At 43.9% G+C, this 57,671-nt stretch carries 52 protein-coding genes and 3 pseudogenes (1 of these 55 running past the window's edge); 7 read left to right on the forward strand and 48 right to left on the reverse strand.

Features of this window, described 5'->3' with window-relative positions; genetic code table 11:
• Nucleotides 1-9: 9 nt before the first annotated feature.
• The 26 genes and pseudogenes from DSOL_RS13600 to DSOL_RS28880 form a co-directional block, all read right to left on the reverse strand.
• A complete protein-coding gene (locus DSOL_RS13600; protein WP_075365384.1) occupies nt 10-1,488 on the reverse strand; it encodes a 4-hydroxyphenylacetate 3-hydroxylase family protein in 1,479 nt (492 codons plus the stop codon).
• A 56-nt stretch (nt 1,489-1,544) separates the two neighbouring features.
• Nucleotides 1,545-2,324, reverse strand: coding sequence for an enoyl-CoA hydratase/isomerase family protein (locus DSOL_RS13605; RefSeq protein ID WP_075365385.1), 780 nt, complete (start codon nt 2,322-2,324; stop codon nt 1,545-1,547).
• A gap of 246 nt (nt 2,325-2,570) precedes the next feature.
• A complete protein-coding gene (locus DSOL_RS13610) occupies nt 2,571-3,968 on the reverse strand; it encodes a sigma-54 interaction domain-containing protein (RefSeq protein WP_075365386.1) in 1,398 nt (465 codons plus the stop codon).
• 469 nt (nt 3,969-4,437) lie between these two features.
• Nucleotides 4,438-6,090, reverse strand: coding sequence for a long-chain-fatty-acid--CoA ligase (locus DSOL_RS13615; protein WP_075365387.1), 1,653 nt, complete (start codon nt 6,088-6,090; stop codon nt 4,438-4,440).
• Nucleotides 6,091-6,439: 349 nt separating this feature from the next.
• Nucleotides 6,440-6,844, reverse strand: a complete 405-nt coding sequence (locus DSOL_RS13620) for a MaoC family dehydratase (RefSeq protein WP_075365388.1) — start codon at nt 6,842-6,844, stop codon at nt 6,440-6,442.
• Entirely contained in the window at nt 6,841-7,239 is a 399-nt protein-coding gene (locus tag DSOL_RS13625) for an FAS1-like dehydratase domain-containing protein (protein ID WP_083642567.1), read from the reverse strand. Before DSOL_RS13625 ends, DSOL_RS13620 begins: the two co-directional genes overlap by 4 nt.
• A 38-nt stretch (nt 7,240-7,277) precedes the next feature.
• Nucleotides 7,278-7,475, reverse strand: a complete 198-nt coding sequence (locus DSOL_RS13630) for a hypothetical protein (RefSeq protein ID WP_075365389.1) — start codon at nt 7,473-7,475, stop codon at nt 7,278-7,280.
• 2 nt (nt 7,476-7,477) lie between these two features.
• On the reverse strand, nt 7,478-8,080 hold the full coding sequence (locus tag DSOL_RS13635; protein WP_075365390.1) for a hypothetical protein: 603 nt from the start codon (nt 8,078-8,080) through the stop codon (nt 7,478-7,480).
• A gap of 47 nt (nt 8,081-8,127) precedes the next feature.
• Entirely contained in the window at nt 8,128-8,430 is a 303-nt protein-coding gene (locus tag DSOL_RS13640; protein WP_075365391.1) for a 4Fe-4S binding protein, read from the reverse strand.
• 12 nt (nt 8,431-8,442) lie between these two features.
• Nucleotides 8,443-9,276, reverse strand: coding sequence for a 4Fe-4S binding protein (locus tag DSOL_RS13645; RefSeq protein ID WP_075365392.1), 834 nt, complete (start codon nt 9,274-9,276; stop codon nt 8,443-8,445).
• Entirely contained in the window at nt 9,260-9,946 is a 687-nt protein-coding gene (locus DSOL_RS13650; protein ID WP_235838823.1) for a DUF6282 family protein, read from the reverse strand. The genes DSOL_RS13645 and DSOL_RS13650 overlap by 17 nt, the downstream gene beginning before the upstream one ends.
• A 553-nt stretch (nt 9,947-10,499) precedes the next feature.
• Nucleotides 10,500-11,972: a 4-hydroxyphenylacetate 3-hydroxylase family protein gene (locus DSOL_RS13655; RefSeq protein WP_075365393.1), complete on the reverse strand. Its 1,473-nt coding sequence runs from the start codon at nt 11,970-11,972 to the stop codon at nt 10,500-10,502.
• A gap of 647 nt (nt 11,973-12,619) precedes the next feature.
• The gene (locus tag DSOL_RS13665; RefSeq protein ID WP_075365395.1) at nt 12,620-14,437 is read right to left on the reverse strand and encodes an acyl-CoA dehydrogenase; all 1,818 of its coding nucleotides are present in this window, start codon (nt 14,435-14,437) and stop codon (nt 12,620-12,622) included.
• Nucleotides 14,438-14,690: 253 nt separating this feature from the next.
• Entirely contained in the window at nt 14,691-15,881 is a 1,191-nt protein-coding gene (locus DSOL_RS13670) for a thiolase family protein (protein ID WP_075365396.1), read from the reverse strand.
• Nucleotides 15,882-15,899: 18 nt separating this feature from the next.
• Complete coding sequence (locus DSOL_RS13675) at nt 15,900-17,048, reverse strand: acyl-CoA dehydrogenase family protein (protein ID WP_075365397.1); 1,149 nt, start codon at nt 17,046-17,048, stop codon at nt 15,900-15,902.
• A gap of 102 nt (nt 17,049-17,150) precedes the next feature.
• Nucleotides 17,151-18,023: a 3-hydroxyacyl-CoA dehydrogenase family protein gene (locus DSOL_RS13680; protein WP_427854406.1), complete on the reverse strand. Its 873-nt coding sequence runs from the start codon at nt 18,021-18,023 to the stop codon at nt 17,151-17,153.
• A 58-nt stretch (nt 18,024-18,081) separates the two neighbouring features.
• On the reverse strand, nt 18,082-18,873 hold the full coding sequence (locus DSOL_RS13685) for an enoyl-CoA hydratase/isomerase family protein (RefSeq protein WP_075365399.1): 792 nt from the start codon (nt 18,871-18,873) through the stop codon (nt 18,082-18,084).
• Nucleotides 18,874-18,928: 55 nt separating this feature from the next.
• A pseudogene (locus DSOL_RS13690) lies at nt 18,929-19,341 on the reverse strand (fumarate hydratase C-terminal domain-containing protein); the annotation flags it as partial.
• Between the two features lie 79 nt (nt 19,342-19,420).
• Nucleotides 19,421-20,587: a thiolase family protein gene (locus DSOL_RS13695; RefSeq protein ID WP_170871508.1), complete on the reverse strand. Its 1,167-nt coding sequence runs from the start codon at nt 20,585-20,587 to the stop codon at nt 19,421-19,423.
• A 30-nt stretch (nt 20,588-20,617) separates the two neighbouring features.
• Nucleotides 20,618-21,484, reverse strand: coding sequence for a 3-hydroxyacyl-CoA dehydrogenase family protein (locus DSOL_RS13700; protein WP_075365401.1), 867 nt, complete (start codon nt 21,482-21,484; stop codon nt 20,618-20,620).
• 91 nt (nt 21,485-21,575) lie between these two features.
• Nucleotides 21,576-23,390, reverse strand: coding sequence for an acyl-CoA dehydrogenase family protein (locus tag DSOL_RS13705; RefSeq protein ID WP_075365402.1), 1,815 nt, complete (start codon nt 23,388-23,390; stop codon nt 21,576-21,578).
• Nucleotides 23,391-23,457: 67 nt separating this feature from the next.
• A complete protein-coding gene (locus tag DSOL_RS13710; RefSeq protein WP_075365403.1) occupies nt 23,458-24,237 on the reverse strand; it encodes an enoyl-CoA hydratase-related protein in 780 nt (259 codons plus the stop codon).
• A gap of 463 nt (nt 24,238-24,700) precedes the next feature.
• The gene (locus tag DSOL_RS13715; protein ID WP_075365404.1) at nt 24,701-26,104 is read right to left on the reverse strand and encodes a sigma-54 interaction domain-containing protein; all 1,404 of its coding nucleotides are present in this window, start codon (nt 26,102-26,104) and stop codon (nt 24,701-24,703) included.
• Nucleotides 26,105-26,354: 250 nt separating this feature from the next.
• A complete protein-coding gene (sucD, locus tag DSOL_RS13720; RefSeq protein ID WP_075365405.1) occupies nt 26,355-27,227 on the reverse strand; it encodes a succinate--CoA ligase subunit alpha in 873 nt (290 codons plus the stop codon).
• A gap of 57 nt (nt 27,228-27,284) precedes the next feature.
• Nucleotides 27,285-28,397, reverse strand: a complete 1,113-nt coding sequence (gene sucC / locus DSOL_RS13725) for an ADP-forming succinate--CoA ligase subunit beta (protein ID WP_075365406.1) — start codon at nt 28,395-28,397, stop codon at nt 27,285-27,287.
• A 184-nt stretch (nt 28,398-28,581) separates the two neighbouring features.
• The gene (locus tag DSOL_RS28880; RefSeq protein ID WP_235838825.1) at nt 28,582-28,848 is read right to left on the reverse strand and encodes an FAS1-like dehydratase domain-containing protein; all 267 of its coding nucleotides are present in this window, start codon (nt 28,846-28,848) and stop codon (nt 28,582-28,584) included.
• 8 nt (nt 28,849-28,856) lie between these two features.
• Here DSOL_RS28880 and sdhB point away from each other — a divergent pair.
• Nucleotides 28,857-28,982 (forward strand): annotated as a pseudogene (gene sdhB, locus DSOL_RS30055) (succinate dehydrogenase iron-sulfur subunit); the annotation flags it as partial.
• 180 nt (nt 28,983-29,162) lie between these two features.
• On the opposite strand, the gene DSOL_RS29555 reads toward sdhB, so the two are convergent.
• The 5 genes and pseudogenes from DSOL_RS29555 to DSOL_RS29560 all read right to left on the reverse strand — a co-directional run.
• Nucleotides 29,163-30,020 (reverse strand): methyl-accepting chemotaxis protein, encoded by an 858-nt coding sequence (locus DSOL_RS29555; RefSeq protein ID WP_075365407.1) that lies wholly within the window; start codon nt 30,018-30,020, stop codon nt 29,163-29,165.
• 536 nt (nt 30,021-30,556) lie between these two features.
• On the reverse strand, nt 30,557-31,882 hold the full coding sequence (locus tag DSOL_RS13740; protein WP_075365408.1) for an acetyl-CoA hydrolase/transferase family protein: 1,326 nt from the start codon (nt 31,880-31,882) through the stop codon (nt 30,557-30,559).
• A 119-nt stretch (nt 31,883-32,001) separates the two neighbouring features.
• On the reverse strand, nt 32,002-33,303 hold the full coding sequence (locus DSOL_RS13745; RefSeq protein WP_075365409.1) for a DUF362 domain-containing protein: 1,302 nt from the start codon (nt 33,301-33,303) through the stop codon (nt 32,002-32,004).
• Between the two features lie 166 nt (nt 33,304-33,469).
• Nucleotides 33,470-33,721: an MBL fold metallo-hydrolase gene (locus DSOL_RS13750; RefSeq protein WP_139314474.1), complete on the reverse strand. Its 252-nt coding sequence runs from the start codon at nt 33,719-33,721 to the stop codon at nt 33,470-33,472.
• Between the two features lie 386 nt (nt 33,722-34,107).
• Nucleotides 34,108-34,597, reverse strand: a pseudogene (locus DSOL_RS29560) (sigma 54-interacting transcriptional regulator); the annotation flags it as partial.
• 467 nt (nt 34,598-35,064) lie between these two features.
• Between DSOL_RS29560 and DSOL_RS13765 the strand changes: the two are divergent.
• Nucleotides 35,065-35,766, forward strand: coding sequence for a hypothetical protein (locus DSOL_RS13765; RefSeq protein ID WP_075365413.1), 702 nt, complete (start codon nt 35,065-35,067; stop codon nt 35,764-35,766).
• A 116-nt stretch (nt 35,767-35,882) separates the two neighbouring features.
• Here the strand turns inward: DSOL_RS13765 and DSOL_RS13770 are convergent, their stop codons facing one another.
• Entirely contained in the window at nt 35,883-36,068 is a 186-nt protein-coding gene (locus DSOL_RS13770; RefSeq protein WP_075365414.1) for a hypothetical protein, read from the reverse strand.
• A gap of 215 nt (nt 36,069-36,283) precedes the next feature.
• Here DSOL_RS13770 and DSOL_RS13775 point away from each other — a divergent pair, with 215 nt between their 5' ends.
• The 4 genes from DSOL_RS13775 to DSOL_RS13790 all read left to right on the forward strand — a co-directional run bounded on the left by DSOL_RS13775 (nt 36,284) and on the right by DSOL_RS13790 (nt 39,467).
• A complete protein-coding gene (locus tag DSOL_RS13775) occupies nt 36,284-36,589 on the forward strand; it encodes a hypothetical protein (RefSeq protein WP_075365415.1) in 306 nt (101 codons plus the stop codon).
• Nucleotides 36,590-36,857: 268 nt separating this feature from the next.
• Nucleotides 36,858-38,120 (forward strand): multiheme c-type cytochrome, encoded by a 1,263-nt coding sequence (locus DSOL_RS13780; protein ID WP_075365416.1) that lies wholly within the window; start codon nt 36,858-36,860, stop codon nt 38,118-38,120.
• An 11-nt stretch (nt 38,121-38,131) separates the two neighbouring features.
• Complete coding sequence (locus DSOL_RS13785) at nt 38,132-38,998, forward strand: hypothetical protein (RefSeq protein WP_075365417.1); 867 nt, start codon at nt 38,132-38,134, stop codon at nt 38,996-38,998.
• Between the two features lie 163 nt (nt 38,999-39,161).
• A complete protein-coding gene (locus tag DSOL_RS13790; protein WP_075365418.1) occupies nt 39,162-39,467 on the forward strand; it encodes a zinc-ribbon domain containing protein in 306 nt (101 codons plus the stop codon).
• Between the two features lie 69 nt (nt 39,468-39,536).
• Here the strand turns inward: DSOL_RS13790 and DSOL_RS13795 are convergent, their stop codons facing one another.
• Complete coding sequence (locus DSOL_RS13795; protein WP_075365419.1) at nt 39,537-40,148, reverse strand: nitrogen regulation protein NR(II); 612 nt, start codon at nt 40,146-40,148, stop codon at nt 39,537-39,539.
• Between the two features lie 173 nt (nt 40,149-40,321).
• Nucleotides 40,322-41,293, reverse strand: coding sequence for a peptide-methionine (R)-S-oxide reductase MsrB (gene msrB / locus DSOL_RS13800; protein WP_075365420.1), 972 nt, complete (start codon nt 41,291-41,293; stop codon nt 40,322-40,324).
• A gap of 348 nt (nt 41,294-41,641) precedes the next feature.
• On the opposite strand from msrB, the gene DSOL_RS13805 reads away from it, so the two are divergent.
• Entirely contained in the window at nt 41,642-43,345 is a 1,704-nt protein-coding gene (locus DSOL_RS13805) for an acyl-CoA dehydrogenase family protein (RefSeq protein ID WP_075365421.1), read from the forward strand.
• A gap of 271 nt (nt 43,346-43,616) precedes the next feature.
• Here DSOL_RS13805 and DSOL_RS13810 read toward each other — a convergent pair whose 3' ends face one another.
• The 14 genes from DSOL_RS13810 to DSOL_RS13875 form a co-directional block, all read right to left on the reverse strand.
• Entirely contained in the window at nt 43,617-44,459 is an 843-nt protein-coding gene (locus tag DSOL_RS13810) for a DegV family protein (RefSeq protein WP_075365422.1), read from the reverse strand.
• A 135-nt stretch (nt 44,460-44,594) separates the two neighbouring features.
• Nucleotides 44,595-44,948, reverse strand: a complete 354-nt coding sequence (locus DSOL_RS13815) for a hypothetical protein (RefSeq protein WP_075365423.1) — start codon at nt 44,946-44,948, stop codon at nt 44,595-44,597.
• Nucleotides 44,949-45,138: 190 nt separating this feature from the next.
• On the reverse strand, nt 45,139-45,477 hold the full coding sequence (locus DSOL_RS13820; RefSeq protein WP_075365424.1) for a MazG-like family protein: 339 nt from the start codon (nt 45,475-45,477) through the stop codon (nt 45,139-45,141).
• Nucleotides 45,478-45,508: 31 nt separating this feature from the next.
• Entirely contained in the window at nt 45,509-45,670 is a 162-nt protein-coding gene (locus DSOL_RS13825; protein ID WP_345788390.1) for a hypothetical protein, read from the reverse strand.
• A 170-nt stretch (nt 45,671-45,840) separates the two neighbouring features.
• A complete protein-coding gene (locus DSOL_RS13830; protein WP_075365425.1) occupies nt 45,841-47,343 on the reverse strand; it encodes a gluconokinase in 1,503 nt (500 codons plus the stop codon).
• 12 nt (nt 47,344-47,355) lie between these two features.
• Nucleotides 47,356-48,276, reverse strand: coding sequence for a phosphogluconate dehydrogenase (NAD(+)-dependent, decarboxylating) (gnd, locus tag DSOL_RS13835; RefSeq protein ID WP_075365426.1), 921 nt, complete (start codon nt 48,274-48,276; stop codon nt 47,356-47,358).
• Between the two features lie 47 nt (nt 48,277-48,323).
• Nucleotides 48,324-49,610, reverse strand: a complete 1,287-nt coding sequence (locus DSOL_RS13840) for a nickel pincer cofactor-dependent isomerase, group 22 (RefSeq protein ID WP_075365427.1) — start codon at nt 49,608-49,610, stop codon at nt 48,324-48,326.
• Nucleotides 49,611-49,629: 19 nt separating this feature from the next.
• Complete coding sequence (locus DSOL_RS13845; RefSeq protein ID WP_075365428.1) at nt 49,630-50,259, reverse strand: bifunctional 4-hydroxy-2-oxoglutarate aldolase/2-dehydro-3-deoxy-phosphogluconate aldolase; 630 nt, start codon at nt 50,257-50,259, stop codon at nt 49,630-49,632.
• A 24-nt stretch (nt 50,260-50,283) separates the two neighbouring features.
• Nucleotides 50,284-51,102 carry a carbohydrate ABC transporter permease gene (locus DSOL_RS13850; protein ID WP_075365429.1) on the reverse strand — a complete coding sequence of 273 codons (819 nt, stop codon included), beginning with the start codon at nt 51,100-51,102 and terminating at the stop codon, nt 50,284-50,286.
• A gap of 3 nt (nt 51,103-51,105) precedes the next feature.
• Complete coding sequence (locus DSOL_RS13855; RefSeq protein ID WP_075365430.1) at nt 51,106-51,984, reverse strand: carbohydrate ABC transporter permease; 879 nt, start codon at nt 51,982-51,984, stop codon at nt 51,106-51,108.
• A gap of 100 nt (nt 51,985-52,084) precedes the next feature.
• The gene (locus tag DSOL_RS13860; protein ID WP_207649631.1) at nt 52,085-53,398 is read right to left on the reverse strand and encodes an ABC transporter substrate-binding protein; all 1,314 of its coding nucleotides are present in this window, start codon (nt 53,396-53,398) and stop codon (nt 52,085-52,087) included.
• A 198-nt stretch (nt 53,399-53,596) separates the two neighbouring features.
• On the reverse strand, nt 53,597-55,219 hold the full coding sequence (ilvD, locus tag DSOL_RS13865) for a dihydroxy-acid dehydratase (protein ID WP_075365431.1): 1,623 nt from the start codon (nt 55,217-55,219) through the stop codon (nt 53,597-53,599).
• Entirely contained in the window at nt 55,216-56,739 is a 1,524-nt protein-coding gene (locus DSOL_RS13870) for a gluconokinase (protein ID WP_075365432.1), read from the reverse strand. The genes ilvD and DSOL_RS13870 overlap by 4 nt, the downstream gene beginning before the upstream one ends.
• A 117-nt stretch (nt 56,740-56,856) precedes the next feature.
• Nucleotides 56,857-57,671, reverse strand: the 3' portion of a protein-coding gene (locus DSOL_RS13875; protein ID WP_075365433.1) for a MurR/RpiR family transcriptional regulator. Its footprint extends 43 nt past the window's final position; the window shows 815 of its 858 coding nt (coding positions 44-858); its start codon lies beyond the right edge, outside the window — the gene reads right to left on this strand; its stop codon occupies nt 56,857-56,859.

Below are 57,671 nucleotides of genomic sequence, written 5' to 3' on the forward strand. Positions count from 1 at the left end.
TCTTAGTTTTTATTTCTTCTTCACTCTCGGTTTCATTCCAGCGATTGCCCTGACAATATCCTTTTTGGACTCCATGTCGTACTGAGAAGTGATGGCGATCTGTTCCATAATTGGGGAGCCGCCGCCATGATACGCACCGTACAACGTGGCGCCAGCGGAACCGGAGAGACCGAAGTCGATGAAGTTCATCCAAAACTTAATTTGTTCTTCAATGGGCATTTTTGGGTTCCGGTTCAGGTATTTCTCCAAAAGATTTTTGAGTTCGGGGTTAGTCAGGTCATTTTCATAAGGGAATGTGGCAGGCATACCCCCTGCGATGTTGCACAGGATTTCTTGCTCATGGAACACGGCCTCACCGGTCAGGCACCTGCCCACGTTGGCATAAATAGAGTTCGGAATATAGCTGCCTGGGCCATACGGCACAACACCCAAACCGGGCATATAAACTTCAGGCTTGCTGAGGGCGGACGACGTATAGCCCGCTGCATAACCAAGTTCACCAGTCATGATTAGCTTGGAGAGCAATTCGCGAACATGTGGGGTCTTTTCAATACCATTAATTTCTGCTGCCAGTGCACCCATACCAATAACATAGTCGAGCATAGCAGGCTTACAGCCTGAATAGGAATGACGATGAAACAAAGCAAAGAGCAGGGCTGCAACGCCACCATGCTGAGTCTCTCCACACAGAAACACACGTTCCCAAGGGATGAAGCAATCATCAAAGATGACATAAGAGTCTGTGTAGCCGTATTCAATCCCCCTCGGATAAGTGTCACGCTTGCGATAATTGTGAAAGTGGACAATTTGCTTGACCCCTTCATAGTCTGACGGAACTGCAAAGGCCAGTGCATAATCTTCCTCACCCTTTTGTAGGGCTCGATTCGGTACTACCAGGATCTCGTCAGAAATCGAGGCTTCCGAGATATGGACTTTGCAGCCGCGGACAACGATCCCATCGCTCCGTTCCTCCACCACGTGCACATACATATCAGGGTCATCCTGCTCGGCTGGCCGCTTCAAACGCTCACCCTTAACATCGGTCTGCGCACAACTTACCACGAGATCTTCTCTCTGGAAACGTTCGAGCCACTTAAGCCAGTTGTCATGGTAGGCTGTCTTGGCTTTTGGAGACTTCTGAGCTTCGAAAGACACTGCGTGGATTGCATTGGAGGCGTCAATGCCCATACATCGTTGAATGCACTGCCCAACCTTGTTCACTAAGAAACGAGTCATGTCTTGCTTCTTATGCAAGTCATCTGCATTTTGGTGAATGTGGTTAAAGCGGTTGATGGTTTCCCCAGTGATGTGAGACGTAGCTGTGCAAAGATCCTTACTGGCGGGGTCCCAGACCGCATCAAACGTTAAACCCATTACGTTAAGGGCACCTTCTTGAAGTGGATCTAACCTATCTATCATTCCACCATTAAAGTAGAGGTTCCTATTCATTTTACTTAACCCTTCGATATACTGAGCTCTTGTTCTCATAGTCATTCTCCTTTTCCTTTAATCATTGTTATTGAACGTTATGCGTTTTCCGAACTCTAACGTCCCTGAAATTTAGCCGGACGTTTTTCAAGAAACGCTTTCATGCCTTCTTTTTGATCCTCAGTCGCAAATAGAAGACTGAAACATTTATGCTCATACTGCAGACCTGCTTCTAAATCCATCCTTAACCCCTCATTCACGGACGATTTGGCCATACGTAACGCTACTGCACCGCGGGCAGCAAAGCGTTTCGCCATTTTCTTAGCCTCATCAAATAACTGGTCTGCAGGCACCACTTTATTCACAAGACCTATGCGCAAGGCCTCTTCCGCTTTAATAAAATCTCCACTAAAAATCAGTTCTTTTGCCCTACCAGAACCTATCAAACGAGGCAGACGTTGTGTTCCACCGGCGCCTGGCAAAATGCCCAGTTTAATTTCCGGCAACCCAAACTGGGCGTTGTCCGCGGCGATGCGTACATCTGCCACCAACGTCAGTTCACACCCACCACCTAGAGCATATCCGGCGATCGCAGCGATGACGGGCTTAGGCATGTTTTCAATCAGCTGGAAAGCCCGATGCGAGGGTTTATCGCTAGTTGTCACATCCACAGCGGTAGCAGAAGCCATCTGACCGATGTCCGCCCCTGCCGCAAATACTTTCTCACCACCCGTGATGATCACGACACGCACAGAAGGGTCAGCAGTTAAGGTTGAAGCAGCATCCGCCAACTCATTAAAGACTTGATCATTTAGGGCATTGAGTACCGCGGGACGATTAAGGGTGAGTATGGCTATTCCTTCTTCTATTTCTACAACAATTGTCTCATAAGCCATTTGTATAACCTCCCAATTTACATCAATTTTCTCCTCTGATAATCCAATTAACACTCCTTTTTTAATCTTCTGAATACTACCTCATTCTCTTTATAAGCAAAAATCATGCCTAAATAAAAAAACCTCCCAAACTGGCTAATCAGCCAGCAGGAGGTTACTTAATATGTATGGAATTAGATACAATCTCCGATTCCTTAACTGTATTGCAGTGCGTAATGCGTACAAGCGACCGATTATAATCCTCTACTATTCTATACCATAGCGGCGTAACTTATCGTAAAATACTCGCCTAGAAAACCCCAATGCCTTCATAGCTTTAGTACGATTATTCTTATAAGTGACTAAGGCTGATAGGATGAGTTCCTTTTCCACGGATGCGACAATCTCTTTTACAGCGTAAGGCTTATTTTTAATTTTATATTGATCTCTATTGGCGGGAATTATTTGAGCAGGCAAATGATAAATTTCAATGGTCATGCCGCTACACACGATGCTTGCGTGTTCTAGTACATTTTGCAATTCTCGAATGTTCCCGGGCCAGTCATACTCCTGGAAAAACCTTACGACTTGGGGAGACAGTGTCAACTCATGTCCAACTTCTCGAGCAAACTGATCAAGGAACGTTTTGGCGAGAGCTAAGAGGTCATCTTTGCGTTCACGTAATGGAGTTAGATTGAGAGGAACGATATTTAACCGGTAATACAAGTCACGCCGGAAGGTGCCTTTTTTGATCATACTTTCTAAGTCACGATTTGTGGCCGCGATCACCCGGATATCAATTTTAATAGTCTTAGTACCACCTACACGTTCAAACTCTTTTTCTTGCAGCACGCGTAACAATTTAGCTTGCATTGTATAGCTCATATCACCAATTTCATCCAAGAAAATTGTACCGCTATGGGCCAGCTCAAACTTACCGAGCTTGCCCCCCTTTTTAGCTCCCGTGAAAGCACCGTCCTCATACCCGAACAGTTCACTCTCGATCAGATTTTCTGGGATGGCAGCACAATTCACCTTAATCAGAGGCATATCCTTACGACGGCTACTATTATGGACGGCCTTAGCCAATACTTCTTTACCAACACCACTTTCCCCACGAATCAATACTGTACTATCCGTTCGTGCTACCTTAGCTGCCAACACCAAGGTCTCTTTCAGGTTACTGTTTTGTCCCACATATTCCTTGAAGGAAAGAGGCAGTTGTTCCCATTGCTCTAACTGCTCTTTTAAATAATCCGCTACCCCCTTTGTTTGCTGCAACTCGCGGTTTAATTCAACCACTTCAGTTATATTTTTGAACGTAGAAACACATCCAATAATGCTTTCCCCATTATATAAAGGAAAAGAATTCCCTACCACATCGATTCCTAAAGAATCCAAATAATCTTTACCGCTAGATGGCTTACCCGTTCGCAATATTTCAATTGCCGCGGCTTTAGGTTCGATTTTATCCAGTCTTCGCCCTAAAACTTTTGCTACGGGCACCCCTAAAATCTTCGCATAGGCCTCGTTAGCATAAACAATGGTCGTATCGGAATCAATAACAAGTACCACATCGTGAATGTTGTCCAAAATTTGGAATAACAGTTCTCTATCCCATTGCGGAAAATCGCTGGTTGTGACTGCATGGGCTCCGGCACTCATGTTTATCCCCCATTTTTTATTGCTTTATTTATCATCATTATATAGGAGTAAGGTAATTGAAGTAAAGTTTAATTCTACAAATTATTTAAACATTCCCAATATTATATTAAATGCCCCTTAGACACAAAAAATACCTTGTCAAAGGTATTTTTTGTGTCTAAGGGGCATTGCCCTACCCTTGCAAAATAGCAAAGTTAAGTGTTTCCTTAATCGCCAAACAATCTACGAGGGTTTTTAAGTAGAAGTGGGAATCTTAGTGCCGGTTAGCCATCGGATAAAAGCCTTCGCAATACTTTGCCCGCTCCTTTGGGTCAATAATCTAAATAACCGTCCCGTAAAGTGGGATACCTTGAGTTCCCCACTTTACGGCAGTCGAAGGCATTAAGGTATGACTTTCGCTGAGGTACCAAATTTTTTTATTCTATCTATTATGAATTCTCTGATTTTTAAGGATATAGTCATTTGCAGCTTAAACGGATTCCGTAGTGGCTGCCGTTTGAAGTTTTGCTTTTTCCTCTTCTACCAACTTACGGCGTAAGACTTTGCCAACAATCGTCCTCGGCAATTCATCTCTGAACTCCACGTGACGGGGAACTTTAAACGCAGCCATCCTAGTCTTGCAAAAAGCAATGAATTCTTGCTCGCTGGCTTCCGTATTGGGCTGTAATACAATATAGGCCTTCACTGTTTCTCCACGATAGAGATCTGGTACCCCTGCTACCACTACCTCTTTAACCTTGTGGTGTTCATACAGCACTTCCTCAATATCACGTGGATAGATATTAAACCCACCTGCAATGATGATGTCTTTCTTGCGGTCGATAATAAAACAGAAACCATCTTCGTCCATTCTGGCAATATCGCCCGTGTGCAACCAGCCGTTGCGCATGGTTTCAGCCGTCTCTAGTGGTTTCTTCCAATACCCCTTCATCACCTGAGGTCCTCGGACACATAATTCCCCTATTTCGCCCACGGGAATTTCCCGGTCGCCCGTCTCCAAATCCATGATTACGTAATCTGTGTCAGGGAGCGGTAATCCGATGGAACCAGCGAGCGTAGGACGATCAAGCGGGTTGCAATGTGTTACAGGGGAAGCTTCAGACAAACCATATCCCTCGACTAAATTTCCTTCGCCATGCGTCACTTCAAGGAATTTTTGAGCTACTTCTAGGGGCAACGGAGCTGAACCACTCGTACAGGATTTGATTGCAACTAAGCTCTCACGATATTCTGCAATCCGAGGATGACTGTTAATTGCCATAAACATGGTTGGTGCGCCTGGGAAGAACGTCGGCTTATGGACGCGAATGGTTTCCAATACTTGATCTACGTCAAAGCGCGGCAAAATGATTTGCGTAGCACCAAGAGCCACCGCATAATTAAGGCAGTCGGTCATCCCATAGACGTGAAATACCGGTAAAATCGTTAAAATTCGTTCATTCCCATACTCCTTGTTTGGGTCCCATTCCTGAACTTGGAGGGTATTGGCGAGCAGATTATAGTGCGTGAGCATAACCCCTTTAGATACTCCGGTCGTACCACCCGTGTACTGCAAGACGGCAAGGTCTTCGATGGGATTAATGGCGGCGTCGGGATAAACAGGATCATGTTTGATGAGGTCATCATATGAATACATGCCTTGTGCCGGCTCGACTGCTGCCAAGAAGTTAAACACAACCACCCGTTTCAAGGACGTTTCTTCTAATATATGCTTTACCCTAGGATACATCATTTCCAAGACAATGATTGTCGTTGCACCGGAATCGTTCATTTGGTACGCAATTTCTCGTTCAATATACATGGGGTTAGTTTGCACAACAATCGCGCCTAATTTGAGCAGAGCGTAGAAAGAAATTTCCCATTGTGGGCAATTCGGGCCCATCAGCCCAACACGGTCCCCTTTTACAACCCCTATATCCGCTAAAGCACCGGCAAAACGGTTAACCTGATCCCCGAACTGCCTATAAGTAACCGTTTGGTCTCCAAAAATCATCGCATGTGTATCCGGCATCTTTGTCACTGTCTCATCAAGCATTTGCCCAAGTGTCTTATAGGGATAATCAATGTGGTACCTGACATTGGCAGGGTAGCTTTTCACCCATTGTTTCTCGTTTTCGGTCATCGTCTATCATCCTCCTTTATACCATCCACAACCCCAATACTAAAGACTTACTTTAACTACTTATGCAATATTCGTAAACTTCTTACTTTATATAATATTCTGAAATTTATGAGCAGTTTCCTGTGTTTCTTTTGTAATAATTATGCAAGTGTTAACCGTAAGATTACTACCCTCCTTAATCTAAAACTTGACTTTATCCATCGTAAGACTCCCACTTCTTCAAGTGGGAGTGGGCCCCCGTACTCTGCATCGGTGGGGAGTAGACTCCCCCACCGATGTCTCGATGTTCGACTTTACTTGAACGAGTTTACTAATGGGGATTGATCCTGGAAAACCTAACTAGACAAGTTTAGCGTTTAATCGTTATGTGGGCCATACCCGATAAAACTCTCTCTGCCTTCTCGTTACAGGACTCTAAGTCACAAACTAAAGTGTTTTCTGAGCGAACTCTGATAGTACCTGAACACGTGATCTTATCACCAGGACGAACGATCTGTTCGAAGCGCACATTAAGTTTAGCGATCACACCCTCTTGACCGATCCAGTCAGTGAGCATTGCTGCCATTTGAGCCATCGTCAACATGCCGTGAACTATCACTCCCCCTAGACCAACTTGACGTGCATAATCATCGTCTAGGTGAATTGGATTGAAATCTCCTGAAGCCTCGGCGTACTGACGAACTTGCATGTAAGTCGGTTCCCATTTACGACCAGGAAGACGCTCAGTAACCTGATAATCAAGCAGACTCTTCATTTGTCTTCCCCCTTTTTTGGGGCGATTACGACGGAACTACTAGTAAACACTAATTCACCGGCTAAATCACAACCAGTGGTTTCAACCACCACAAAAGTCATTGTTCCCAGTTTACCGCTGCGTTCATAGACATCCCTAATGCACCTCTTATAAGTAAGGCTATCCCCCACACAGAGCGGGCGATGATATGTTATTTTCTGCTCTCCGTGAATCATACCGGGAATGGACAATTCAACTCCAGGAATGTTTGCCTGAATCAACGTTCCTACAAATGTCGCAGGCACCCGGTCGTCGAACCGAACCCCTATAGCCTCGGCAAATCTACGCACTTCTTCAAGTTTAATTTTTAATACAACAGGCTCACTCTCTCGACCAATTAATTCTTTCCCAATCATACACTCCGCCCTCCTCTTTCTGTGATCGATCCTACTTTTCAGAGACCCATCTTCTGTTTTAGATCACCTAGTTTTGTCTGCACTACTTCTAATCCAGGATCGAGAACATTGGCTACCATATACTCGTTTAAAGCTTCATGCAGGTAGCCAGCACGTTCCTTCAGAATACCCTCCCCTAAATGCCTCATAGCTAAGCTTTCATGATCCAGATCATCCTCGTTATGTCCAATGTGCACGATTAGCCTCCTTGTATCAGTCGGAAAGAAAGTTCGCATAACCCACTACTGTCTGCATCTTTACTGTAGGTCATTTGCAAATTGGTTCCCGCCTTTTCTGCTGCTTCCTGATTAGCGGCCAAACAGAATGCCTGACAATTGTTGAGTCCTTTTTCAGCGAACATCTTACCAAGGCTGCAGTTAAAACTGCGAACTTTTAATGCCTTGGTCGTCGCTTCCGTGACAGTCCATGCATCCCGCGGGCGTAGAGTTAAAATGCCGAGTTCAACATACCGTTCAAAGACATGGGGAAACCGAATCCCGGTTTGCTGGGCCACGCGTTCTATCATGTCAGCCGTTCGATCTCGGTAGGCGTCGGAATCAGCTTTCCTTATCAAAAGGCTCATAAACGTCTTTCCCTGTTTTGCTAAAAAATCCTCGCTGGTTTCTCCAGCAGGGTTAATCAGACCTTCAAGCGGGAATTCTTTGTTGACAGCATAAATTAATTCTTTGGGTAGATCATAGGCATAATCCTGTCCGGGATTTATCTTCAAACGACGTTCAGCCGCCACCTCAGTACTCGGGTTGCCTTTGACTTTTTGCAAGACCTTAAAATCCAAAGCCATACTTAACTCCCCTTTGTTTTAATAATTGTCCAAGTATCGTTTATTTACTAAGAATTGCGCTCTCTTAATTGGGCCGCCCTTTCTTCTCTAAACTTCTGGGCCAACTCCTCGCGTGGTACGAAATTAAGTTGAATCGCGCCATTAGGACAAACTTTAACACAGTCGCCACAACCGGAACACTTATCGAAATAGCGTCCTACAATTCGATATTCACTAGGATCGCTCTCTCGTCCTTTCCAGACCTTCGTTGGTCCGCACACGAAAACGACCGATGGACACACACTTAAACACTTGCGACAGCTCAAGGGATCATTACATAGATCATAGTCAAAGCCAATTTGAGCAATCATTTGGTTCCCCCCTTACCAGTTCTCAGCTAATCCAGGCATGCTTTGCCTGTCTAGCAATTCGATAGCCCCACTTGGGCAAGCTGTCACGCAGAGTCCGCAGCCAAAACATTGATCCAGATCAATATAGGCCTTGTTTGTATAGACCTCAAGATTTAGAGCCTTAAACTGACAGCGGCCCAAGCAACTTTTACACCCTGTGCATTTCTCTCGATCTACTTTAGCCACTGTATGCCCCTTTAATAGAAATTTAAAATCATAGTCAATCCGATTACGCACCGCGACACAACCTGGATACTCACATTGGCAGAGTCCGCCGATATAGGGTGTACCAAATACATCAACCGTCTGCACACGCCCTTCTTTGTGGTTCATCATGGCCCATTCTTTGGCCTCCTCTGGAGTGACAAACTCTACCCCACCATGATACGTCTCTGGCCAGCGTTCCCACTTGTACATGCCGGGACCGATGCCCATGCACGTAAAGTTCTCTTCATCTGGCATACCCCTCTGCACACGGCGACAGCCGCATGTCATTTTGGCCAAGGGATAAGCGGTGTCTAAAATCTGCAAATACTCGTCTAACGTGACAACCTGTCCGAAATGGGTTTGGTAGGCGTGTTCCAAGGCATCTCGTTTAATTTCGTCTTCCCATTCTTGATCTCCGCTGATGCGTGCTTTAACTAACTCCGCCACTACTCCCGCGCCCATTCCCGCTGCCTGTGGGTCAGCATCAGCACCCGCAGCTTCTTTGCCTTCTTTGCGCACTTTGTAAAGGCGCCGAGCATAGTTTTCCGGGTTTAGATACCATTTTTCCCCGTTACCATATTTTTCACATACCCAACACATGCTGTGATACCTCCTTTTTCTTTGCCTGAAAACGTCCCTTTCGCAGTTGAGCCACCAGTTGGATTTCGCTTTCAACTGGGTTATCAAATACAGTCACACAAGAGCCGACACTGAGTACGCTGTGAGCGTCGCTCCCTCCTGTTCCTTTTCTACCCAAGACGACTGCGGCTTTTCGGGCCGCTTGGATTTCCTGCCAACTGCTCCGCCCATTATAGACTTCTAAAGTATCCACAAAGTCAAACACCGGTCTCCTGCACATTTCCTCCACTTCAATCGGCTCCAAACCACGTTCTTCCCTAGAGAACGCGGATAACGCAAAATCAGTTCTAAAAGGGTGCGCAGCGACCATCAAACCTCCCAACTCACGCACTAATAGTGTTAATTTTGCTAGGTCATCTCTAAGATGTAACAATGGCTGGTGAACACCATATACCAAGATTTCACCTACAGACGTGCTCAATTCAACCCCACCGTAAACTTGTATACCGCTTTCACGGTGCAGTTTAGCCAAATCCCCTGGGTCCCAGCAATAATCATGATCTGTGATGCAGACCCCATCAAGACCTTTCTGACACGCTGCTTGAATTAAGTCCCAGATGTGCATACGACTGCAAGCAGAACCCTGACTAGAATGAGTGTGCAAATCAAACTCCATGCTAGATTTTTTCATATTCCTCCCCTAATTTATTTTCACGAGACCTTAACCATTTCTATAAGCAATTTCTATGCCAATCAATTGCCCTCGTGCCTATCTCCATCGGATACACTATTTACACTAGCAATATAGCCCACGAAAAACCTACAAACCTTGCTGAGCCTAGTCCTGAGCAGTTCACTAATTGCCCATTTCAATACCGAATTACAAGAAAAAGAACATTAATAATCCTCACTCATGACATAGCCCCTCGAATATGTTTTAATAACGTACACAACGCGTCAATGTTTACTTCTATCTACCATCTGGAATTTTGTTCGTAGGCGAAGTTGCAGGAAGATGCTAGTCTGAGGTTGAGAAATACCTTAATCAACCCTAAATCGTAATGTAACGAACTGAAAATAATTGACGCTCACGCTGGGTGAACAAAAAACAGAACTTTTTACCCGAAAAAGGTAGACAGTTCTGTTTTTTGTTTATCAGTAGGTAGTGTGCGCAATACACATAGCTACTGTTCAACATCTAGCCTCGCTGAGAACGTTTATGGCAATAATTACGGCATTCGTTTTTATTGCCAATCCACGTCCTTATTTTCCTGAACACCTGAAAGCTTCTCTGCTAGGTTTTTACGATGTGCTAGATTGACCAATCGACTGATCATGATGCGTTGGGCTTGGGGAGAACCCGCTCCATGCATAGATTCGGTTAGATAACCTACCGCCGCGGTACCCAAAGTAAGGTTCTCTATCAACCTCAGCATTCGCTGACGATTTTCCGCAGAGACATCAGACTTGCCTATAAAATATTTCTTAATTAACGGGCCTACCTCAGAGTGAGCGAAGTCTTTTTCCGACGGCATTGTTACGAACGCCCCGCCTGCAACATCCTGCGCCAATCGAGCGATTTCGTAAGGGAAACGAGTTACGTTCTGCTTACAAATATTAGCTAACAAAATATCGACGAGATAATTGCCAGATGCCGTTTTCCGCCCCTCCGTTGAACAGGCAATTCCGCAAGAATATAGGGTCTCGTTTAGATGGCACATCTCCACAATCTTGTCCTTAACATGCGAAGAGCGAGAAACGCCATTATACTCTGCCATGGCTTGAGTAGCCCCAATTAGAGCATCACCCACCCCGACCTTGCACCCCCCATAACTCTGACGGTGATAAGAAGCGAATCGTTCCACCAGCATGGTCGTAAAATCAGTTTCACCATCCATGAAAACCCTGTCCCAGGGTACGAATACATCATTGAATATCGTCATAATCTCCTGACCACCGAAATTCTGGTTGCCCACATCGATGCTGCCACCCTCCAGTTTGCGAGTGTCACAGGATTGTCGCCCATAGACAAAAATAATTCCCGGAGTTTCGAGTGGCACTGCAAAGCTAACGGCCCACTCTTTCTCGTTCTCTTTTAGTGAGTTATTGGGCATCACCAGAATTTCATGTGAGTTGAGCATTCCAGTCTGATGCATTTTGCATCCTCTGACGACGATTCCATCCTCATTCCGATCCACTACATGAACATACGCATCTGGGTCAGATTGTTCCCCAGGACCCTTCGATCTGTCGCCGCGTGAATCCGTCATGCATCCATCGACCGCGAAATCGTTATCCTGCACATATTTCAGGAACTCAATGAATCGATGATGATAGTTAGTACCATGTTTAGCGTCAATTTCAAACGTGGTGTTAAAGACTGCATTGAATGCATCCATGCCGACACAGCGTTGGAAACAGCAGCCTGTTTTCTGTCCCAGAAGACGCTGCATCTTGACTTTTTTCACCAAGTCTTCAGTACTCTGGTGAAGATGTGTGAAACGGTTAACCTTTTGCCCGGTCAGGTTCGAGGTAGCAATCATGACATCCGCATACTCAGGTTCCATAGCCAACTTATAGGTCATCGCCATAGCGTTGACCGAGGGACGAACCATCGGGTGATCAACGTAATTCTCTACCTTCTCCCCAAACATATAAAGATCAATTTTCATTTTACGAATATCATCGACATATTGTTGTGGCGATTTTAAAGACATCCATGTCACCTCATTCTTCTATACTTTAATAGCCCATCCTCGGTCGAACTCCTCATCAACTGAAGTATGTAATTGATACAAATGTGGATACCTTAACTAAATTCTTGTATACAAAATCGCACAACTGTTTTTACATCATTCTTCCGCCTATGATGGGCAAGTTCAAAAATTAAACTAATATACCTTCATCGGCCCGTACATAAACCACCCGATGGGCACACACAAAGTTCCACGTTACCCTACGTTTTTTTAATCTTGGTAAACATTAGAATTAAACAATAGTCCAAAGCAATTGTGCTCATATTGTAGGCCCGAAATCCACTTCTCTCTAATGCAATAATCAAGCCAACCATAAAATAACAAAAACGCCCTCCAGACTGGTTAAACCAGCCACAGAGGGTTATAACAATTGTATAAAATAAATACAAACGACGATCTCTTTATAGTATTCCAGTATATAAATCATACACCGTACCATATCTACGGCTTTGTCATAAACTGCCCACATTCAAAACCCATCTTACAAGGTCCTCCAGGAATCTTCCTCAAATTTTGGAACTATTTTGTCCACCGCCACAAAACTCTCTTGCGTAAGAAGGAGAAGTGCCTCGCGAGTTACTGAATTGTATAGCAATCACTTCCTAGAACTAATTTACTATTAGAGACTCTTCAGGCCATTCTGGATTAGTTAGGTCCGCATTTTGCAATATTTCAGTTAAGTTAAATACATTGGGTAAAATATTATTAGCATAGTACTTAGCGCTAGCTACTTTCCCTTTGTAGAAGTTAATATCGAAATGATCCCCAGGTAATTCTGCAATCTTCCTTTGGGCAATCAAAGCCTGCTCCAGCAAACACTCGGCCACCACTACCTGTGAACATACAAATAGAGCTCTTGTCGCATATAGACCTATTAACTCATCACTCTTATTGAGATGCCACAAGTCATATAATTTCTTTACTTCATCCATGCAAGTGTAGGCCATATCAAGGTTCTCAAATTCCTTCTCAAGGCCTGCCGTAGCCTTGTTAGCATCAATAAAGGATCTTATGTCAGCCATCCAGTTAACAAAAGGGTTACCATCATCCATCCTCATCTTGCGCTTTACAAGGTCTTGGGCATGAATGAACGATGTTCCTTCCCAAATAGTCAATATTTTTGAGTCTCGCAGAGACTGTTCTATCGGAAACTCATTGGTGTAGCCAACTCCACCTAATACTTGCATGGCTTCACAGGTCATAGCGACTGCTGTTTCACTACCATAGCACTTGATCAAAGGAGTAAGTATCGATGCTATCTCCTCACATTTCTTGGCTTTGGCCTTGTCACTGGAATTTTCGGCGATATCCAGACTATAGTATCCCTTAAATATCATAGCCCTTATACCTTCGGTATGAGCCTTCATGTCCATCAACATTCTTCGAACATCGGGATGTTTAACTATGGTTACTCTTTCACCTTTGATGTAGCCTTGGACCCTTTCAAGAGCATACTGTGAGGCCTGTGCATAGGCTGAAGAGGCCTGAGCATTAGCGTTGTGTCCAGTTCCGATACGAGATTCATTCATCATCCTAAACATCATGGCCAACCCTTGGGATCGACCCTTTTCATCCGGAGGAGTACCCAGCATTATACCGTAGCACTCATCATCCTCGCCGTAGTTTAACATACAAGTGGCAGATCCTTTGAGACCCATCTTATGCTCAACTGCTACAGTCGTAACGTCATTCGGATTACCCACGCTACCGTCTTCATTGACCCAAAATTTCGGCACAATATATAGCCCTAAACCAGCCGATCCTTTGCATCCTTGAGGCGGACGTGCTAAAACCAAATGAATGGTATTATCACATATGGAGCCATCACCAGCCGTGATAAACATCTTGGACCCTTTAATTTTATATATCCTAGGGTCATCCGTTGGATAGGCCTTCGCTAAAGCATCCCCTACATCCGAGCCGGCGGACGGTTCCGTGAGGTTCATGGTTCCTTGCCATTCACCACTAAGCATTTTGGGAAGGAACCTTTTCTTATCATCTTCGGTTCCAAAATTCATAATAACGTTAGCGGCACCCGAAGTTAGTTTAATGTTAGAACCCATGGCTGGACAGGCCGCCGCAATCATCTCAAATACGGATTTGAAAACGATTAGGGGCATTCCACCTTCGACTTCGACACACTCACTGCTAGAACCCCATCCGTTTTTTTGAATAAATTGAAATACTTCTTTATAACCCGGAGGGGATGTTACGACTCCGTTTTCAAAAGTAACTGGGTTTCTGTCGCCCACCACATTGATCGGACTAATAACCTCACGGCATATTTTATATCCTTCAGTCAAAATCTGCTCAATATCATCAATGCTGTAGAAATCCTTAAAACGGTCACATTCTAGCACTTCCTCAGTCGGCAACCATTCTTTTAAAATGAACTTTAAATCACGGACATTGTATTTAAATTCCATGTTAATTCCCCCAATTCTCGACATTCGCCAAAGCAAATGAGACGTAATGCGCAAGATCTGTTCGTTTAACAAAAGGGAGCTTTAGTAAGCCCCCTTTTTTCCTTGATGCAGGATTCTTAACTCTTAAGAATTAAAACCCATTTTCATGTTCCTGCCCCATTATCCCTTGCCAAATCTGTGCCTCATTTTTTACTATCACCAGGACCAATTTTTGTTGCTGATGTATCCAAACTTAATGCTTGCGTACTTTTAGTTAGTTAAGGTTCTCCACTATTGTTGAAATGCCTTGCCCTCCGCCTATACACATTGTAGCTAAGCCGTATCTTTTTCCGGTACGCTTTAACTCATTAATCAATTTAATCAAGATAATAGCACCAGTGGCTCCTAAAGGATGCCCTAAAGCGATAGCCCCACCGTTTACATTGGTTTTAGCAAGATCCAGTCCTAACTCTTTGATCACTGCCAGCGACTGGGCTGCAAATGCCTCGTTCAGCTCGATTAAGTCAATCTGATTTAGAGTCAGTCCGGCCATCTTAAGAGCGGCATAAGTAGCCGGCACCGGCCCTATGCCCATTATTTGGGGCGGTACTCCTTTCGCTCCCATCCCTATCACCCGGGCTAACGGTTTCAGACCAAAGGCTTTAGCCTTTTCCGGAGTGGTCACAATTACAACGGCAGCTGCATCATTGCGACCGCTAGAATTGCCCGCAGTGACTGTACCGCCTTCTTTAAAAACTGGTGCTAATTTGGCAAGTTGCGGCATGCTCGTTTGCCTTGGGTGTTCATCGGTATCAAAGGTGACAATACCCTTTTTCCCTTTAACTTCGTAAGGAACTATTTCCTCCTTGAACAGCCCTTCTCCGATAGCGCGCAGGGCTCGCTCCTGGCTGATAAGAGCAAATTCATCTTGTTCTTGGCGACTGATGTTATATTTCTCTGCCAGGTTCTCTGCCGTTAATCCCATGTTCAAGTATCCGTAACGATCCTGAGGTTGACAACGGGGTTGACTTTCTGTATTGGAATCTAGAATTTCGGCATTCCCCATACGGAAGCCATATCGAGCGTTTCTTAAGTAATAAGGAGCGGTACTCATGCTTTCTGCCCCACCGGCCATCACCATTTCCTGAGTCCCCGACCAAATGGACTGTACGGCATTATTTAGTGCTGTCAAGGCCGAACCGCATTGACGATGTACTGTATATGCAGGCACTTCTTCTGACATATTTGCTCTAAGCCACGCTAAGCGGGCTACGTTAGGATTGTCACCACTTTGTTTGGTATGACCAAAGACGACCTCGTCGATAGCCCCATCAGGAATGCCGCTGCGCGTGATCACTTCTCTAATTACTTGGGCCGCTAGGTAATCAACCTCAATATCTTTCAGTGTGCCACCCACTCTACCAATAGCCGTACGTACTCCAGCTACTATAACTGCCTCTTGCATCCTCTTATCCTCCTTCGCCTATAACGCAAATTCTTTTTTCAGTTGGGCCGCAATGATATTGCGCTGAATTTCCGAGGTGCCTTCATAAATGCGGGCAACTCGAGCATCTCGGTAGTAGCGTTCTACTTCACACTCCCGCATGTACCCCATGCCGCCATGGATCTGAACGGCCATATCCGCTACCCGCCCGAAGACTTCTGAACCAAATGTTTTCACAATAGCGGCCTCTTTGATCACTTTTTCCCCTTGGTCAATTTTCCGAGCAACATCATAGGTTAAGCTGCGCAAGGCTTCAATCTCAATAGCCATGTTCGCTAAATAATGTTGGATGATTTGATTTTCAAAAATTGGTTTGCCGAATTGCACTCGTTGCAAGGCATATTTAACGCTTATTTCCAGTAATTTTTCGCAAGAACCAAGATTTCGGGCAGCCAGACCGGCACGTCCGTTCGCTAAAATCCTGAGGGCATTGACGTATCCCTGCCCCAACTCCCCTAAAACGTTTTCAACGGGTACTTCGCAGTCTTCAAAGATAAGCTCAGCCGTTTGAGAACCGTGCAAACCCATTTTCTTCTCATATTTACCCACCGTAAAACCTTTGAAGTTACGCTCTACAATAAAAGAAGTAATTCCTTTGCTTCCTTTACTCTTGTCTGTCACCGCCATTACTGTGAAAACATTAGCAATATCCCCGTTTGTAATAAACTGCTTGGTGCCGTTTAGAATATAACGATCACCTTTTAACACTGCCGTCGTCTTTAAGTTGCCAGGGTCTGAACCGGCAGAGGCTTCTGTAAGAGCAAAGGCCCCAATCAGTTCGCCCGCGGCTATTTTAGGCAAATAACGTTGCTTCTGCTCTTCATTGCCACACTCTACGATCCCGACGCTACCAATTCCATTGTGGCAACCAATGATGGATGTAAAGCAATTTGGCCCTCGACCTAATTCCTCATATATCATGACTTTGCCAACCATACCAGCGCCCAATCCATCGTACTTTTGGGGTGTGCTCAGACCAAACAATCCTATCTCCGCAGCCTTGTCGAGCAAGCTACGAGGCACTTTGTCCTCTTCCTCCATTTGCTCGGCTAGTGGTTCAACTTCTTTTGCCATGAACTTACGTACAGTCTGTTTGATAATACTAAGTTCTTCTTGAGTGACTTCCATTGCGACTCCTCCTATGCCATTTATCCTTTTCCAAAACAACTTTTCCTGAAACACTCGCAAAAACTGTGCCTAATCCCTGGGAACGATCAAAACCCACTATTTTTAGGGATAATCGTAAAATCCTTTGCCTGTTTTACGTCCCCACTCTTTTTTAATGAACTTCTCAACAATCGACGGGGAAGGACGATAAGCCGGATCACCAGTTTCTTGGTAACGCTCCATGCCTACGTAATAGGTTAGATCAACTCCAGTCAGATCCATTAAGCGGAAAGGACCCATAGGATGCCCCAAGGCTAACGTAACCGCTCTATCAATGTCTTCATGACCCGCTATTCCCATGTCGAGTAGATAAATTGCCTCATTTTTAATAGCAGCAAGCATTCGATTCACTAGAAATCCATAAATTTCTTGCTGTAATAACACTGGGGTTTTGCCCATACGAACGCAAACTTCCATCAATGTTCCAGTGGTTTCCTCTGACGTATGGGGCCCTTTAACCACTTCCACAAGTTTCATAACCAAAGCCGGATTAAAGAAATGCATATTGCAAACCTTTTCTGGTCGACTTGTGACGTCAACAATTTTAGAACTCACAATATATGAACTGTTGGAAGCCAAAATAGTATGCTGTGGACATAAGCTATCTAATTGTGCAAACAATTGGCGTTTAATTTCTAATTTTTCTAAGACAGCCTCTATGACCAAATCGGCATCACTTGCTGACTCTGCCAAATCAGAGGTAAACATAAGATTAGCTCTTGCAGCGTCTGCATCTGCTTGTTTCATCTTCCCTTTAGCGACTCTTTCCGGTAGATAGGTTGAAACAAATTGCTCTGCCTTTTGCAGAACTTCTTCGTTTACATCAGTACATTTCACTTTGAAACCCGCTAACGCTGCGCTTAACGCAATCTGATGTCCCATATTCCCTGCCCCGACGATGCAAATATTATTGATTTCGTGTACTCCCACATTCATTCCTCCTAGCTATTAATCAATGTAAGACCCTCAGACTCCCTTTATTACTTCCCATAACTTATTTACCCTTGAATACAGGCTTTCTTTTTTCTATAAAGGCCTGCACCCCCTCTTTAAAGTCCTCAGTGACACCACAAAATGCTTGATAAGAAGCCTCGTTATCTAAGAAGGACGCGAGATCTGACTCAAAACTTTTATTTAACATTGCTTTGGCTAATCCAATAGCTTTCGTCGGGCCTTGGGCAAGGCGTAAGGCCATTTGCCATGTCGCAGGTTCGAGTTCCTCCTCAGTTACAACTTGATTAACAATACCCAAACGTTGTGCTGTGTGAGCGTCAATAACCTCTCCAGTAAAAGTGAGTTCCTTGGCCTTATTTAAGCCGACTAAGCGTGGCAAAAGATAACTACCGGCCAAATCCGGAGCCAAGCCGATACCTACAAATGATTGGGCAAATTTGGCGTTCTCTTCGGCGATAATGATATCTGCAGCCATAGCTAAGCTCATTCCTGCACCAACAGCATAACCTTTCACTGAAGCAATGACTGGTTTATTTAAGTTGATAAATTCTGTGAGCCAACGGTGCGTATTTTTTAAGTGGGTTCGTCGCTCGTCGGGAGAAGAAGAGCTGAACCTATTTAACATCCCCTTGATGTCTCCGCCTGCGCAAAAGGCCCTGCCAGAACCAGTAAGAATCACGCACCGTACTTCGGGGTCATCCCGGATTTCCGCCACTGCAGAGCCTATTTCTTGCCCCATCACGCGGTCGAAAGCGTTGAGCACTTCTGGCCTATTAAACTTAATCGTTGCCACTCCAGATTGTTTCGTTATGATTATGGTTGTATACTCCATGATCATTCACTCTCCAGCTTAGAATTTTTTTTTATCAGCTATCTTGGTTCCTATCCTAAATCGCCTCAAACCTTTTTTTACTGTACTTGCCAATTTCATACAGATTATTTCCCTCACTTCAATGAGCGCGCTTGCTGGAAAATACTTTAAAAGTCAAACGTCGTACCGCTTCAGTTCCTAGTTCGGGGTAAGCCATCACTTCGGCCGAGACAATACACTTGGCAATCAGAGCACCTGCCCCGCCGATCGCCCCAAAGTAGACTGCACCTTGTTTCTTCATCGCCTCAATCACATCTGAAAATCGAAGTCCTTTGTCGATCATTCCCGTTAACCCTTCGGCTATAACTTCGGCGAATAGGCATCCATCCGTCCACTTGTCGTCGGTCCGGCCGAACCAATCACTTGCCCCTCTTTGGCAGGTGTCGGCCCTACAAAATAGATGACTTGTTCTTTCATCCCAAAGGGGAGGCCGTACCTTTAGGAATCTCTATGCATATCCCCCAACCTTTTGGGTCGGGGGATACTGAACTAAATCAGAACTATCGAATTATACCCTTTCAAAGATTGTAGCAATACCTTGTCCGCCACCTATACAAGCTGTAATCATACCGAATTGAACATCCCTTCGATTCATCTCATTCACTAATTTTGTGGTAAGAATTGCCCCAGTAGCAGCGATTGGATGACCGTGGGCGATTGCTCCACCGTTGACGTTCACTTTGTCCATGTCAAAACGAAGATCTCTATCAACTGCTAATACCTGAGCTGCAAAAGCCTCGTTCAATTCGATGAGGTCGATATCATCTAAGGAAAGACCTGCTTGTGCTAGCGCTTTTCTAGTAGCAGGCACTGGTCCGATTCCCATGATGTTAGGGTCAACACCAGCAACTGCAAATGTACGGATTTTGGCTAGAGCTTTAAGACCGAGTGCCTTAGCTCTATCAGCTGACATTACAACGACTGCAGCAGCTGCATCATTTAAGCCAGAACTGTTTCCCGCCGTAACCGTTCCGCCCGCTTTAAAGGCAGGAGGAAGTTTGCTTAGACCTTCAAGCGTTGTTTGTGGGCGTGGATGTTCATCAGTATCAAAAATAACGGTCTTATTCTTACCTACTGGAATTGTAAGGGGGACAATTTGGCTCTTGAACAAACCCTCTTCCATTGCTTTACCCATTTTTTGCTGGCTACGCACAGAAAACTCATCCTGCTCTAAGCGGCTGATCTGATATTTTTCCGCTAAGTTCTCTGCCGTAATCCCCATGGGTGGATTGCCAATTTCATTGGTCGATAGTTGAAAACCACTGCGAAACTTTGGAGGAGTCTTGCTGAAAAATTCCATATGTTCCATAATATACGGTTTAAGGGAACAGCTCTCTGTTCCACCAGCAACATAAACGTCGCCCATACCAGCCATCACGGCTTGAGCGGCTAAATTGATTGCGTTTAGACCAGATCCGCACTGTCGATCAACTGATATTCCTGGGGTCTCCACGGGCAAGCCTGCCTGTAGGGCGCATAGCCTAGCGATATTACCACCAGCATTCAGACAATTGCCGAAAATTACATCCGTAATCTCAGTAGGATCCAAGCTTATGCGCTTGATTGCTTCTTTAATGACTTCCGCTCCATAATATTCGGGGGAAATCTTACCTAAGGCACCGCCGGCCCGACCAATAGGACTACGAACTGCTGATACAATAACTGCTTCTTTAATCACGTAAGTAACCTCCTAATTTTCCCAGTCTCACTCGTAAGTGTAATAGCCTTTTTTTGTCTTCTTACCCCATTCTCCCTTGGTGTATTTCTCAACCACTAATGGTGAGGGCTTGTCTTTAGGGTCTCGACTGGTCTGATAACGTTCCATAGCCGAATAATAGGAAAGATCAATACCTGTTAAATCCATTAAACGGAAGGGTCCCATTGGATGGCCTAAGGCATTCGTCACTGCAAGATCAATCTCTTGTGGAGTTGCAATCCCCATGTCAGCGAGAAACAAAGCCTCTTGAGCGAGTGCCGACAAAATCCTATTTACTAAGAAACCATAGATTTCTTTCTTCAGCCAGACAGCAATCTTGCCTAGTTTGGCGCTCAAATCCATCGTTATTTGGGCGGTTTCCGTAGAAGTATGTGGTCCCTGCACAACCTCAACCAATTTCATGACCAAGGCCGGATTAAAGAAGTGCATGTTGCAAATCTTATCAGGACGCTTCGTGGCATCGGCGACCTGTGAGCTGACGATATACGAACTGTTGGTGGCCAAAATCGCATGGGAAGGGGCAATTCTGTCCAAATCTGCAAAGAGCTTCCGCTTAATGTCCATTTTCTCAACTGCGGCCTCGATTACAAAATCAGCTTCTCCGGCAGCTTCCTCTAGACTTGGGGTAAAGCGTAGATTAGCAAGAGCATTGTCTGCTTGTTCCTGTGTTAATTTCCCTTTGACAACTCGTTCCGGCAAATAAGATTTAGCGAAACCTTCTGCTTTGTTCAGCATCTCTTGGCTTATGTCGGTACAGATCACTTTATAACCAGCCAAAGCACAACACACAGCAATTTGATGGCCCATGTTGCCAGCTCCAACTACGCAAATATTCATAACATCTTCAATTTTCAATTTAAACTACCTCCAATAAGTTCTTCTTTCAATCAGGCGCCTAATCATTCCCAAATCCCATACTTGCTACAACGTTTTTAGGCTAAAATCCTTAAAAAGCTCCTTCTGGAATGTCCATAGCCGATGTGTCATAGTCTTTAATAATCTGGGCTGTAGCCATCACATCAGGCACAATATTACGTAAATAGAATTGAGCAGAGTTAATTTTACCTTTATAGAAGTCTGTGTCCCCAATTTCTTGAGCTAGTTTTTCTTGGGCAACTAACGCTTGTTGCATCAACAAAAAAGCACAATAGAGTTCGGCTGTAACCCGTAAAATTCTCGTGCTATACAATGGAACCAATCGTATATTTTCCTTCATATAGCCAAACACTGTTCCCATGAGTTCCTGATAAGCCTTTAACGCTTGACTCAGCATTGCAATCTCGCGAGGGAATTCAGCATTCGCTGAATTTTCCTTAACAAATACAGCAATATCCTGCAGCCACTCCTTGAAAATACTACCCTTATCCAATCCCCATTTGCGGAAGACTAAATCCAACGACTGGATGAAATTTGTGCCTTCCCAAATAGAATAAATCTTGACATCCCTTGCTTGACGAGCAATCGGGTACTCCTCGGTATACCCGTATCCTCCATGGACTTGAATGGCTTCTGTAATCATGAGCCAAGCTTGGTCAGAGCTGTAAGCTTTAATTAATGGAGTGATTAGTTCAATATAACGTTTGGCTTGCCGAACATCTTCCGGAAGATCTCCAAAAGCGATTAAATCCAAATAGTAGTACCCTTTAAAAATCATAGCTCGCATACCTTCAAGCGTGGCCTTTTGAGTGAGCAACATTCGACGAATATCTTCGTGTTGGATGAGGGGTACCCGACTTCCTCTAGGATTATCAATGGGACGACCCTGAACACGATCTTTGGCATACGCAACCGCGTTATTGTACGCCACTGTCGCCACGGACAGAGCGCAGTGTCCAGTGTCTACCCGGGATCCATTAATCATCTTAAACATTTGGGCCATACCTTGCCCAAACCCTTTTTCATCTAGTGGTGCACCTAACAGAAAGCCGCGACACAAACCCTCTTCACCGAAGTTAAGTACCGCTGTGGCAGATCCTTGAAGGCCCATCTTATGTTCGATTCCCACAGTCGCAACATCGTTTGGTTCCCCAAGGCTACCATCTTCATTAACCCAGATTTTAGGGACTATGAATAGTGACAAGCCTTTGGTGCCGGGAACTGCCCCATCGATTCTGGCCAAAACCAAGTGAATGATGTTTTCAGTAAGATCGTGATCCCCGCAGGTGATAAAGCATTTTGTTCCTTTAATTTTATAAATTTTAGGGTCATCCGTAGGGTAAGCCTTACTTAACATGTCCCCCACATCGGAACCGCCACCGGGTTCAGTGATACACATCGTTCCTCCCCACACAGTCTCGAACATTTTAGGGGTGAAGAAGTCGATTTGTTCCTGAGACCCGAACTGCTTAATGATGGACCCAACGCCGCCAGGCAAACCCAAATACGCTACGAACGCAGGATTAGCAGCAATCATATACTCATGGACTGCTCCATACAAAAGCGATGGAAGGGAGCCCTCACCGTCTACGTCCTTGTTGCTAGCACCCCAACCATTTTCTGCTACATACTTGAAAGCATTATGAAAGGAAGGGGGAACCGTCACTTTCCCATCCTTAAAGACTGCTCTAATCGTATCTCCGTCATCATTAGTAGGAGCGACAACGTCTTTACAGACTCTTAAGGATTGGTCAAGAATACCATCGACATCCTCTATGCTATATACATCTCGAAAGCGTTTTAATCCTAGAATTTTCGCTCCATCTAGCCATTCTTTGATGATGAATTTATGGTCTCGGGTACTATATAGATAGTTACTGGCCATAACACACACTTCCTCTTTGCTTGTTAAGATTTTATTGGACATCTATCTGTTTTTTAGTACAAAAGTATTATTTTCCCTGGAAATTTGGTTTGCGTTTTTCAATAAAGGCCTTCATGCCTTCTTTTTGATCCTCAGTTGCAAACAGTAGTCCAAAGCATTTGTGCTCATATTGCAAGCCCATTTCCAAATCCATCCGTAGTCCTTCATTCACGCATGATTTGGCTAAATATATGGCTACTGCGCCCCGGGCAGCAAATTTCTTCGCCATTTTTTTAGCTTCAGTTAATAGTTGATCAGCGGGTACCACTTTATTCACTAGACCAACTCGCAAAGCTTCCTCTGCACTAATAAAGTCCCCACTGAAAATTAATTCTTTTGCCTTACCCGCTCCGATCAGACGAGGCAGACGTTGGGTTCCTCCGCCACCTGGCAAAATCCCCAGTTTTATTTCTGGCAAGCCGAATTGGGCATTGTCAGCCGCAATGCGCACATCAGCTGTCAACGTAAGTTCACACCCGCCGCCCAGAGCATAACCTGCTATGGCGGCGATAACCGGCTTATGCATGTTTTCAAGCAGATTAAAAGCTCGTAGAGAGGGTCTAACACTTGCTGCTACGTCCACAGCAGTTAACGAGGCCATCGCCTTAATGTCTGCACCCGCTGCAAATACTTTGTCACCACCCGTGATAATCACAGCCCGAACTGAATCATCCTCACCCAAATTTACGGCCACATCGGCCAACTCATTGAAAACCTGACTATTCAGTGCGTTCAGCACATCCGGACGATTGAGGGTGACTGTGGCAATTCCTTCTTCAATTTCCACAATTATTGTTTCGTAAGTCAATTTTAATACCTCCCAATTGGTTATTTACTCCCTCACTCAAGATTCTGAAACTCACCCCTTTTTCAAAATTAAAAAGCTACTATGTTTATTCATTACAAGAATCATGCCAACAGCGACTAAAATATTAAGAAAAATTTGCTTACGCAAAACCAGCTGACATTTTGGTTACATTCCGTCTATCTTAGCGCGACACTTAGCCCCTAAAAACTGCACTCATGTCCACAATCTAACGAATCCGCCTGCAAGGAACAATTACTCTTGTGTAGAATTGAGACAAAATAGCGATCTATTACCTTTGTTCAGTATACAAATCATACAAATCAAAATTTAGCAACCAGCACCTAGAACTTTTCAGCAAGTACAATGTGCTCTCATAAATAATAGTGGATAAAAGTTGACTAAATTAAAGGGTGTGCCTCTCTCAAAAGAAGCACACCCTTTAATGATATAAATACCTCAGGCCCTAAACTTCTATGCCATACCGGCGTAGCTTATCGTAAAATGCCCGCCTGGAAATTCCCAATGCCTTCATAGCGTTGGAACGGTTATTATTATAAGTGGCCAAGGCAGACATAATTAGCTCCTTTTCCACTCTGCCCACAATCTCCTTTACATCGAAAGGATTATCCTTTTCACTTTGGTTATTGTCTCCATTTATAGGAATTATCTGCACGGGTAAATGACGAATTTCAATGATCTTGTTGCTACACACTATGCTTGCATGTTCTAGTACATTTTGCAATTCACGAATGTTACCGGGCCAGTCATAGGCCTGGAGGAGCCTCACGACCTGGGGAGATAACGTCAGCTCATGGCCCACTTCTCGAGCGAACTGATCTAGGAATGTTTTAGCTAGTGCCAATAGGTCATCTTTACGCTCACGTAGCGGGGTCAGATGGAGAGGAACAATATTCAACCGGTAGTATAAGTCACGCCGAAACGTCTCTTTTTCGATCATGTCTTTCAAGTTCCGGTTAGTGGCTGCGATGACTCGGATATCAACCTTGACCGTCTTAGTGCCTCCTACCCGTTCAAACTCTTTTTCTTGTAATACTCGTAATAATTTTGCTTGCATAGTCAGGCTCATATCCCCAATTTCATCCAGGAAAATCGTGCCACCATGAGCCAATTCAAACTTTCCGAGCTTTCCCCCTCGTTTAGCCCCTGTAAAAGCTCCCTCTTCATACCCAAACAATTCACTTTCAAGCAAAGCCTCTGGTATTGCAGCACAATTCACCTTGATCATCGGCTTATCCTGGCGCCGACTACACTTATGTACAGCTCTAGCTAATACTTCTTTGCCAACACCACTTTCACCGAGAATCAATACGGTACTATCCGTACGCGCGACTTTAGCCGCTAATACTAAGGTTTCCTTCAATCGACTGTTTTGTCCCACATATTCGTTGAAGGATAGGGGCAGCTGCTCACATTCTAACTGCTCTTTCAAATAATCCGCGACACCCTTTGTTAGCTCCAGCTCACGATTTAACTGAACAACTTCCGTTATATTTTTAAAAATCGAAACCGCCCCAATAATATTTTTGCCATCATATAATGGAAACGAACTTCCAACCACATCAATATTTAGAGAATCTAAGTAATCTCTGCCGTTATTACTGACCTTCCCCGTGCGTAGTGCCGTGATTGTCTTCGAATCAGGTTCGATTTTGTCCAGCCTTCGACCCAACACTTTGGCTACTGGCACTCCTAAAATCTTTGCATAGGCCTCGTTGGCATAAACAATTGTCGTGTCCAGATCAATAACAAGTACCACATCATTAATGTTATCCAGAATTTCGAATAAGAGTTTACGATCCCATTGAGGAATAATACTGGTTGTTACAGCATGGGCTCCTACACTCATTTTCATCCCCACTTTATGTATCTTTTATATACATTATACTGGAGCTTTTATATATAAGTAAAGTATATTATTTAAAACATTTTGAAAATTTTAAATAAAAATTTGAAAACTATCACTGCCTAAAAACGATCCTTGTGGCTGTATGCCACAGTTAGTCTTACTTATGCCATCTTTACCCTATTTGAACCCGTAATAATGTTGCCAAAACAAATAGTCCTAATTAATTAAAATTAGGACTATTATTGAAACACTAACACTTGTTAAAAATTTCCTTTACTATTCCGGGAACTTCAAAGGGCAGCTCTGCCACTCTGGCACCCACTAAAGTCAAGGCATTCACTTTGCCCTCATAGGTTCCATTTCCCCGTTCAATAATCGCTCCCGCGTGTCCCATCCGCTTTCCCGGAGGTGCACTTTTTCCGGCTATATACGCTACCACCGGCTTGGTCATTTTTTCAATATATTGAGAGGCCTCTTCCTCTGCGTTGCCGCCAATTTCTCCGATTAAAACAACCACCTTTGTTTCCGGATCTTGCTCAAACTCCCTTAAAACATCCACAAAGGTAAGACCCACCACCCGGTCCCCTCCCATTCCCACTACTGTAGACTGACCGATGCCCTGAGCGGTAAGATTCCCGACGATTTCGTAGGTCAAGGTTCCAGAGCGAGCCACAACGCCCACAGATCCAGGGAGAAAAAACTGATTTGGTGGAATACCTATCTTACATTTGCCAGAAGACACGATACCAAATGTATTCGGACCGATAACCACGGCGTTTACACGTTTTGCATAAGCGACAATTGCCATTTCATCATGTACTGGAATGTGCTCGGTAACTACCACAACCACCTTTATACCGGCTTCCAAAGCTTCCAAGGCAGCATCTTTTGCAATTGAGGCTGGTATAAAGATGACGGAGGCATCAATCCGGTAATCCTCACAGGCCGCACGAACACTATCATATACGGGTATACCTTCAATGGTGGTTCCACCTTTGCCTGGTGAGGTGCCAGCGACAATTTTGGTGCCGTAAGCCAACATTTGCTTTGTATGGAAATGACCCTGTTTGCCGGATATGCCTTGAACCACTACATTAGTGTTTTCATCAATTATAATGGCCAATTTACTAGTCCTCCTTGCCATAACTTATAAATACTCTAAAACTAATAGTTGTTTTCTCTATTTTGCTAACTCAACAGCCTTTTTGATAGCATCCTGCATGAAATCATATGCCTCAATGCCAACTTCCTTTAAAATAGCTCGTCCGGCTTCCTGGTTTGTACCCACCAAACGGATAACCACAGGAACCGGGATGCCTATATTCTTCTTAACGGACGCGAACGCCCTTGCAACATCATCACAACGGGTAATTCCACCAAATATATTTATGATGATAGACTTGGGATTTCTAGACAAGATGAGTTCAAGTGCCTTGGCCGTGCCTTCTTCGCCCGTCCCGCCACCGGCATCAAGGAAGTTTGCAGGTTTCCCGCCGAAATAGGTAAGCGTATCCAGTGTGCCCATGGTGATGCCAGCACCGTTGGCCATCACACCAATGTCCCCGTCCAATTCTACAAAGGAAAGACCGAGATCATGAGCCGCTTTTTCGATGATAGTACGTTCTTCCACCCGCGGAAGATCTAATTGGCGATAGAGCGCCTCGTCGTCTATGGTTACCTTGGAGTCAGCTGCTATGACATTATCACCGCTGATCACCAGTGGATTAATTTCAACCAGTTCCGCATCTTTCTGGGTAAATACTTTGTATAAGGTCTTAATAATCGCTACCAGTTCTTTGCCTTGGAGACAGTTCAAAGCAATGCCCATTCTTCTTACGACATCACTGGCGATGAAACCTTGCATGCCCAATTCAACATCAATATGTCTTTTAATAATATAATCTTCAGCAACTTCTTCAATATCCATACCGCCATGGGACGATGCGATGAGCACAGGTTTTTTAGCTGCAGCATCTATGGTGATGGAGAGATAAAGTTCCTTGTCGATTTGTAATTTTTCTTCCACAAGGAGAATGTCAACCGGCTGGCCCTGGATAGTCATACCGAATAGTTCCTGAGCTGCGACTCTTGCTTCTTCTGGATTATCGGCAAATTTTATGCCACCAGCTTTACCCCTCTTACCAGACAAAACCTGAGACTTAATTACTACGGGACCACCAATTTCTCTTGCTACTTGGGCAGCGTCATCTGGGTCGCTAACCATTCTCCCCTTTGGCACTGGAAGTCCGAACTTGGCGAAAATTTCCTTTCCCATGTATTCGAACATTTTCACTGTCCAAATCTCTCCCCTCTTGTACTACTACAATGTTTCTGCTTAAAATTAGAATGTTCACCAAACAATTCCGTTTTCCTGAATAACACTTAATATTTAATGCAAAAAACGTGCCATTCTTTTTGGGCTAGTGCGCTGTGTACTGGAACGACTTTAAGGAAAGTCAACAATTCTGTAATTGTGATTAAAGAAAGTTTGGCATGCACCAAACCAAAGGCGCATGCCTTATTCCATTTTCAATATGCCAAAATACTGGGGCAATCAACGTGGAACTGCTTGAAAACACTAAGTTGCCAGCCAAATCGTGACCTGTCGACTCAAGTACCACAAATGTCATCTTTCCAAGCTTGCCGCTGCGTTCATAGACATCTTTAACGCGCCGCTTACACATAAAACTCTCCCCTACTAAAAGTTGTCGATGATAAGTAATTTTCTGTTCACCGTGGATCATACCAGGACGAGGGTGGGATTGCTGACTGCGGAAATGCCCAAAACTGTGTCCGCGCCTGTCCAAAGGACATAGCATTGACCACGAACCTCGCAGACTTAAACCGTGAAACCAACAAATTTGCTCTTGATCGCTGGTTTCCGCAAATAATTTTATTCTATGCATGTTCAAAAGTACAATATTGTACAGTTTTTTTCGACAAATTACGAACGAAAAGAAGGAAATAACTAACATAAAAGGAGGATTAGTTTTATGGGAACACTACGAGAAGATGCTTTAACTCTTCATCGCGACAACGTCGGTAAACTGGAAGTACATTAAATAATTTTAGATATTCTTTGAACAGTTTGAGTACTCGATTCAAAATTCTGAAGGCAGGCAGCGATTTCTTGAGTTGCTGCGGCCTGGGTTAAAGCGACATCCGATAATTCTTGAATTTTTTTCAGAAGATGACCAACTTTATTATTAATAGAAGATATAAGCTTTTTTGTATCATCGACTGATTTCGCACTATTCTCCGCCATCTTACGGATCTCATCCGCCACAACAGCAAAACCTCTCCCAAATTGGCCAGCCCTTGCCGCCTCAATGGCAGCATTGAGTCCTAGGAGTCTTGAATTTGAGGCTACATGATTTATAAAATCCAAAATATGATCAGTTTGCGCGATCAATTGTACTATCTCTTGAGTTTCATCTAAAACCTCTGATACATTAGTTGACAGATGCACCGCAGAGGATGATATTTCATCCGTTGTAGCATTAAGCTGTTCTGCTGAAGATGAAATATTTTCAATAGCTTCTTGTAATGCGTCCTGATTTTTTAAGCTCAGTGCAAGAGATAAAGCTCCTATAATATTACCTTCATAATCCTTAAGGGGTATCGTTGAAGATTTAAACGCTACTCCATAGATCTCTTTCGGTATTAAGCCGATTTGTTGAGTACCTGTTTGTAATGTAAGAGGAATATTTCCTGATTTGGGGAAAGGTTTCCCAACCAAATTAGATACTGTAGCCGCAGATTCTGCACCAGCAAAGTGAAACATGAATTTCTCATTATCAGTTACTGCAATCGTATTTTCTATCGGTATTACCCTATGAAATAAAGATGCAATATTCCCTATTATATCAAAAATTTGATCATTGCTAAGCTTAATAAATTTGTCATTATTTTCCATAAGCCCATTCCTCTTTCTAATTGCTTTAGAACCTAATTGCTCTTCTCTCCTGTAGAACTTGATCCTGAGAACTCCGGGTCGGTTATATTAAGGAGTTTCATTAAAACTATCGGCCTAAAGAATCCATCCTGCAGGGATCTACACCTTTTCACGGGCAAGAGCGTGTGGACTCCTTTATTGAGAGGGACTTCTAACAATACCAGTAAAAATAGATCTCACAACACCATGTCGAATATCTGAAGTAGACATGATTTTTTCCACCGACAAATGTCCACCGTCCAGTAATTGCAACTTGCACTTTCAAAGCACGCTTCACATCGGCAATAATTTGCCTTACATTCCCTGCTTTTACACATTATCTGATTCACTACTCCATTTCATACTGTTCTCTGTTTTTATCTTTTCCCCGGTACTTATTTTCTCAGTAATGTTTGTGACTTGGAAAGTAACAATGTAGCCACAAAGTCCAAAAAGGCTATATCAAAACCGGACTATAGCCTTTTTGTATGTATCCTCTTTCGTTTGGTGTTGTTCCTTTACCGCAAAAGGTCTAATTTTTTAGCTTCTCGAATTAATTCGTCTCGAAAATCCGGATGGGCAATACTAATTAATCTCTCCGCCCGTTGCCAAGTCGATTGCCCTTTAAGATTGACCATCCCATACTCTGTCGCAACATATTGAATTGTTGAACGGGTATCCGTAACCACCGCCCCCAACGTTAACACTGGATTAATGCGGGAATGTACTTTTCCATTCGAATCGGTATAAGTTGAAGCGATACACATAAAACTTCTTCCGCCCTTGGAATTATAAGCTATATCTACAAAATCCAATTGCCCGCCTGCCCCGCTGATCATATGAGTTCCTTTCGATTCCGAACATACTTGGCCGGTAAGATCGATTTCGATAGCATTATTAATCGATACTACGTTATCATTTCGACAGGCAATCACTCGATCATTAGTATAATCCACCGGATAGCCTGCACATTGCGGGTTGTTATCTATAAAGTCATAAAGTTTTTGTGATCCCGCGGCGAAAGTATAGGCCATTCGCCCTTGATCGATTTGTTTCTTCATTCCGGTGATTCGTCCAGCTTCCACCATATCTACTATACTATCACACAGCATCTCCGTATGAACCCCTAAATCTTTTAAATCAGACTGAGCAATCATTTGCCCCAAGGCGTTTGGCATTGCGCCAATTCCAAGTTGAAGACAATCTCCATCTCTGATGTCCCTGAGAACAAATTCCGCAATTTTTCGATCTACTTCCTCAGGTTCTTCATTAGCAATCTGCGGCATACCGGTATGTCCACCTTCAACAATGTATGTGATTTCAGAAATATGAAGATTATTTCCGTACCCACCTTGGGCATAAGGCATATCCTCATTGACTTCAACAATGATAGTTTTGGCCATGTCAGCAGCGGCGCGATAATGGGTAATGGTAGGTCCCATATTAAAATATCCGTGTTTATCCATAGGGGCTACTTGAATCATCAAGATATCGGGGGCAGAATTCTCGCGAACATAGCGCGGGGCTTCGGAGTATTTCAAAGGAGTATAAAATACTTTCCTTGTTTTCGCATACATACGATCAATAGCCGTGAGGTGAGTGGAATTCCAAATACTATGTACCCCTGTAGGATCTGCTTTATACACGGCATGTGGACGTGTCGAGATTCCGTTAACAATTACAATATCATGAAGATCAGGGATACGTTTAGCTAAGGCAGGGTCTAGAACCGGCAAGGTGTTTGCCGCAAATGAATACTGAATCCAATCCCCGTTCTTAACGACGCTCACTGCTTTCTCAGGGGAAACAAGCTTACTTTGGTATTCTTTTACCCAATTGGACACTTCATTTTCCTCCTTATCGCTTATCGATACGCTAACTTTAGCGTCTCAATCCTCAAATCATATCTTGCTAACATCGCACTCTTATTACCTAGCCAAATCACCTCCTCAATTGGGTCAACCTAGTTCACTGACCAGTCGGCAAGGTTGAAACTATCATTCTTCTTATATCGATCAAACAAGTAATTACGGAACCGCACATACTCGTTGTAATCGCACTCGATTCCCTCTTTAGCAAAAACCTCGACGAGTTTTGCAAGATCAGGCGGACATCCCCAAAGTGAAATGGACTTTTTAATATTGGGGTTAGTCTTATTTGAATGACAAGCGCATTTACCAAAGAGTACTGAATTGTCAAAACCAGGGGAAGCTAACTGCTGCTTGCCGCTTACTACCTCAACGTTAGGGAAAGGTTCCCCTTTAAAAGCCGAGGAGAGAAGGATCAACAAGGGATTAAATTGAACCGAACAGCCCGTACACAAGCTACTATCATACTTGCGGATCGCAAGCCCAGTGATGCCCCGCTTATTAAACCCAGCAGGACCCGTATCATCTTCCGACCACTCAAAATCATAGTCTATAAATTCCTGATGGTCCTCAACCCTCTCCCCTTTCACCTCGTAATCTGCCAGCTCTAAACTGTACCCGTGGCCTTTGGCATAATTGGTCAGATGTTCCACTTCCTTCGCTGGATAACCGAGGATGGCGGCCCCCACAAGGTCGCAGGCAAATGGATCACGGGAAGCTATCAGCAAATCCTTTCTAAAAGCTTTTCCGGTTGGACCAGGGCCTTTTTCCAGGGTATAAAGGCCATCGATGATGGTCAAAGCCACTGGTAGTTTTTCAATGATGCGAGGGAACGTAAGACTAAGTTCCTCGTCGCCCACTCCATGGCAGAATTGTTTGGATTTTTTGTTGAGACATCCTTTAAGGTTTTTGATACCTAAAGACACTTTGGCTTGATTATGGGTCTTTAACACCGGAACGTTAATTATCTTGTCCGCTTCCAAAGCTTGCTTGGCAATGTCTAGCACAAATCCGTTCCCATAGTCTGTTGGTACAAACTCTTCCTGGTTAAAGTCCACCAATTTAACTCCATAGCGTTCTTGCAATTTTTTATATCCCAAAGCTTCATAAACAGCCGCCCCTTGAGGTTTTAACTTCGGAAGGGAGCCTTCACCAATGGTCAAATCTCTAAAGCCATTTTCAGCCAAAATGCGAACTAAGGCGCCGATCACAGCACTTGTGGTAACCACGCCATAGGGTGGAAATGGTAAGTCAAAATCCCAACTGACAATATTTGGCTTAATCAGGATTCTGTCATTCGTGTTTAGGTCCGATAGCCCATCGCATAATCTCAAACTCACCTGAAGAGACTCGTAGACATCCGTTACTTTCACGATTGATGCACATGCTTTTGCCATTCAAATTCCCCTCAATTCTTCGCAATAGTTGAATAGAACCCAACTAAGTATAATTCTCTAAATATCTTTGGTTGGATTTTCGGCCTTACGTTCTTACTAGCCCTTTTCTTCAACGTACACCAGAGTTGATAATTCTCAATCATAGGCCTTATACTTTTGATTTGGTCTAATATAGACCTTCCCCAAAATCTAAGACTTCCCCGTCCACCAATTCTCTGTCCACATCTCGACCTAGTGGGCCCCCTGAAAAATTCATTTTGTCGAAATAATCCTGCGTCCCCGGAAATCCAGTGTATGCCTTAAATTGTTCGGGAGATCGCAAAGCGGGAGCATCAAACGCGTGGGCCCAAATCTGGGCATGAGGAAAAAACTTGTTGCCGAAGGCATGATCCAAATGAAAATGAGTTTCGGTAACAATTCAGTAAACAACTGATCACTCATACTCTACTCCCAGTTTTCTCGCTGACTAAAACTTCCGAGCTTTCGACTCATTTCTTCTTATGACCCTCCCCGTTTACCCTTATCCTAAGCCTTGATAAACGTGTCGGCTTAAGTATTAATCCCCCCAAGTAGGCTCGGATCGCATTAGAGCTATTCGCCTGGCTATTTTAAATATTCAAACTTATGTAATTATTAGCAAGAATCATGCCAGCTATATAAAAAACAAAAAAACCCTCCAGACTGGTAAACCAACCTAGAGAGGGTTTCTAACACTTGTATAAAATTAATACAAAACGCGTTTTCCTAGCAAAATCCCAGTATACAAAATATACAACTAATCTAAGATGTCTTATATTGTGGTCCCTACACTTCTATACCATATCTACGTAATTTGTCATAAAAAGCTCGCCTAGAAATCCCTAATGCCTTCATAGCGTTAGTACGATTATTATAAGTGGCCAGAGCTGACAAAATCAGCTCCTTTTCCACCCTACCCAAGATTTCCTTTACGTCGTAAGGCTTGTCCTCATCACTTTGGCAATCTTCATGGATAGGGATTATGTGCGCAGGCAAATGATGAATTTCAATGGCCCGCCAATAAGTCATCTTTGCGCTCGCGTAGCGGGGGCAAATGGAGAGGAACGATATTCAACCGATAATACAGGTCCTGCCGAAACGTCTCTTTTTCGATCATACTTTTCAGATCTCGGTTAGTTGCCGCGATTACTCGGACATCGACTTTGACGGTCTTAGTACCACCTACCCGATCAAACTCCTTTTCTTGCAATACTCGTAATAATTTAGCTTGCATAGTCAGGCTCATGGCCCCAATTTCATCCAAGAAAATTGTACCAAGGATAGATAGGCCTACCAAGGTGAGATAATTTGTAAAGTAAACCACGTATTGTTTACTGAATATTTAAAATTTATATGCCAAACTATTGAACCCGTATATTATCCACCCTCCAAAGAACAGTTTTTAGACTTTAAAGTTTACGACATCATCAGTGATTTTACGTGTAACAAGTATACACTTTGTATACAATTGAAACAAAAAATCTCAATCCGGCAAATATCTCCACTTCACGAATCTTATGCACACTGATCACGGAAATCGCATTGAGAGGCAAATGTGTTGACATGATTGTCTATTTTGGAATATTTGAATAATTCTGGCATCAAAGTTGCATATTTTGTTTATTGGTAATCAAGTATCAATTATTTGGCTGGAATGTGATTTGGATGGCATACCAGCAGAAAAGAGAGGGGGCTTAACTTTTCAAATCCAAGTAACTTAAAAAAATGAAGGAGGATGAGCAAATGGCGTCTATCTCGAGTGTCTTTAATAAACTGAACTTTATTTTTTTAGCTTTATTACTAGTACTCATTATGGCAGGTGAATTAATCCTTGAGCCTATGCACTTAGCTACTTGGCCAGCATTTATGGTTATGATTTTTTTCTTTATGGCCCACATGAACATCAAAGAAGCTCCCTCAATACTGTTAGGAAGCGCCTTCGGAATGTTCAACCTTATCCTAATAGTATATTGGTTTGATGTAACAGTTCCTCTCTTTGGAGGGGACATGGCAAAATACACTGACCCTCATACCGTAGAAGCCATGTTTCAATCCAAGCTAATCTATGTAGCTTTGTTTGTCGCTGCAATCGTTTTCTTAAAAGATATCATCCCTTGGGTATTCAATAACTACGCCTTTATGTGCTTCACTGTGGCGGCTGCGGTATCTGGTGGAAATACTGCTGCTGCAGTAGCTGCAAAAACTGTTGCTGGATACGCGAACGGAGTTGTTGCTGCAGGAGGTAATCCTGCTGCGATCGCCGCAATGAAAGGTGCGACTGACAAAGCTATAGCTGCGACGGTACCAGTCACAAATGTGTATCAATGGATAGCCATCGAACTGATCGGCGGGGCTATCTTTATTGTTGGTATTTATGGCATCACCAAGCTATTGGCAAAGCTCGCTGGGGCTCCTGCTCCTGCTAACACAGATATAAAAGGGTAGCGCGAACAGAACTCCTTAGAGGCATTGCTCTTCCGCAGTTGATTTTAAACAAAAATGTAAGGACACCTGTAGAATTACAGATGTCTTTACACTTTTTAATACAATATTAAATTTTCCTACTTTGTCTTAGTTAAGCGTGGTAAATCCCAGAATTCCTTCTTAAGCGGAACTTCATAAGTGATCTTCGTGTATTGTTCTTTGTCATAGGTTTGACCCTTTAGAAGATCAACTAGAAAACGCTCACCACTACTTTTGTTTTCAATAACGACCATACGACTCGGATTACTCGGCGGTCTTTCCATTTAAACTCTCCTCAATGAATTTCTTCAATTACTTTTAGCTCTGCAACTTAGTATTCGATGAAATTCTAGGTATTCCTTTATCTCTACTCAGGAATTTCGGTTCCAAATAGTGTCGCTTACATATTATTACCAATATGGAGAGCAAATATATTTTAGTTCTAAATTTTTAAAATAGCCCGTACAATGTTTTAACATTGTTTCGGGGGTGTTACGGCGTGTCGAACTTGAACTTTACCACAATTCAAGAAATCAACCAAATACTCACCATCTATAGAACGTGCATTTCTGAGCCATTTCATCATAATCCTATAATCTTACCCCATGGTTTGACCGCTGAGGAGTTAAGCGAATTAGAATCTGTCTATTACACGTTAACCCTAATGCTTTATGATTTACGTATGGGTGACCTTGAAAAAAAACGAATTTACGGTAATATGCATGATTTTATAAAGTCGAAATACCTTCTTACAAAATGGTTAACTGTTACACAGGAATTCTTGATACCTATAAATAGAAACTGAGATGTCTAAACCCTATCCCGTGAAACCAATTCAGCGGGATTTTTATTTCGCGTCGACGTATAATCCAGATTAAAAGCATTCTCAAAGGAAATCGAAAGCGATACAATTTAATTTTCTTTTCGTGATATAAATCACATTATGAAACCAAAAAATTTGCAATAATGTTATAATAAATGTTCTTTGGGATTTATACATAAATAGGCAGAAACAAACCTAAAAACATCTCTAAAAACACAAAAATGCTTTTGAGGAGGAGGCTCAGATCTAGATGCGGAAAACACGACGCATGGTTGCCATTTTGGGAATCGGTACGATCCTAATAGTTGCTTTATTGTTCTTGACCTATCATTTTGTCATTGGACCTAAAGGATTAAGTACTAGTTTACCCACGTTAAGTGCCGCAACTCTCGGAGAAAACAAAGCATGTGTGGAATGCCACCAAAAAGATAACCCTGGAATAGTACAACAATTTCATGACAGCAAACATTCGGGGCGAGGAGTCCAGTGTCTTGATTGCCACAAACCAGTCTCAGGACAAGAAACTTTAACAAAAGAACATTATAACGTAGCCCTCGTTGCGGCGCCGACTCCCAAAAATTGCGCTCAATGCCATAAAGACGAAGTGAAGCAATTTGAGGACAGTAACCATGCCGCCAAATCTTGGTATTCTGTGGAAGGCGCGAAAAATTTCACCCCAGAAGAACTCGCCAAGTACCATTTACTTGATGCTAAGGGGCAGCCATTAAATACGGGTAACGCTAATCCAGTTTTCAATCTTATCGGCAAAGATGCCAGCTCCCAGTCCTGCGAGGTCTGTCATGCGATTGGTCAAAAGAACCAAGATGGAAGCTTTGGAGATTGTACTAAGTGCCATCTTCGACACACGTTTGACGTGGCCCAGGCCCGCCAACCAGAAACCTGTGGTCAATGCCACTTAGGTCCTGATCACCCTCAAATTGAAATATACAATGAGTCCGCGCACGGCGCTTACTACCAAGCAAATAAAGAGAAATTTAACATGGAGGCCCCTTCAGGAACCTTAACTGTAAAAGATTTCCCAGCACCCACTTGTGCCACCTGTCATATGTCCGCGTTTGGCAGCGTCAAGGGAACCCATAACGTAGGAGACCGTCTCAAATGGAGCCTACAACCCGAAATTGCCAAGGTCCGCGAAAATGGAGATAAGAACCGCGAAACTCTTAACGCCATCTGCGCAAATTGCCATACCCAAACCTTCATCAAAAATGAGCAGGCTAAAGCGGAGAAGAACATTAACATTACAAATCAAAATGTAACGAAGGGTAAAGCAATTGTTGACGACCTACGAAATACAGGGTTGCTAGGAACTAAGCCGTTGTCCAACCCGCTCGATTTCGTTTATTTTGAACTCTGGCACCACGAAGGCCGAAGGGCTCGCTATGGAGCCGTGATGGGCGGTGCAGACTATGTAAACTGGCACGGAATATATGAGCAGCAAAAAGCTTTGGTCGAGCTTCAGTCTAAAGCCGATGAACTGAAAGCCAAACACTAGGAGGATCGGATATGATAAATCGGCTAAATCGACTAAACTTTGTTCCTTATAAAACTACCATTTTGCTGGGCTTCATGGGCTTAAACTTCCTATTGACTGGCGTTGATGTCTTAATTGCTCACTCGCAAAACGACTTTTTTCGCTGGGAAGTTATTCCCTTGATTTTCACCCCTCTCGCAGTTTTAGCAGTTCTTGCTCAGCTTGTATTCAACCATAGTGTTGTTGTAAAACGAACATTTCAAACCGTCATGTGGGTGGGGGTTGTCGTCGGTGTCGTGGGTACTTTGTTTCATTTAACCGGGAATGCTACCTCTAGCCATGAGAGTTATAACCGTCTTCTAGTAGCAGGCTCCCCCATAGCCGCCCCAATCGCCTTTGCGGGAATTTCTTGTTACGCTTTAGCAAGTGCGCACTATCATGGAACAACACGGCGGTCTAAACTGCTTGTGCTCGTAGGCCTAGGTTTCCTAGGCGCAGTTATGGCGGCGTTCTTAGACCATGCCCGCCTCGGCTTTGTCCCGACCTATACCCTGATTCCTTTAGTTTCGGGAACACTGGCCACTTTAACCTGTTTTTATATGGCTTATGGTCAAGCGAATCCAAAGGAAACTTATATATGCCTTTCAATTTTAGCACTTAATCTGTTAGTAGGTATATTGGGATTTGGATTCCATCTCATTGGAGATCTAGCTGGAACCCAGACCATCGTCTGGGCTAGAATTATGTATCGAAATCCCTTACTTGGTCCGCTTCTTTTCTGTAATCTCGCACTTTTGGGTGGATTAAGCCTACTACCTGAATCAGAAGTACGCCTCGAAACTATTCAAGATCAAAAAGTGAACCACTTTCACCATCACTTGCATAACTTTTCCAACTAGTAGAATTAACCCCTAACCCGTTGAAGACTTCAGCGGGATTCTTATTTTGAAATTTATCACTCCCAAGATTGCATTAATAGAAGTTGCAAACAGTGGTTATACTCTAAATGATCATTGCAGAGCAATGGCTGATAATCCATAACTAAACGAAGAGGTGTTTATTATGTTCAGTGACAAGATTTTAACTTGTAGGGACTGTGGTCAGGAATTTGTCTTCTCTGCATCAGAACAAGAATTCTTCGCTGAGAAGGGATTTACAAACGAACCCGGGAGATGCCCCCAATGCCGTGCAGCGAAAAAGGCTCAATCTCGGACTTCTGGTGGTTATAACACACGTCAAGAACGCGAAATGTTTCCCGCCATCTGTGCTTCGTGTGGAAGAGAGACGACAGTTCCATTTCGGCCATCCGGTGATAAACCAGTGTATTGTCGAGAATGCTTCCAGTCCATGCCACGTAATAATTGGTAAACAAAAACCTCTCCTGTTTTTTTACAGGGGAGGTTTTTCAAACTTACAACAAGCCTTCATAAGTGAGGTTCAAATTGACATTTTCTTATTTCTATTATTCGATCTTTCTTGCATCTTAGAATATAATTCCTTGGAACATTCTGGACAGATATCATGTGTGAATTCTGCTTCAGAATGTTCTTCAATATAATTTTCCACACGGTTCCAGTATCCATTATCATCCCGTATTTTTTTACAAGATGCACATATGGGAATAAGGCCCTGCAACTCTGTAATTAGGGAAATATCCTCAATGATAATCACAGCATATTTCTGATGTTTATATTCGAAGGGCGAAGCACTCGCAAGGACAGGCATCACTCTTCCCGTCTGAAATTCTAACTTCCCTTTGGCGTGACGGGCTTCCATCCCTTCGATCGCTTCAAGCGCTATGTTCTTAGCAATACAGGTAATGCACGACGGACCAAACCCGCACCCCCGCGGGTCATCCTGATGATGAACACATCCTATCACATCACCGCATCGCTCACCTTGAATTTTCCTCACGGCACACTCTCCCAAAGCTCTTGCCGCTTGATTCAACGCATGAACCCGCCACATAGGATCAAGTACTAAGGCCAACTGAGGAATAGTATCAAACAAAATTCTAGAAAAGCCTTTTTGTTTCAATAGTTCTTCCATAATTCACCTCTCCTTTAGATAATATTCAGAGAAATTTCTTCACATCCTTTTCAGTCATGTTCCTAGCGATGTATGAACTCTTAACAATTTTTACTGAATATTTTCTATATTCATAGTTTACTCTATATTAGTCAGTTTGTCTGTGATTAATAAGAATAATCCACTCTGATGAATTAGTTTCCATCGTTTTTAAACAAACGATAGTATTCTCTATAACCCTCTTTATCGAGTTCACCTTTTGGAACAAAACGCAGGGCAGCAGAATTAATGCAATAGCGCAAGCCTCCAGGAGCAGGCCCGTCGTTAAAAACATGTCCAAGATGTGCTTCCGACTTAGTACTTATAACTTCTGTCCTGTGCATGAAATGGCTCAGATCAAGCTTTTCATTAACTCTCTCAGGTGTAAGAGGTTTAGAGAAACTTGGCCAACCACAACCAGAATCAAATTTATCCTTGGAACTGAAAAGAGGCTCACCTGATATTACGTCAACATAGATACCTTCCTTTTGATTATCCCAGTATTCATTGTTAAAAGCTGGTTCGGTATCCTTATTTTGAGTTACTTCATATTGTACCTGTGTCAGTTTTGATTTTAAAAGCTCTTTCTCTTTTTCTTTGCTCCAGTATTTTTTTAAGAAGGCATCCTTACCCGATCCTTGGCGGTATGCACGATATCTTAAAGGATTTTTCTTATGATAGTCCTGATGGTATTCTTCAGCTGGATAAAAAGTTTCAGCAGGCAGAATTTCCGTCACGATCGGATCATCAAATCTTCCGCTTTCTTCAAGGGCCTTTTTGGACTCCCATGCTTCATTGTACTGTTCCTGGCTATGATAAAATATGGCAGTTTGATAGGATTTGCCGCGATCAAAAAACTGCCCTCCCGGATTTGTCGGATCAATCTGCTGCCAGTAAATCTCCAACAACTTTTTATACGGAAAAAGGTCCGAATCAAAGGTAATCTGCACGGCCTCATAATGCCCTGTCGCCTTAGAACAGACGTCCTCATACGTCGGATTTTCAAGTGTTCCCCCCGTATAGCCTGAGATCACTTTAATAATACCCGGCAATGCCTCAAAAGGTTTCACCATGCACCAGAAGCATCCTCCTGCAAAAGTAGCCAGTTGGTATTCTTTATTATCCATAAATCCCCCATATATCCTATTATTCAATGTGCTCATGAACTCTGCTAGTTGAACTAAGTTTGTCCTGATTCTCTGAGTTCTATGATTTTTCCTTGGTATAGAGCCCCACGCCCCAAAGCAAGTATATAATAAACATCAGTCAATAATTCTGCTTCACTTTGACTGGCCATAAAACGGACATTTTACTTGATCAAGACTTTAGGAAGCTGTAATTATCTAACTGTCTGAACATCCAATGCAAATCATAAAAAACCTTCTCTTTACTTTCTCCAGATTTATGAGATAATTAAGACAACATGTTTATGAATGGTCATTCATAAATCGGAGAGAAAAGAAAGGTGTGGTTTCATGTCTCTATTACTCAATCCACAAAAGTATGAAAGTCCGCAAGTAGATTTTCAATCTAAGGTATTAATGGAAAAGACCATCCGATTTTTCGAGGACAAGGGTCTCGAAAGCATTAAAGAGGACGACCAGGCGAGTCGATGGTATACTGATTTTCTAAAATTTATTAAAAAAGAAGCTATTTTTGCCACACTTTTAACCCCCACCGGTTATGGTGCCCCCGGCTCACGTTTTGATCTAAGCCGCGTCTGTGAATTCAACGAAATTAGTGCCTTTTATTCACTATCTTTTCAATACACCTATCAGGTTAGCATTCTCGGACTCGGGCCAATTTGGATGGGAGATAACGAGAAAGCCAAACACTTAACGGCCGAGAAGCTTAAAGAGGGAGGAATTTTTGCTTTCGGCTTATCCGAGAAGACCCATGGCGCCGACCTCTACAGTAATGAAATGGCATTATCTCAAACTAGCGATGGCAACTACCTAGCAAACGGTGGGAAATACTACATTGGCAATGCCAATAAAGCTGCACTTATTTCAACCTTCGCAAGATATAAAGATACTCAAGATTACGTCTTTTTTGTCGTCGACAGCCAACATCGCAACTATAAATTAATTAAGAAAATCTCAACTTCCGGGGTCCGTGCTGCCTATGTCGGAGATTATGAACTTATTGAATATCCCATCACTCCTGATGATATTCTTTCCAGTGGACCCTTAGCGTGGGATTCTGCTCTTTCTTCCGTCAATATTGGGAAATTTCAATTAGGCTTTGCATCCGTAGGGATCTGTACCCATGCTTATTATGAAGCTTTGAATCATGCTTCCAACCGGGAATTGTATGGTAAAAAAGTAACTGATTTTCCGCATATCCAGAAAATCTTCACAGAGTCCTATGCCCGCTTGATTGCCATGAAACTGTATGCTTTAAGAAGTTTAGATTATTTCCGTTCTGCAACGGATGCAGACAGACGCTACTTACTTTTTAACCCTATCCAAAAGATGAAAGTAACAACTCAGGGAATGAAAATCATCGAAATGCTCCTTGACGCCATTGCCGCCAAAGGGTTTGAACAAGACACCTATTTTGAGACCGCTATCCGAGACATCGGCATGATCCCCCGTTTGGAAGGCACAACCCACGTTAACATTGCCCTCGTTATTAAGTTTATCAACAATTACTTCTTTAATCCGGTGGAATACCCTGTCATCCCCAAACGCGATGACCCCGCAGACGACTCCTATCTTTTCCGTCAGAAAGCTGGCAAACTTGCTTCTGTCCGTTTCCCTGACTACCATTTAGCCTACGAAGGAGTACAAACTCCCAATGTCATGATCTTCAAAGAACAAGTAGAACTGTTCCGTTCCTTCTTAGAACAAGCCAGTCCCAACCCGGAACAGATGAAAAATATTGACTATATGCTCGCGTTAGGGGAAATGTTTACCTTAATTGTTTACGCCCAATTAATCTTGGAAAATTCTAAACTTCATCCCATTTCATCTGCTTTGCTCGACGAAATCTTTAACTTCCTAGTTAGAGACTTTGCTCAATACGCTTTGACCCAGATTTCTAATTATAATAATTCAGCGCAACAAGAAGAGTTCCTAAAATCCATGATGAAAAAACCCTACCTAAATCAGGCCACTGTACAAACACTTTGGGAAAATGAAGTTAAGCCTTTAGTTGGCTGCTATCAAAATTACTAAAGATCCTCCTCATAAAAATCCTCTCACTTATTATTTGACCCTGCGTAATTTAGTCAGTCTCTCAGGTCCAGAAGAAGACCCCTTTGAGCCTTTTTGTTTCTGTCTCCTCTTTAACTTGAGACGCTTTCTCCCTGACCAAAAGCCGAATAATAAGACAATCCCGAAAGCAACTATTAAAGTCAAATAGCCCATATACCCTCACCCTTCTCTACACAAAGTGTTAACCTAGAAAACACCCTTAGGATTCGCTCTCCTAAGGGTGTTTCTGTTTTTATTCGAACTGAATTGCAGCACCCACCGTTCCCGGACCAGTATGCACACCGATGACTGATCCCACGTGAGTAAAGACCGTCGTCTGAAGCTGAAAGGCATTTTCCAATGCTTCCTTTAGGTATAAACTAACCTGTTCAGCAGCACCGTGAGCGACAGCTAAGCGAACAGGTTTCCTACCTTTGGTCAAATCCAGAAAAGCCTGTACAACGCTATCAAGTGCCTTCTTTTGGCTGTGGGCTTTGGCATACGTATGATATATGCCGTCGTCCCCCACTCTGATGATGGGCTTAATATTCAAGAGGGAACCCATGAAACCTTGAACTTTACCGATCCGCCCTCCTTTTTGCAGGTATTCCAAGGTGTTTAAGGTGAAAAGAGTTTCTATGTTCTTTCGAGCTTTAACGAGATTATCTAGTATCCATGCCGAATCTCGTCCTTCTTTGATACTGGCCGCGGCCTCCATCATCATCAAACCCATTCCGAGACTTATTGTTTTTGAGTCTACAAGGTGGATCTTTTCTTTGAACTTTTCTTTAGCCAGATAGGCCGCATTGAACGTACCGCTTAGAGCCGAAGATATATGAACGGAGATAATCTCTTGATATTCCTCTAGTAACTTACTGTATAAACCGCCAAATTCCTCCGGAGAAGGTTGTGATGTCTTGGGTAGTTCCTGTTCCTCCGCTAAAAGTCGGTAGAACTCTTCACTTGTGAGTTCTTCGTCAGAATATTCCCTTTCCCCAAACCTCACCTTTAGAGGAATTGTATGAATATCACACTCCTCTTTCATTTCTTGAGTAAGGTCAGCCGTACTGTCAGTTACCAAGGCAATTCTTTTCAATTAGAAAACCTCCGTTCAATAACTCAGCCATTTGGAATTTGCTAAGTTCCTATGCCAATATCCGTAATATGACCAGCACCTTAATTATAGAGCCACTGCTGAAATTACTTCTTTAACCTTTTGTTATTTGTACGACTAAAGCATTCCCTTTGCCAGCGCTTCATCGTAATAATCGAAAACTTTGTCTTGTAATTCTCCTACACAGTCCGGACAGACACAGTAACAAACTTTTTCTGCTTGCCCCTCCTCAGTTGGTGCGTATGAGCAAAAAGCAAAAACATCGGTCTCCTTGCCGCATATTTCGCATGTTTTACAAGGAACTTCAGGACTAAGATTTTTCTCAATATGATCGGCACAATTCGGACAGGCGCAGTAACAAACCTTTTTGTCACTTTCCCCTGTCTGCTGTGTTTTACAAAAAGAAAAAACGTTTTCGGTCGAACCGCAATAAATGCATTCTGCACATGAAATTTCGTCATTCTTATCCATCGAGATACTCCTCCTCAATTAGATTTGAGTGTCATCTTCAAACTAGTCCTCTTAATATATTATTCGCCCATTCTTAATAGTTTTCCTTTAAAAATTAGAAGGTTTTTAATTAATTAACGTAGGCGAAGCTTTTGGGATATTTCTCGCATCAAATTAAAAGAATGGTCGATACTCGCTGTTCCATCCCTTCTTAATCACAGTATCCTTTACACCGTAATTTAGTTATATGTTCTTTCAAAATGGCTTCCAAATCAATGCCATATTGCTCCTCCAGGACAAACATCATTGTGACTGCCGTCTGAGCCACGTCCACCAATTCTCGTGCTACCATTTGCATGGCTTCTTCTTCCTCCAACCGTTGTCGCTCCCCACTAAGCCCTCTGAATTTGCCAATAGCTTGGGCCAACTCCCCGGATTCCTCCATGATTTTCAAAGCTGTGCTTTCCAAGGAAGGACTTAAGCGGTTCAAGCGCGGAAGAATTACAGTCTTAGAAGCGAGCAGACCTTCCCTGAATCTATCTGAAGTCATTCTCGTACCCCCCACATTCATAACTACATGATTAATCACGCCACGGCTTACCTAAAACCTTTTCAACAAATAGTTTTGCAAGGTCAGGATCAAACTGTATACCAGAGTTCTTGCGAATTTCTTCAATAACTAATCCCTCACTCAGAGCCTTGCGATAGGGTCGCTCATTGGTCATGGCATTATAATATCTCATATGCACATATGTATCCTGTTGATACAAGCTTCTCTTTATGCTCGCAATTCGTCAAAATCCATCGTATTCCTTCTGTTCTTGAAAAATAATATTTTAAAACTGCATTTTTACTCTTATCTAAAAGAAACGGACTAAAACAATGCTTTTAGTCCGTTTCTTTCAATTTTCAGTTACCGAGTAGAGAATGACCCTGCTCCCCGATAGAGTCGGTCATAAAGTTGCCTATAGTGACTGTACTGATTCCCGTAAAACTTCGCTTGTTGCGGATTGGGGTAAACCACCCTGTTTATTTGAGATAAGCTCGTACACTCGTTTAGAGTTTTGATTTTTCCAATCGCCAACCAGGCGAGAACCACCGCCCCAAATGCGGATCCTTGGGGTTCCCCTAAAATTTGCAACGGAGTATTGAGCACGTCCGCCACAATTTGCACCCAGGTCGACGAGACAACAAAGCCTCCACCAATTCTCACGGACTGTACCTCTCCGGCCAGCTCGACAATCGGTTCAAACACGCTCTTGAGGCGATAGGCTACCCCCTCCATAGCTGCCCGGGCAAAATGCCCTGGCCCATGGGCGAGATCAAGCCCAATCAATGCCGCCCTGATCGAAGGATCCCAGTTCGGCGAACGTTCTCCCGTCAGAAATGGCAACAGCATAAGCCCCTCCGAGCCGGGTGAAATCTGAGCTGCTAGACCTTCAATCTCCTCGAACGAGACCCCGTTTAGCCATTTTTCCCGAACCCATTGCAGGGTTAGACCAGCATTATTGATCGCTCCCCCAACAACCCACGCACCGGGCGCTAAATAGTAGCACCAAGTTCTTCCTTGTGAATCCAACCTCGGCTCAGACACTGTGATACGAGCCGCCCCACTTGTTCCTATCATCACGGTTACTTCCCCAGAACTCAACGCTCCAGCACCAAGACTTGATAAAACTCCATCCCCTGCGCCGATTACCACCCGAACATCTGCGCTTAACCCCAAACGTTCACTGGCTTCCCGTTTTATTCCTTCAAAGACCTCTGTCGTAGAGACAACCTCGGAAAGTTGTTCCCGCTTTATCCCCGTTAATCCTAAGATCTCTTCATCCCAATCAAATGTGTGTACATTAAAAAGACCAGTACTTGAGGCGATTGAAGCATCAATCACAAACCGACCAAACCAACGATAAAAGAGCAATTCTTTTAAAGAAAGAAAACGTTCCGCTCGTTGGAAGGCTTCGGGTTCTTCTTTAGCAAGCCAAACTAATTTTCCAGGCAGATACATAGGGTGAATAGGGCAACAGGTTCTGGAATAAAACTCTTTCTGCCGCCCCTCTAAACGCCACTGCTCAGTGATGGAGGTACTGCGATTGTCCGCCCAAATAATACAGGGACGAAGAGGCTCACCCCTACTTAACGGAATAATCCCATGATTGACAGCGCTAAAGCTTATTAGTGTTACCCTATAGTTTGCCATTTGGACACTCTGGACAGCATCTCGAATACATTCCTCGACTTGAGCTAGCACAAAATCCGGATCCTGCTCAGCCCAACCAGGCTTTGGGGACGACGTCGGATAAAGGCGTTCAGCATTTGTCACCACTTCAGCTTGATCAGAGTAAGCCACGCAGCGACATCCCGTTGTCCCGATGTCCACTCCAAGGGTTGCTTCTGATAATGTTAAGCTGTTCATAGAGCAACCCCTTTAGTCTTTTATTACCATGGCATGGCCACCAAATTCATTGCGCAGAGCCGCAACTACTTTACCGGCAAACGTGTCATTTTGCCTTGAACGCAAGCGTGCCGCATAAGACAAAGCAATCGCTTCGAACGGAACCCCAACCTTCCAAGCCTCTTCGATAGCCCAACTTCCTGTACTTCCGCCACCGACTTCCCCCGTAATCTTACTGAGGTCGGTATCTTTGGCAAAGGCACGTTCAGCCAAATCCATTAAATGCCCACTTACAATACTCCCTTTTGTCCACAACTGAGCAATTTGTTGGAGATCTAACTCATACGGTCCGGCATCTAGAAGTTCGAAACCTTCGCCAATCGCCTGTAACATGCCGTACTCAATGGCATTATGTACCATTTTAGTGTAATGTCCAGCCCCACTGGCACCCACGTAAGTGCAAGCTCCCCGCCCCACAGAAAGCACTTCTAAAAGGGGCTTAGCTTGTGCAAAGGCATCTGGATTCCCGCCGACCATCAGACAAAGACCACCTTTTGCACCTTCCGTCCCCCCGCTGGAACCGGAATCCAAATATTGTATCCCTAATTCAGCCAACCTTTTAGACCTGCGAACAGAGTCTCGGTAAAAGGAATTCCCCCCATCAATAACGATATCTCCAGGGCTGAGAAATTGGCTGAGACCGTTTTCCCCAAACAAAACCTCTTCGATAGGATCTCCCGCCGGAACCATCAACCAAATTACACGCGGTGCTTCCAAAGAGTCCACTAGTTCTTTTAAACTACGACAACCTTGGGCCCCTAGTTTGGAAAGCTCATTTACTTGCTCCTGATTAACATCAAAAACGGCTACTTTGAAACCTTTGGACAAAACATTTTCTACGGCTAAAGCACCCATTTTTCCGAGTCCAACCATACCATAAGAAGAATTCCCCATGTCAATCACCACCTTTACTTAAAGTTCTACCTTATTTTATTGAAGCCTTATCCGTTGCACTTCTCACTCATCAAATTCCCAGCTTCATTAAATTTCCACTCTTCTAATTCCCCAATCTCTAACCCCACCAGATGAGTTGATAATTCCTTCACGACTGCTTCTGATGCCCAAAACTCCCCAATACTCAAGGTGTTTTTGATTCTCACCAAGCGGACATTGGAAGGACCGTCCGCATTACAGGTCTTCACCGCTGCCCGAAGGACATCGTAGTCCGAATCCAGCGTCAAGGGAATTTTCACCGGTCCAGTCACCGTCGAAGTTAGGGCATTGGGATAGGTTTGTTCCAAATCCATTTTATCCACAAGTCTTTTTGCGACTAAATCTGCAGTTCCAATTCCATTTGCATTTCCATGGCTTCGCTCCGTCAGATCCAAAAGGGCCATCTTACTGACCTCTGGACCACCATGGGCATAGGGCGTCGGATAACGACCCGTAACGTTCGGATCCATTCCATCTCCACTAATGTCTTTGCCGATTTCGTCAACGACCAAAACGTCCAGCTGTTTGACTGGCAAACTGGGCATGAGATTTTTTGCCAACATTAGCAAGTTTGGTTCTTCCGAAAGTAAGTGCTCTGCTGGAATGGCCGTGATCGAATGAGTTTGATCATAAGCATTTTCTATAATACCTAGGCCGAACGTCACCTTAGTCTTCTCGAGAAGGAGTGTCCCCATCTCGATAAGATATTGGGCCATGTACTTAAATCCCCGTTCATGACAAGCCTCGGCGCCTTTTTGTTTGCCCAAACCAATCGTCAACATTTTAACTAATCCGCTTTCGATAGGACCGCGGAACGCAGTATGAGGCTTGATTCGGTTCAGAAGTACAATATGATCCGCTTCCAGCGCATCTTCGCTTAAATAAACTGGCAGGCCATCCTGTAACCTTCCGATCATTTTAACGTCCATGTTGGACTTGATCTCCGCACCCACAGCTTCTGGTACAATTCCCAACCTGAGAAGTATCTCCTGTTGCCCTTCAGCCGTAGCTCCGCCATGACTTCCCATGGCTGGGATAATAGTCACTTCTGCGCCCGTCTTGCGAAGCTCAGCTACTAGGGTCTGAACGATAAGCGGAAGGTTATTAATCCCCCGACTTCCAACGCTTAAAGCAACTTTATCCCCCGTGTGAATGCGATCCAGCGTTCCCTCTCGTTTAAGAGCCTCACGAATCTCCTGTGGAATATCTAGGAGGTGATCGTCGGGGAAGGTTTGGCGAATTCGGGCGACCCTTGGCAACGTAACACTTTGTAATAATTCGGCATAGTTTCCCACTAGTTCACCCTCTTGCGTTTTATAACACTGCCACCGAAATTTCTTGCCCGATTTGTTTGGCCAAACGAGTAATTTCAGCATAATTTTTAGTCTTCAGCCAATCCTTTTTAACTAAGGCACTTCCCATACCGACCGCGACTGCGCCTGCCTGAATAAAGGCCGCAGCATTCTCTGCGGTAATCCCTCCGGTTGGGATAAACGGAATATATGGAAAAGGACCGCGCAATTCCTTCAGGAAGTTTACCCCCAAAGAACCAGCTGGGAACAGCTTAACAATATCTGCTCCACTTTCCATCGCTAAGAGTGCCTCAGTTGGAGTCATCACTCCCGGAATCGCCATTCGCCCATAGCGATGGGCGATTTGAATCACTTCGGGACGAACAACCGGGGAAAAAAGAAAATCTGCTCCAGACTCAATCGCCTCACGCGCGGTTTCCGTATCGAGAACTGTCCCTGTCCCCACCACTAGGCGGGGTTCCCTGGTTTTAAGCGCATCAATAACGCGCCACGCATTCGGCGAATCAGAAGTAACTTCAATCGTAAAAATTCCAGCTTCAATTAAAGCCTGGACCGTATCATAGGCCTCTTGTTCATTAAAGCCACGCAAAATCGCTAAAATTCCATTATGCCAGAGCCTATGTTTAAACAATGTACACCCCTCGCTTTCCAGAATTTACCCCTTAACCGCTCCAGCCGTTAAGCCACTGATAATATACTTCTGCGCAAATAGGGCCAGAATCAGAACAGGAAGTGTGATAACCACGGCAGCAGCCATCAATCCACCCCAATTGATTGAGGAGTATGAGAGAAATGAGAAGACAGCAATCGGTAATGTTTTGGTTTTCTGCCCAGATAGGACAAGAGAAAACATGAAGTTATTCCAAGAAAAAACGAAGGAGAAAATTGAAGAGGTTATAATCCCCGGCCCAGAAATCGGCAAAACCACTCGCCAGAATGCTCCCTGAATGGTACATCCGTCCACCCGGGCAGATTCTTCTAATTCCAAAGGAATATTTTCAAAGTAGGAAACCATAATCCAAACGATGAAAGGTAGACCGACTAACATATGACTTAAGATCATCGAAGTGTAACTATCAACCAGATTCAACTTGGAGAAAATAATGAACCAGGGGATCAGGAAGGTAATACCCGGAACAATTCGAGCGACCAAAATGGTTAGTCCCAACTTGTTTTGACGGTACCGAGCAATTGAGTAAGCGGCCGGTAAGCCGATCAGTAATGAAAGAATCGTTGAAACTGTTGCAATGAAAAAGCTGTTGATAATAAACTTCATGAAGCTGTACTCTTGAAACACATCCAGATAGTTCTGGAATGTTGGCTGAAAAACAAAGACATTGTTAGTGGAAAGAATCTGCTGTTGGGTCTTGAACGAGGCTAGAATCATCCAGAAAAAAGGAAATAGGAAGCCTAGCACAACGGCTATGAGGAGCAGCCTTTGCAAGAATTTAACGGGATCCCTACGTTTTGACATACCTTAAGCCCCCCAGCGTTTCCTGGCAGAAACCAGGAGCATACTCATACCAAGTACAATTACAAAGAAGATCATTAAAAGTGATGACGTCATTCCTAACTGGAAATACGAAAATCCTTGGACAAAACTATAAATGTTAATGGTTTCCGAATGGAAATCAGGTCCTCCTCCTGTCATGGCATAGATGATGTCGAAGGTCTTCAAGGCATCAATACTTCTGAGGAGCACGGCAACCAGAATTGTCGGTTGTAAAAGAGGTAAAGTAATTTTGGTAAGCACTTGGAATCGTGTTGCACCATCAACCATGGCCGCCTCATAAGGTTCAGTCGGCAAGGAGGATAGTCCAGCCAAAACAACTAAAGCAATCATGGGAGTCCATTGCCACACATCAACTATAACCAGTGATGCTAAAACTTGTTGGGACGAAGCCAACCAAAGTTGCGGAGGAATATGCAAGAATTGCAATACTTTATTGGCAAACCCAATGTTTGGCTCAAAAATCAGCATCCAGACAAGACCTATTGCGACCGGTGTCGCAATCATGGGTAAGAGAAATAAGGTCTTCAAAACATCTTTGCCTTTAAACTCTTGGTTAAATAAGAGCGCTATTCCTACTCCGAGGACCGTTTCAACAGCCACCGCTCCCAAGGTGAAGGAAAACGTTCGCCAAATAGACGCCATAAAGCGCGGGTCACTAAACAATAGGGTTTTATAATTCGCCAGTCCTACCCATGATGGCGGCACTAAAGCGGACATGCTCCACTCATAAAAACTCAACCGGAACGTATACACAATAGGAAACACCATCATCAGTAATACAAAAAGGACTGCGGGAAGGGGAAACACAAATCTAATATTTCGCTCAAGCCAACGACTAAACATAAAGAACCCCCCTTGGTGCAATTTAAAAGGAGAAACCGAGCCTTTCGTCGAAGCGAAAGGCTCGTTCATTGAAAAGAGGAGTGTTTGATCGTAGACTTTTTTACTTTTCCTTGTCCAAGATCGCTTGGAAAGCAGTATTTGCTGCATTGGCGGCTGCCGCTACATCTTGTCCTTGGATAGCCGCTTGAATTGGTCCACCGACAGCATCGCGGGCAGGTCCAATATTGATAACAAGCGGACGGTCATGATCAACCGATGTCTTCATTGATTCTTTAACAGTAGCGGCATACTCCGCTGGGAAGTTCTTGAGTCCCTCTGGGTTGTTCCATACTGATTCGCGAGCACCAGGGTTACCAGCTTGTTGCATTTTCAGAACTTGCTCTTTGCTTGTTGCCCACTTTATGAATTCCCAGGTAGCATCTTGATTTTTGGACTTAGCGTTCAGGCCTAAAGCCCAAGAGGTAATATTATATGGCTTGGAACCTGCAGCCCCTGCAGGGAACGGAGCAAACCCTACTTTATCCGAGACCGTGGATTTCTTAGGGTCGGTTAAGTTCGTATACAGGCTGTCAGCATCTGGCAAGAATACTGCCTGACCTTGTTGGAACACAGCAAACGCTTGAGGCCAAGCCATGTTCAGAGTTCCTGGAGGCCCATAGAGACGTTGTAGGTCGCCATAGGTTTGATAAGCTTTAATGGCTTCCGGGCTGTTAACAGTTGCTTTGCCATCTTTAGCAAAGTCGCCACCCATGCTATAAAGGAAGCTAGAGTACTGAGTAACCGCAGGAGAACGTTGTCCGCGAGCTACAAAACCATAAAGTTTTTTGCTAGGATCGTTCAACTTCTTGGCTGCAGCGAGAAGTTCGTCTAAAGTTTTCGGAACAGTTATGTTGTTTTGTTGCAGAATGTCTTTGCGATAATAGAGAATTTCTCGTTCTGTAACAATCGGCACGCCATAGAGCTTCTGATCCATGGTTACAGTACCGATCGCGCCTTTGTTGAAATCACTGAGATCCCAGATTTTATCCTTCTGGGATGAAGTGGTTAAATCATTCAACCAACCGTTTTTGGCGAAAAGCTTCCCTTCTTGAAGTGGGCGAAACATCATAGCATCAATCGTGGTCGTTCCAGAGGTCAGTTCAACCGTTAGCTTTTGGGTAAGCTGATCTTCGAAATAGTTCTCCAGATTTACCTTGATTCCAGTTTTTTGTTCAAATTCTGGAAGCTGGGCTTTGATTGCATCGGCCCAAGGGTGGTTAGCAAATACCACGCGGAGTTGAGTTCCAGCATACGGTTTATCCGATGCTGCTGGTTTTGGAGTTGCATTTGTTCCACAGCCTGCGGCCAAACCTAAGGCCATTGCCAAGCTCAAAACCATAGCAACTCCTCTGAACAATTTGTGCGGTTTCTTCACAGTGTCCCCTCCTATTAATTTTTTGTGATTGCCTCTATGTAATATACGGCAAATCTTTTTTAAATCCTGCCATGATGAAAAAAAAATTCTCAATTTACATACTTTGTGAAAACTTTATCCATATGGAAGCACGGGGACGGTTCTCTTGCTTCCCAATAACAATGCAGCGTGTGCGAACGGGCTAAGAAACTTCCTCCCTTAATTCTGAAAAACAGCCCCCAGATTCGCTGAAGAGACCCTATGGGAATACCTTTGAAGGAGACGGGAAGCTTCTTTCTGAACAGGAACAAAGCACTCTCGACGAGCCGCCATTTCCTCACTTGAAACTAAAAGATCCAGCCGTCTATTTCCAATATCAATAAGTATTCTGTCCCCATTTTCGACTAGGGCGATCGGCCCTCCAGCAAAGGCCTCAGGAGAGATATACCCGGCAGAGACACCACCAGAAGCTCCGGAAAAGCGACCATCCGTTAAAATCGCCTTACCTCCATGGACTTGCAAAAATTCCGTCACTCGATGTAACTCTCTCATACCTGGGCCACCAGCCGGCCCTTCATAACGGACCACTAAAATTTCTTCGGGACCTACATTTTCCGCCGCCAAACATTCCTCTTCGGAGTTAAAGACCCTTGCTGATCCTTCGATTTGAGTTTCCGACCCACTGATCGCTGAACGTTTAAGGAGAGCTCCTTCTGGCGCCAGACTTCCGTATAACACGACTAGACCGCCCTCTTGTTGAAGCGGATTATCCAGGGTATGAATAAGTTCTCCGATTTCTCCAACTTGACGCAAGTTTTCCTGTACGGTTTGCCCTGTTACCGTAATTATGTCTTTATGCAAAAGAGACTCCAAACGTTTCATGACGGCCTGAGTCCCTCCCGCTCGGTGGATATCCACGACAGTATGGTCTTGGTCATTGGGTACGACTGCCGTTAAAAATGGGGTACTCAAGCTTAAACGATCAAAATCTTGTAGTGTGAGACTTATGTCTATTTCTTTGGCAAGGGCCAGGAGATGGAGAACAGCATTTAACGACCCTCCAGTCGCTAGCAAAACACGAATTGCATTTTCGAAGGCTTCTTTGCTCAAAATTTTCCTCGGAGTAATCCCCTCTTCTATCAGTTTGACGACCTGAGCTCCCGACTCTTGAGCTAAACTAGAGCGTAGCGCACTTTGTGATGGTACAAGTCCATTGCCTGGCATCGCTAAACCCAAGGCCTCTGTTAGCATCCCCATCGTATTCGCAGTGCCTAAATAAGGACAAATTCCTGGACTTGGGTAATATTTAAGGGTCTCTTCTACCAATGTCTTCTCGTCAATCTCTCCCCGCATAAAACGCTGACGGGCTGCCTTGGAATCCCGAGGCTTGATTTCCGGAACATTGGGCCCTGCTGAAACGAGAATACTGGGAAAGTTGATCCGAGCTGCTGCCATTAATAGGGCTGGAACGATTTTATCACAAGAACCGAGCAAGACCATTCCATCAAAAATATTATGGCTCAGAATCATTGTTTCCACCGAGTCAGCTATCAATTCTCGACTGGGAAGAACATAATTCATCCCACAATGTCCCTGGGTAATTCCATCACAAATCGCTATGGTGTTGAATTCTAGTGGAGTACCCCCCGCTTGGATAATTCCACGTTTGACATGTTCTGCTAGTTCTCTGAGAGGGGCATGTCCAGGAACAATTTCATTCCAAGTATTGACTACCGCAACGATCGGGCGGTCAAGGTCTTCGTAACGGGCTCCAGCTGTACACAAATGTGCCTTAGCAATGGCTCGTTGAAAAGGAGGAAGTTGATTTATACGGTTTATCATTGTGATGCCCCCTTTTGTGCAAACTCCTGAAGTTTCAGGTAAGCTTTTTCTCCCAAATTAACAAGTTCTTTGAACAGAGTATACCCTTCTTGGTAACGTGCTACCCTAGTTTGAACCGGTGCTTGAACACGGGCAGGGGGAATAAGTTCCGCACATTCTTCTAATGAACTAATTTGTCCTAAGGCATACCAAGCTAGAAAGGCACCACCTAGTGCCGATCCCTGTGTATGTTTCAGAGTTCCTAGTGGCTTACCGATCACATCCGCAAGAATCTGCACCCATACCTTAGATTTTGTAAACCCCCCCGTTGCTCGGACTTCAACAACTGGCCCTATTAAATGGACAAGCAGTTCTACGACTGAATTAAGCTGATAACAAATACCCTCAAGTACAGCCCGCATCAGATGGTCTCGAGTATGAATCAACTTCAGACCCCAAAAACTTCCCGAAACATCCTCACGCCAGAACGGAGCCCGTTCTCCAGTGAGATACGGCAGGCAAAAAAGGCCGTCTGACCCTGGAGTAATTTTGGCGACCCCCAGGTTCAGTTGCTCATAAAAAGTGTCCGAAGACTCCCCTCCACTTAACAGGATTCCCTGCAACCAGCGCACGAGTATTCCCCCGTTATTGATGGGCCCACCCACAATGTAATGATTCTCATCCACATGGTAACAAAACAGCCGTCCCTGTGGATCCAGCTTTGGCTCATTTACCATCCCGCGGACAGCTCCGCTCGTGCCAATCGAAATAGCTAAAGAACCCGGATTCACTGCCCCTACTCCCAAATTAGCCAGCGCTCCGTCGCTCGCACCCGCAATAATTCGAGTATCATGACCTAACCCTAACTTTTCGGCCAAATCAGGTTTGACACACCCCACTATATCCGTCGTTTTTACCAACCTTGGCAGCTGAGCCCCTGACACTCCACACCAATCCAGGGCATCTTGATCCCAGTCCCGTGATGCAAGATTATAGAGTCCAGTCGCTGAGGCAATAGATTCATCGACCACCCACTCACCCAGCAAATCAAATAAAATCCAAGACTTTAGATCCGCCCAAAGTTTAGTTCTATGATAGATTTCTGATTCATTTTCTCTGAACCACGCTAGTTTAACAAGTGGCGACATAGCATGAATCGGAGTTCCGGTTTTTTCATATAAAGACAGTCCTTCAGGGCCAGAACGCAATCGTCCAGCCATACCTTCAGCCCGTTGATCGGCCCAAGTCACAAGATGGGTTAAAGGTTGGTTAAATTCATCGACCGCCATTAATGCGTGCATCGCTGTACTGAGAACCATAACTTTTGGACAATCTGTGACTCCTGAAAGAACTTGCTGAATTGCCCAATGAAAGGCTTCTAATACTTTAAACGGATCTTGCTCTACATAACCCTGACGGGTTTGAATCAATGGGTAGCCACTACTAAATTCTCGAACCAATTCTGCCTTTTCGTTAAAAATTGTCGCTTTGACACTAGACGTCCCAACGTCAACGCTTAAAATCCATTCTCGCTGTTCCACCAATTTCCCACCTTGCCATACTTAAACTTGAAACTTATTCGCTATTACATTTATAAAACTAACTCTTCTTTATTATGAAGAAAAATTGGCTGGCACCAGTTTAGTGAATACTAATTCCTAATACCTCTTCAAAGCAATCACTTCTCGGATTTTCTGGAGATTTTCCAATAGAATATCCCGTCTGAGCAGAGAAACTCCCACAAATAACGTATCAATAATGCTTAGTTGGGCAATCCGAGAGGACATCGCCTCACTCCGATAGTGAGATTCTCGACTGGATGAAAGTAGACAGATATCGCTTTCCTTCGTGACCGGGGATTTAGGATAATTAGTCAAGCAGATTGTCACTGCACCTGCTTGGCGTGCCGTTATTAAAGCTTGCACAATATCGATGTTACTCCCCGAATGGCTAATCGCGAAAACGACCGCTCCGGGTTGTAAGAGGCGAGCTGAAATCACCTGCATATGGGAATCAGTCAGAGCAATGCAGGGAATTCCAACGCGAATAAACTTGTGGTACGCATCCATCGCGATCGGTGCCGATCCTCCCAAACCATAAAATTCAATCCGCGTCGCCTGATGAAGGGTCTGAACCGCTTTCTCCAAACTTCGTTCATCAACAAGGGTTAAGGTATCTTGCAGAGCCTCCATATTAGACTGAAAAACTTTAGCTGCAATTGTCAACAACGTATCGTCCGGGGTGATTTCTTGATGAATGTTCTGTAAGGGTTTAACGAGATCACTCGCCAAAGAAATTTTAAACGCTTGGTACCCACCATATCCTAAACGTTTGCATAAGCGAAAAATAGTTGCCTCAGCACTCTGGGCAAATTCCGCTAGTTCTGTAATCGAAAGATGAATGATTTGATCCGGGTTTTGCAGAATATAACGGGCTACCCGACTTTCCGCTGATTTTAAAGAAGGCAGAATCC

This window comes from Desulfosporosinus metallidurans (genome assembly GCF_001936615.1).
Classification (GTDB): Bacteria; Bacillota; Desulfitobacteriia; order Desulfitobacteriales; family Desulfitobacteriaceae; genus Desulfosporosinus; species Desulfosporosinus metallidurans.

What these genes read in the sequence shown, in the direction of transcription:
- DSOL_RS13635 (WP_075365390.1), bottom strand. Translation starts at nt 8,080, where the DNA reads ATGGCTTTGGATTTTAAGGTCTTGCAAAAAGTCAAAGGCAACCCGAGT.
- DSOL_RS13785 (WP_075365417.1), top strand. Translation starts at nt 38,132, where the DNA reads ATGATAAATCGGCTAAATCGACTAAACTTTGTTCCTTATAAAACTACC.
- DSOL_RS13830 (WP_075365425.1), bottom strand. Translation starts at nt 47,343, where the DNA reads ATGAACAGCTTAACATTATCAGAAGCAACCCTTGGAGTGGACATCGGG.
- DSOL_RS13820 (WP_075365424.1), bottom strand. Translation starts at nt 45,477, where the DNA reads ATGACTTCAGATAGATTCAGGGAAGGTCTGCTCGCTTCTAAGACTGTA.
- DSOL_RS29555 (WP_075365407.1), bottom strand. Translation starts at nt 30,020, where the DNA reads ATGGAAAATAATGACAAATTTATTAAGCTTAGCAATGATCAAATTTTT.
- DSOL_RS13850 (WP_075365429.1), bottom strand. Translation starts at nt 51,102, where the DNA reads ATGTCAAAACGTAGGGATCCCGTTAAATTCTTGCAAAGGCTGCTCCTC.
- DSOL_RS13790 (WP_075365418.1), top strand. Translation starts at nt 39,162, where the DNA reads ATGTTCAGTGACAAGATTTTAACTTGTAGGGACTGTGGTCAGGAATTT.
- DSOL_RS13765 (WP_075365413.1), top strand. Translation starts at nt 35,065, where the DNA reads ATGGCGTCTATCTCGAGTGTCTTTAATAAACTGAACTTTATTTTTTTA.
- DSOL_RS13780 (WP_075365416.1), top strand. Translation starts at nt 36,858, where the DNA reads ATGCGGAAAACACGACGCATGGTTGCCATTTTGGGAATCGGTACGATC.
- ilvD (WP_075365431.1), bottom strand. Translation starts at nt 55,219, where the DNA reads ATGATAAACCGTATAAATCAACTTCCTCCTTTTCAACGAGCCATTGCT.
- DSOL_RS13705 (WP_075365402.1), bottom strand. Translation starts at nt 23,390, where the DNA reads ATGGCCAGTAACTATCTATATAGTACCCGAGACCATAAATTCATCATC.
- DSOL_RS13855 (WP_075365430.1), bottom strand. Translation starts at nt 51,984, where the DNA reads ATGTTTAGTCGTTGGCTTGAGCGAAATATTAGATTTGTGTTTCCCCTT.
- DSOL_RS13815 (WP_075365423.1), bottom strand. Translation starts at nt 44,948, where the DNA reads ATGGATAAGAATGACGAAATTTCATGTGCAGAATGCATTTATTGCGGT.
- DSOL_RS13675 (WP_075365397.1), bottom strand. Translation starts at nt 17,048, where the DNA reads ATGGAAGTCACTCAAGAAGAACTTAGTATTATCAAACAGACTGTACGT.
- DSOL_RS13655 (WP_075365393.1), bottom strand. Translation starts at nt 11,972, where the DNA reads ATGTCTTTAAAATCGCCACAACAATATGTCGATGATATTCGTAAAATG.
- DSOL_RS13715 (WP_075365404.1), bottom strand. Translation starts at nt 26,104, where the DNA reads ATGAGTGTAGGAGCCCATGCTGTAACAACCAGTATTATTCCTCAATGG.
- msrB (WP_075365420.1), bottom strand. Translation starts at nt 41,293, where the DNA reads ATGGATAATAAAGAATACCAACTGGCTACTTTTGCAGGAGGATGCTTC.
- DSOL_RS13605 (WP_075365385.1), bottom strand. Translation starts at nt 2,324, where the DNA reads ATGGCTTATGAGACAATTGTTGTAGAAATAGAAGAAGGAATAGCCATA.
- DSOL_RS13745 (WP_075365409.1), bottom strand. Translation starts at nt 33,303, where the DNA reads ATGGCAAAAGCATGTGCATCAATCGTGAAAGTAACGGATGTCTACGAG.
- DSOL_RS13795 (WP_075365419.1), bottom strand. Translation starts at nt 40,148, where the DNA reads ATGGAAGAACTATTGAAACAAAAAGGCTTTTCTAGAATTTTGTTTGAT.
- DSOL_RS13805 (WP_075365421.1), top strand. Translation starts at nt 41,642, where the DNA reads ATGTCTCTATTACTCAATCCACAAAAGTATGAAAGTCCGCAAGTAGAT.
- DSOL_RS13620 (WP_075365388.1), bottom strand. Translation starts at nt 6,844, where the DNA reads ATGAAGAGTCTGCTTGATTATCAGGTTACTGAGCGTCTTCCTGGTCGT.
- DSOL_RS13825 (WP_345788390.1), bottom strand. Translation starts at nt 45,670, where the DNA reads ATGAGATATTATAATGCCATGACCAATGAGCGACCCTATCGCAAGGCT.
- gnd (WP_075365426.1), bottom strand. Translation starts at nt 48,276, where the DNA reads ATGGGGAATTCTTCTTATGGTATGGTTGGACTCGGAAAAATGGGTGCT.
- DSOL_RS13645 (WP_075365392.1), bottom strand. Translation starts at nt 9,276, where the DNA reads ATGTGTTGGGTATGTGAAAAATATGGTAACGGGGAAAAATGGTATCTA.
- DSOL_RS13650 (WP_235838823.1), bottom strand. Translation starts at nt 9,946, where the DNA reads ATGAAAAAATCTAGCATGGAGTTTGATTTGCACACTCATTCTAGTCAG.
- DSOL_RS13600 (WP_075365384.1), bottom strand. Translation starts at nt 1,488, where the DNA reads ATGAGAACAAGAGCTCAGTATATCGAAGGGTTAAGTAAAATGAATAGG.
- DSOL_RS13615 (WP_075365387.1), bottom strand. Translation starts at nt 6,090, where the DNA reads ATGACCGAAAACGAGAAACAATGGGTGAAAAGCTACCCTGCCAATGTC.
- DSOL_RS13665 (WP_075365395.1), bottom strand. Translation starts at nt 14,437, where the DNA reads ATGGAATTTAAATACAATGTCCGTGATTTAAAGTTCATTTTAAAAGAA.
- DSOL_RS13670 (WP_075365396.1), bottom strand. Translation starts at nt 15,881, where the DNA reads ATGCAAGAGGCAGTTATAGTAGCTGGAGTACGTACGGCTATTGGTAGA.
- DSOL_RS13640 (WP_075365391.1), bottom strand. Translation starts at nt 8,430, where the DNA reads ATGATTGCTCAAATTGGCTTTGACTATGATCTATGTAATGATCCCTTG.
- DSOL_RS13680 (WP_427854406.1), bottom strand. Translation starts at nt 18,023, where the DNA reads ATGAATGTGGGAGTACACGAAATCAATAATATTTGCATCGTCGGGGCA.
- DSOL_RS13610 (WP_075365386.1), bottom strand. Translation starts at nt 3,968, where the DNA reads ATGAGTGCCGGAGCCCATGCAGTCACAACCAGCGATTTTCCGCAATGG.
- DSOL_RS13685 (WP_075365399.1), bottom strand. Translation starts at nt 18,873, where the DNA reads ATGGAGTATACAACCATAATCATAACGAAACAATCTGGAGTGGCAACG.
- DSOL_RS13625 (WP_083642567.1), bottom strand. Translation starts at nt 7,239, where the DNA reads ATGATTGGGAAAGAATTAATTGGTCGAGAGAGTGAGCCTGTTGTATTA.
- DSOL_RS13770 (WP_075365414.1), bottom strand. Translation starts at nt 36,068, where the DNA reads ATGGAAAGACCGCCGAGTAATCCGAGTCGTATGGTCGTTATTGAAAAC.
- DSOL_RS28880 (WP_235838825.1), bottom strand. Translation starts at nt 28,848, where the DNA reads ATGATCCACGGTGAACAGAAAATTACTTATCATCGACAACTTTTAGTA.